This is a genomic window from Arthrobacter sp. B2a2-09 (assembly GCF_027587375.1).
Classification (GTDB): Bacteria; Actinomycetota; Actinomycetes; order Actinomycetales; family Micrococcaceae; genus Arthrobacter.
The window spans coordinates 57,672-113,107 of record NZ_JAMXIC010000017.1; the positions used below are offsets into that span (position 1 = coordinate 57,672).

Consider the following 55,436-nt stretch of genomic DNA (forward strand, 5'->3'; position numbering starts at 1 on the left):
ATCACCACAGTCAAGGAACGGGTGAAGTTCTGCACTGTCTGCGGCAACGTCACCGAGCAGGAGCTGTGCAACATCTGCCGCGATCCGCGCCGCGATCCCTCCGTGATCTGCGTGGTCGAAGAATCCAAGGATGTCCTGGCTGTGGAACGCACACGGTCCTTCCGCGGCCGCTACCACGTCCTCGGCGGCGCCATCAATCCGATCGCCGGTATCGGGCCCGAGCAGCTCCGTATCCGCGAGCTCCTGACCCGGCTCAACGACGGCGCTATCCAGGAAATCATCATCGCCACCGACCCCAACCTTGAGGGCGAAGCGACGGCCACCTACCTGGCCCGCATGCTGAAGTCGATCGGCATCACCGTCACCAGGCTTGCTTCCGGCCTCCCGGTGGGCGGAGACCTGGAGTACGCGGACGAAGTTACCCTCGGAAGGGCCTTCGAGGGTCGCCGCAACGCCCTGATGTAAGCAGCCGCACTTCCAGAACACCCCCGACGCCGTTGCGGCCCCTTGAGCGACCGGTCCGGTTTAGGCGATCCGTGTCCCGCCGGCCAGCCGGCTTGCAGGCGTCCGCAGCGAACGCCAGCCGCGCCACATGAGAAGCCCCGTCAGGACCAGTTGCAGGCCGAGTCCCAGCGGCCACAAGGGCGTCGTCTGCTTGAGGTACTGCGGCTGCGGCACGCCGTTGGCACAGATAAAGGAGTGGTCCGGGCCAGCGAGCGCGGACCTGGCACCCTGGCTGATGCCCTCGATCATGCCGACCGAGTAGAACGCCGTCCCGCTCCGGTCGGGATACGGAATCGCGTCGGCCACCACCACGTAGGGATTCAACGCGAGCATCCACGCCACACGGTCGGTCCGGACCGCCGAGTGCTCCACCAAGGGACCCTCGCAGGTGTAGCCGGGCTCCACTGGTTCAATCGGCTGCCCTTGCTGATTCGGCTGCACCGGTACATACGACACCGGACGGCCAACGGGAGTGTTGGCCAACACCGTCCCTTGCGCCAATTGCGCTCCCAGTCCGAAGGAAATCAATGATCCGACCACCAGCGCCGCGACAACCAAGTAGGTCACCACGATCGAGAACAAGGGCCGCCCCGCAAGAGCCGAAATTCCCACTCCGATCCCGCAGACAACGGCCAGTTCCACCGCCAGCATCAGCAAGGAAACCACCACGTGCCCCGGAGTCAGCCCGCCTTGGAACATTCCGAAGACAAGGAACGGGGCACTTGTCGCCAGGAAGGCGAGCGCCGCGAGCCACCCCGCGCAGAACTTGCCCCAGAGAATCTGGCCCGGGGTCAGCAAGGTGATCTGCAGGATGGCTAGTGTGCCTCCGGCCCGGTCTCCGTTGATGGTATTGGCGGACAGCGCGGGTGCCACAAGCAGCGCAAACAGGAGCACAAAGGCCAGCACGACCTCGAAGATCATGGACCCCGGGCCGTCCTGCGCGGACAGCGCCGACGGCGGCATCGTGGAACGACGCGCTTCCATGCTGGCGTTCCAGGCGAGCCAGGTCAGCCACGTCACTACGGCGATCACAAAGAACCAGATGCCCAGCATGATGTACCAGCCGCGGGAGCGCAACCGCTGTTTCATCTCGAGGACCACGACGTCGCGGATCCCGCCAAGATAGCCGACGACGGCGTTCCCGCCGCCCGTAGCTCCCCGCGGTCCCGCAGGCGCCGGCACGGTGTCATTCACGTTGCTCATCGCCTCTCCGTATCCAGGTTCATGTACGTCTCTTCCAGGGCACCGGCAGCCGGGGCGAAGGAAACCACGCCGATGCCGGACCGAACGAGTTCACCCAAGAGGGCGGCAGCGCCGTCGTCGTGCGTCAACAACAAAGTGACCGACGTGCGGCGCCCCGCCTCCACACGGTATTCCAACCCGAGTTCGCTGAGCTTTGCGGTGAGGGCCCCGTTGTCGAGGGCTGTGATCGCGTAGCGCCGGCCCTGCAGGGCCGCCTCCTCGAGGGTCTGCTGTTTCACAGTGCGGCCCTGGTTGACGAACACCGCTCCGTCCGCGATTTCATCGAGCTCACTGAGCACGTGGGAGGAAACCACCACGGCTTTGCCTTCCCCGGCCAGGCGGCGCAACAGGTTTCGGAGCTCCACCCGGGATCCCGGGTCGAGGCCGGACGCAGGCTCATCGAGCAGAAGCACGGAGGGGTCGTGGACGAGGGCCCTGGCCAGGCTGAGCCGTTGTTGTTGGCCCTTGGAGAGGACCCGGGCCGGCTGCTCGGCAAGGGTGTCCAGCCGGACAAGTTCGAGCAAGCCGGCTACACGCTGGGCGATACCGGCCTTGGGCAGGCGATAGAAGCGCGCCATCTGGACCAGGATTTCGCGTGCAGTCAAGGACTCCCACACGCCCAGGGTGTCCGGCATCCAGCCAATCCGAAGCCGCGAGGCCGCGATGTCGTGCAGGGGGTCCAGGCCGTTGATCCTGATGGTCCCGGAGTCGGGCCGCAGAAGCGAGGCAAGCATGAGAAGGAGCGTCGTTTTGCCCGCCCCGTTGGGCCCAATGAGCGCCGTGACCTTCCCGGCCGGCGCGTGGAAATCGATGTGCTCGACTGCGTGGACCGTGCCGAAGCGGCGTGAGACGCCTTCGGCGGATACGCCGAGGGCGCCACTGCCCGGGACGCTTGAACTTTCAGCTATGGACATGCTCTACTCACCTGTTTCCCCCAAACAGAACAAGTACGCTTCAATTCCCGTGAGCCCACATGCCCCCAGGCTGCGTATTTCTTGATCGTACGCCAGGGCGAAACCACCCGGCATGCACCCAAAGGCCGAGATTTGGTCACAATTCCCCCGCCCGCCGCGCCCGGCGATAAACTGGCCACATAAGCCACGTAGCCGTGCCGTTTACCTGGCCACGCAACGTACGATCCCCAATTGATGCAGTGAGGGTGCGCGCATGAGTTTGCCCACTACCGATGTGAAAACCGAAGACCTGACCGCGCAGACTGCCAAGACCAAGCAGCTGATCGTGCAGAAGTTCGGTGGCTCCTCGGTGTCCGATGCAGAAGGCATCAAGCGTGTTGCCCGGCGCGTGGTTGACGCACAAAAGGCCGGCAATGAGGTTGTCGTGGTGGTTTCCGCCATGGGAGACACCACGGACGAGCTCCTGGATCTCGCCGCTCAAGTCACCGATTCTGCTCCCGCGCGTGAGATGGACATGCTCCTCTCCGCAGGCGAGCGCATCTCCATGGCCCTGCTCGCCATGGCCATTAACAAGTTCGGCGCCTCCGCCCAGTCGTTCACCGGTTCGCAAGCCGGCATGATCACGGACGGCATCCACGGCAAGGCCCGCATTATCGACGTCGACCCCCACCGCATCCGTACCGCATTGGACAAGGGACACATCGCTATCGTGGCCGGTTTCCAGGGCATGACCCGGAGCACCAGGGAGATCACTACCCTTGGCCGCGGTGGATCCGATACCACTGCGGTGGCCCTCGCCGCGGCGCTCGAAGCGGACGTCTGCGAAATCTACACGGACGTCGACGGCATCTACACCGCAGACCCTCGCGTGGTCTCCACTGCCACGAAGATCGACCGTATCTCCAGCGAGGAAATGCTGGAATTGGCAGCTTCAGGCGCCAAGATCCTGCACTTGCGTTGCGTGGAATACGCTCGCCGATTTGGCGTGCCCCTGCACGTCCGGTCCTCATTCAGCCAGAACGAAGGCACCTGGGTCCTGCCCAGCGCCGATGACAAGATCACGATTCAAGAGGGAGTTGCCTTGGAGCAGCCAATCATCTCCGGTGTTGCACACGACCGTTCAGAAGCCAAGGTCACCGTGGTCGGCGTCCCGGACATCCCCGGCAAGGCCGCCGCAATTTTCCAGGTCATCGCCAAGGCGCACTCGAACATCGACATGATCGTTCAGAACGTGTCCACGCACGGTACCGGCCGCACGGATATTTCCTTCACCCTGCCCATCGTGGAAGGCGCCGACGCCCTCACCGCCCTCCGTGCGGCGCAGCCTGAAATCGGCTTCGAGAGCATCGAATACAACGAGAACGTCGGCAAGCTTTCCCTGATCGGTGCCGGCATGCGTTCGCACCCGGGCGTGTCCGCCACCTTCTTCAAGGCGCTCTCTGACGCCGGCATCAACATCAACATGATTTCCACCTCGGAGATCCGCATCTCCGTGGTCACGCACGCGGATCTGCTGGATGACGCCGTGCGCGCCATCCACAAGGCGTTCGAGCTCGACGGCGAAGCCGAAGCAACCGTCTACGGCGGCACCGGCCGCTAACCGAACCTCGCCAGCGGCCTCCCGGACGGGAACACACAGTCGGGCAGTCGCCGTCGGGCATGCACAGACGGGCAGTCGCGGTCGGGCACCCGCCGTCGGGGATCTGAAGTACTTATACGTGAAAGAACCGGAGCTCATGCTCCGGTTCTTTTGCTTTCCCGCGGATTTGGAGCCGCAAGCGGCTTCAGGCGCCTTCCTTGCGAACTCCGTAGTGGTGGCCTTGGTCGTCTGTTTCGACGACGAAATGCCCCAGGTCTTCTTCCGACGCCGATTCGAAGTCGTCATGCTTGTGGACTACGGGCGTATCAACGTCGCCCCGGGTAGCCGGGCCGAACCAGAAACGCAGTCGATCGGTTACCCTCATGAAGCTATCGAGTGCATGTCCCACAATTCCCACCTCCTTCCCCGCTACGAGGTCCAGCCGTGCGGTTGGAGCTGAGTGGTTCCAGTGAGGCCAATTTTACGCCCGGAACCCGTAAAAGGCCCGGGTGGGCGCCCGTCGATGAGGGAGCCGGTGGGGACCTTAACGAAGGCTGGGAGCCGGTGGGGACCTTAACGAAGGGACTTGTCGTCCGGGTTCTTGGGGACCACGTAGGTGCTGCCGTCCGGTCTGCGGATCGTCTCCCATTGCTGCGCTTCGGCCTGGCGCCGCGCGAGGAGGCGCTTGTTCTCCTCGGTCATTTCATGATCCAAGGAACTGCTGTGCGCCGGCCCGAAAATGATCCGCAGCTTGCCAGTTGCACGCATGAATCTCTGGGTCATGGTCTCTTTGGCCACCTGGTCTCCCCTCTCTCAAAAGGATGTTGTGGTTTAAGAGTACACTAACAATTAGTGCACTAACTATCGATCGGCACAGCCCGGTCGCCGACACGGAACGGAGCAAGCCATGGCTGCCCCAGGCACACCCATTGCCCCCGAAACCACCGCCCCGCCGGAAGACGACCTGTTGCTTGAGCGTCAATTGTGCTTCGCGCTGACCGTGGCGTCGCGGAGCGTGGTGGGCGTCTACAAGCCGGTGCTTGAAAAAATGGGGCTGACCCATCCGCAGTACCTCGTGATGCTGGCCCTGTGGGAACGGAACCCGCGCACGCTCAAGGACATCAGCGAGGCACTCCTGCACGAGCCAGCCACCCTTTCACCCATCCTGCGCCGGCTCGAAGAAGCAGGATTCGTGACCCGCAACCGCATCCACGGAAACGAACGGGCCCTCGCCATCACCCTGACCGAAGCAGGCGCCGCCCTCAGGCAACAGGCGACCGCCGTGCCGGGAACCATCATGGAGCGGCTCCAACTCACGCGGGCCGAAGTAGCGGAACTGCACCGCGCAATGACCGGGCTCATCGCGGCCACTCAGCACCCTACTGCCGGTACGGGCGATAAACTGGCATAAATCAAGGAGAACCCCATGCGCCTGCGAATAGTCCGGTCAGTGCTGGCCGTCCTCGCCGTCGCTGGACTTGCCGCCTGCACACCGGGCCCCGGAGGCAGCTCGCCCAGCGGATCGGCGCCCGGCAGCAGCACGTCGTCCTCGCCGTCGAGCAGCCACACCGGGCTTTTGCCTGACGAAACGGAGTCTCCCAGCGGCAAACCGACTCCTTCGTTCTCCCCCACCGCGACCAGCCGCGGAGATGCCGAGCTTTCCATCATCGTCAAGCTATCCCCCACGGCAGCCCCTGAAAGCTACACGCTCGTGTGCACAGGCGGCGTCCCCGCCGCGGAAAGCCACCACCCCACCGCAGCCGCGGCGTGCGCAGCCCTGAAAAAGAACCCCGCCCTCCTCACCCGCACGCCGCGCCCCAGCGACCAAGTCTGCGAGCAGCGCTACGGCGGACCCCAGACGGCAGTAATCACCGGGGCCGTTGATGGCGTGGGCGTCGAGTCCTCCTACAAACTCACTGACGGCTGCGAAATTTCCGCATGGGCCTCCGTCGCCGACATCCTTGGTTCAAGCGGTGCCGGAGCCTAGGCAAAAGCACCTCCCGCAAGAGAAATGGCTCGCGCTGGAGGCTGCCCACAAGGAACGCGTTGACCGCTACGCCAAGCCATACTTGGCCCGGCGCTCCGCAGGCCAGAAGCATCCCGTGGAAGACTTCCTCTTCACCTACTACACCCAGAAGCCCGGTCAGCTGCTGCGCTGGCACCCGGGTGACGGCGTCGTCCTCTCCGGTCCCAAAGCCGCTGAGCGGGCCGGGTGGAAGTATTACCGAGTGCTCGACGACGGCGCGCTGGCGGCCGCGGGGCTGCCCGCCGGCACCGCTGCGGTCACCTTCGATCGTCGCAAGTTCGTGGCCGACCGCACCGAGGCGATCCGCTTCGCCGGCATCATCCTCGGAGGAACAGTTGCGCGGCCCGCCCAGTTTGGTTGCTTCGGACTGCACGAGTGGGCCATGGTCTACCGCCAGGACAAGTTCGATCTTCGCCACGAGTACCTCAAGCTGCGGCTCGGTTCCGAAGGCACAGACACCGTGGTGGAAGACAACCGGATCCGTTGCTCGCACTTCGACGCCTTCCGTTTCTACACTCCGGACGCCACTCCACTCAACGAACTCACCCCTACGCGCGACAACCAGCGCACCATGGAGCAGCCGGGCTGCCTGCACGCAAACATGGACCTCTACAAATGGGCGTACAAACTGACGCCGGCCCTGCCGAGCGAGCTGGTGATGGATTGCTTTGAACTGTCCTGGCGGATCCGGGCCATGGACATGCAGGCCTCGCCGTACGATCTTGAAGAGTGGGGATACCCGGCCATCAGGATCGAGACACCGCAAGGGAAGGCCGAGTACGTTGAGTATCAGAGGGCATTCGCCGCCGAGGCCCAAGCGCTCCGTGCGCGGGTCCTCGACGAGATGCGGCCGCTTCTGGAACTCCTGGTATCAACACCGTCTCACGAAGGACAGCGATGACTTCAAGCACAGGGAAGTACGACGTCGAACTCACCATCACGCTGACGGAGGCACCGGGCGCCGTGGACTATGAGTTCGTCCTGCTCGGTTCGGGCGGCGAAGTATCCGAAGGCTCAACCCTTCCGGACCCTCGTGGGGCACTTGCCGCCGTCGAGCAATTCGGCGAAGAGATCTTCTTTCCGGTTCCCCGGCCGGACCGGATTTGCACCCAGCAATACGGCGGTCCACAGGTTGCCACGGTCACGGGCCGGTTCCGCGGGCGCGAGGTGAGCAGCCGCTTCAGCCGGACGGACGGCTGCGAGATCGCCCGTTGGCGAACCATGGCCGCACTCCTCGGCGGAGTGGCAGGATCCACCGGAAACATCTAGTCCAACGCCCGCTCACATATAACCCCTCCCCACCCAACGCTCGCTCACATATAACCCCTCCCCACCCAACGCTCGCTCACATATAACCCCTCCCCACCCAACGCCCGCTCACATATAACCCCTCCCCACCCAACGCCCGCTCACATATAACCCCTCCCCACCCAACGCTCGCTCACATCATCTGCAGGAGCGTTCCACCGTTTGGGCCCATATGTGAGCGAGCGTTTGGGAATTCAGCCACATATGTGAGCGAGGATCCGGGGGGGTACCAAGAAAGCGGCGGGATATCCCGCCGGCCGCTGCCTCGCACATCTGTCAGACCATCACTGCCGCACTAAGGCGCGTTGTTTGACTGGTCCTCCCCTTCATTCCGCAGTTTGCCCTTGGCGTGCTCGCCTTCTTGGTCATCATTCGGCACCACGGACACGCTCCCGTCTGCCGAGACCAGGACGGACACAAACGTCGGCGAGCTGGTGCCGGCAAACGTGAGTCGACCGATGTAGGAGCCCGGCGTCAGCTTGCTCCACGCGAAGGTGAGCTTCCCCGACTTACCGTTCTTCATCTTGATCGGGTTGGGCGTGACCGTAGCGTTGCCCTGGTTTGCGCCCAGGATGGCCGCATCAACACTGGCCTTGGTAGGCCGGTTGTTGGGGCTGGCAAACAGGTTCGCGATGATGGTGTACGTCCCAGGCTCCGGGTTGTCGAGCGAGAGGGACTCGCTGGCACTCGGTGTCGCTGCCGTGAACAACTGGCCTGACGGCGACAGAACATACAGATCGAAATCCGCGGTGGGATCTGAGGAGATCACCGAGAACTTCGCGAAGGTTGTTCCGGGGGCAACCGTGGCGGTCTTGACGAAGTTCGAGGCATTGTTCGCCACAGCCACTGGACCTGGAACAAGCTCCGCAGCCGAGGAATCCGCCTTGGAGAGGCCGTCAATGGTCACGGCCGTAGGCGAGTCGGAACCGGAGACGATGTTGATGTCCGCCGAACTGCTTGCCTGCTGGGACGTGAAGGCGACGCTCTTGGAGGCCAATACCGATTGCGGACGGACGGCAATCGGGGAGACCACCGACTTGTCGGCACCTTCCCACTTCAGCGATCCCATCGCGAAAGTACCCAGTGCCGCGCTCTTGTTTTCGAAGGTCACCTTGAAGGTCTTCTTCTGGCCGACTTCGTTGAAGTTCAGCACGGACGGGGTGACCTTGACGTCAATGCCAGGGACATTGACTGTGGCCCGGTACTGGCCCGGAGTCAGGGCCGTGACGGTGCGCGTGACCTCGATCTTGCCCGCGAGGTTCCCGAGGGCGAACGACGGAAGGTTCATATCGCGTGGCAGGGTAGAGCCAAGTCCCGGCATGCCGAGATCCACGCCGGTACCCTGGACGAACTTCAGGTAGTCCTCGGTTCCGGCATCGTAGACCAGGCCCGGTTCCAGCACGCTGGCAGGGTTCATCTCTCCTGCGCCGGTGGCGAAAACGTCCTGGTTCTTGGTTCCATCGGCCAGCTTGACGTCACTCGCCGTGGTCATCATGGCCGACTTGACTGCAGCCGGTGACCAATCGGGATTCTTCGCCATGATCAAGGCCCCAAAACCTGCAATGTGCGGGGACGCCATGGAAGTACCGGACATGAATCCGTACTCATCGCCATTGCTGCCGATGGGTGAAACACCTGCCAACACCGCAACGCCGGGAGCCGAGACGTCCGGCTTGAGCAGATCCGAATCGGTGGCGAGGAGCGGGCCACGGGAGGAGAATCCGGCGATCTGCGGCTGCGCCTCGAGCGGAAGCCCGGTGGTGTCGTGGTCAACCAGGGAAACAGTAATTCCCGGGTTGGCCGCAACCTTGTCCTTGATGGCCTGCGAGGCCGGGGGATTCACGTGGACGGTGGGCACGGAGTGCTTGTCCGTGTCCAACGAGGAGCTGGTGAGATTCACGAGGATCATGCCCACGCCGCCACCGCGGAGCACCTCGGCGCTCTTGGCGACGCGGTCAACCACCCCGCGGTCACACACCACTACCTTGCCGGCGATTTTCGCCGGGTCCAGGGACCCCGGCGCACAGAGTGCTGCGTTACCGGTACCTGAGGCAGCGTTTGCGGAGAGTACGACGCCGGCCCCGCTCACCTGGTGGTTCATGATGCTGGCTCCGCGGAACTTGCTGCCGTCGGAGAATTCGACGGTTCCCTGGAGCTCCTGGGAGAAGGAGGAAGCCGCAACCGTGGTCATCCAGGGTGCGCCGTGGTTGACGGTGCTGGCCTGCGGGCCCGAGTTTCCGGCGGACGCTGCCACAAAGATGCCGGCCGAAGCAGCAGAGAGGAACGCCAGTGAGACCGGATCGGTGGTGGTGTCCGTAGCGCCGGAGATGGAGTAATTCAGGACGTCCACGCCGTCGGCGATTGCCTGGTCAATGGCGGCGATGGCCGCGGAGCTGTAGCAGCCGCCCGAATTGGCGGTGTCTGCCCAGCAGATCTTGTAGATCGAGAGCTTGGCGGCTGGTGCCACGCCGCTCGTCTGGCCGAAGCTACGGCCGTCCACGAACGTCTCTACACCCGCGTCGCCCGCTGCAGTACTGGCCGTGTGTGTGCCGTGGCTCTGGACATCGATGGGCGAGAGCTGTTCCTGGGGTGCTCGTTGGGCTGGCGGAACCGTTTGCAGGAAGGCATCTGGGAAGTAGTGGGCGGCGAGGACTTTGGAATTGCACGCGCTGCCGTCAAAGGCCGCGCCGGTGTCGGTGCCCTTCTGGCATTCGCCGACGAAGGTATCTCCGTTGGCCTTCAGCATGGCGATCTTGCCGTCACTCGTGCGATAGGGGACACCTACCTGGGGTTTCCCTACCAGCGGCTGGACGGGATCGCCGGCGAAGAACTTGCTTGTGGGCGTGTAGCCGGTGTCGATGACGCCCACCACGGTGCCCTTGCCGGCCTGGTCCTGGCCGCCGAACTGGGTATTCCAAATCCCGTTCGGTCCACTGAGGTTGAGGAAATCGGTGGTGGAGTAGTCAGGAGCAGACTGGGTGTCCGGGGCCACGAGGAGAACGTCGGGGCTCTTCGCGAGATTGACGGCCTGGTTCGCGGAAAGAGTGGCGCTGAAGCCGTTGATGGCCGTGGTGTAGTCGCGATTGATACTCACGCTCTGCTGCTTGGCCACTTCCTGCTGCTTCTGCTGCAAGTGGGCCTGGTACTGCTTCACTTCGGCCTTGCCGACATCCAGTTTCTTGCCCGCTTGCGGTTTGGTGGGCACATAACCGGGCGTTCCGCCGTCGTAAGTGGCCGCTGGCTTCTCTGCCAGCACCACCACGTAGCGGCCGTCCTGATAAGACTTGGGGTCGACATTCCGGGCAAGCCCCGCAACCGTTGAGCCGGCGACAGTTGAGCCGGAAGTAGGCGCCGCTTGAGCGGGTGTCAACGCCACGGAGGAGAGCAGGAACGGTAGTCCGACGGCTAATGCCGCAGCTTTTCGAAGCCCCCCGCTTCCAGTGAAGCTCTTTCCTTGTGAATTCACTAGTGATTGCACCTTTCCGGGCGATCGTGGCGGTCATGTCAAGATCAATCAACTAAGGATGAACACCGATTGACAGTTCTTGTAATCAGGTAAAGCCCAGCCGATTCATAGAGTACAGAGCGATAGCTGAATATTACATAGGACACATTTCACGTTTTTTGTCATGTCATTCGGCATCAGAATACATCCGCACGCAGCAGCGGGCACGCCCCCGTCGGGAGGGGACGTGCCCGCTGTGCGGATATTCAGATTTTGATGACGAAGCGGGCCTCAGGCGTGTTGGTACGTCAAGCAATCAGCCGCTTCGGCACCAGGGCCGATCCGGACATCGTGGGCCTCGCACATCAGGTTGTTGTTGTGGGTGCACTCCGAGCGCTGGCAGGCGCCGACATGCGCGAGGACCTTGGGAAGTCCGCCCAAAAGCGTGGTGTCAATGAAAGTGGCACAGGATGCGTGGTCCGCGGTTCCGCCAATCGTAATCCCGAAGGCAGTGCAGCCATGATGGTTGAATCCGCAGCTGCCAACGCTGCATGCGGACACTTCGGCGACGTGTTCTGTCATTGCTCCTCCTGCTTGGATGGGGAATTTCCTTGACAGCAATTCCAAGCTACTCCCGAATACATGCCTTTAACCCGGATGATTAGCGCATTTGCGCGTACCCTATTGCGCTCCACATGGTGTCAGGTGCCGGGCCGCGCTAAGAATGGACCCCTCGCAGGGCGTCGCTGATTTTGGCCCTTGTCGAAGCATCCGGCGGGACGGAAATGCGGTTTTCGCGGGCAGCCCGGTCTGCCATGATCCTTTGGAAAACCATCCTCCCCAGTCCAGCAAAAACAGCGGCAAGGACCACGGGCAAAACCATCGACTTAGCGTTCTCGGCCATGCCGCAATCCTAGTGACGCAAACCACCCCCGGCCAGAGCCGCCGTCGTTCAGTGGCCAGAGCCGCCGTCGGGCATTGAAACCCCCGACGACGGCGGGCCGCCGCCGCGAGTTGGCGCGGCCGGCGGGGCCTCTTCACCGATCTCCCGCAAATAGGGTATGTAGCGATTTGGCCGGTAGAATGGGCATGCAAGCTCGCGGAGCGCCCCCCTTATTCCGTAAGACACTGCCGCTAAACACTGTGAACGCTGTTTAGAGGCAGTTCCGGCGTGAGACGGCACCACTCCGCGGCAGCCTTTAACCAAGGTTTAACCAACGCTCACGCACAGGAGTTACCGGATGCCCCGGATCGTCGTCGACGTCATGCCCAAGCCCGAGATTCTGGACCCTCAGGGGAAGGCCATCGTGGGCGCACTGCCCCGCCTCGGCTTCACCAGCTTTAGCGCAGTCCGCCAGGGCAAGCGCTTCGAACTGACCGTCGACGGCGAGGTGACCGACGCCATCCTCGCCCAGGCCCGTGAGGCCGCCGAGACCCTGCTGTCCAACCCGGTGATCGAAGACGTCGTCAACGTCGAGGTCGTCGAGGCCTGACATGACTGAACTTCCTTTGATCGGCGGAGCCCCCGTGGCCGTCGAGCCCCATCTGGCCGGGGCCAAGATCGGTGTCGTCACTTTCCCCGGCACCCTTGACGACCGCGACGCCGCCCGTGCGGTCCGCCTCGCAGGCGGCACCGCCGTCGCGCTCTGGCACGCCGACACTCACCTGGCCGACGTGGACGCCGTCGTCATCCCAGGCGGTTTCTCCTATGGCGACTACCTGCGCGCCGGCGCGATTTCGCGCTTCGCTCCGCTGATGTCCCGCATCATTGATGCTGCCAACAGCGACGCCAAGCTGCCCGTGTTGGGTATTTGCAACGGCTTCCAGATCCTGACCGAGTCGCACCTGCTCCCGGGATCCATGATCAAGAACGACCACCTGAAGTTCTTGTGCCGCGACCAGGTGCTTCGCGTGGAGAACAACAACACCTTGTGGACCTCGGACTACGAGGCCGGCCAGGAAATCACGGTTCCGCTGAAGAACCAGGATGGCCAGTACATCGCTGACGACAAGACCCTGGACGCCCTTGAGGCCGAGGGCCGCGTCGTGTTCCGCTATGTCGGTTGGAACCCGAACGGTTCGCGCCGCGACATTGCCGGCATCAGCAACGCCGCCGGCAACGTAGTGGGCCTCATGCCGCACCCGGAGCACGCGGTAGAGCCCGGATTCGGTCCGGAGTCCAACGCCGGCACGGATGGCTTGGGCTTCTTCACCTCCGTCCTGAACAAGATCGTGGGAGGCGCACAGTGACTACCTCAGCTGAAACCGTCGGCAAGAAGTTCAACATCGACACCGTCGAGAACGCAGCCAAGACGCCGGACACCGAGCTCCCCTGGGCCGAACTCGGCCTCAAGCAGAACGAGTTCGACGAGGTCGTGAAGGTCCTGGGCCGCCGCCCCACCGGCGCCGAGCTCGCCATGTACTCCGTCATGTGGAGCGAGCACTGCTCCTACAAGTCCTCGAAGAACCACCTGCGCCAGTTCGGCGAAAAGGTGACCGAGGAGATGAAGAAGGACATGCTCGTGGGCATCGGCGAAAACGCCGGCGTCACCAACTTGGGCGACGGCTGGGCCGTGACGTTCAAGATCGAGTCCCACAACTCGCCGTCGTTCGTGGAGCCCTACCAGGGTGCCGCAACCGGCATTGGTGGCATTGTCCGCGACATCATCTCCATGGGCGCCCGCCCGGTGGCCGTGATGGATCCGCTGCGTTTCGGCGCCATCGACCACCCGGACACGGCCCGCGTCATGCATGGTGCCGTTGCCGGTATCGGTGGCTACGGCAACTCGCTTGGCCTGCCGAACATCGGCGGCGAAATGGTCTTCGACTCCGTGTACCAGGGCAACCCGCTGGTCAACGCGCTGGCAGTCGGCGTCATGCGCCACGAGGACATCCGCTTGGCCAACGCCTCCGGCAAGGGCAACAAGGTGGTCCTGTTCGGTGCACGCACCGGTGGCGACGGCATTGGCGGCGCCTCGGTGCTGGCCTCGGAGTCGTTCGACGACACCAAGCCCTCCAAGCGCCCCGCCGTCCAGGTAGGCGACCCGTTCGCCGAGAAGGTGCTCATCGAGTGCTGCCTGGAGCTGTTCAAGGGTTCGCTGGTTGAAGGTATCCAGGACCTCGGCGCTGCGGGTATCTCCTGCGCCACGTCCGAGCTGGCTTCCAACGGCGACGGCGGCATGCAGGTTGAGCTGACCTCCGTGCTGCTGCGCGATCCCACGCTGACCCCGGGCGAAATCCTGATGTCCGAGTCGCAGGAACGCATGATGGCCGTTGTCACCCCTGAGAACATCGCCGCGTTCGAAGCGGTCATGGACAAGTGGGCCGTGGAGTACTCCTGGCTGGGCGAGGTGACCGACACCGGCCGCCTGATCATCACGTGGGAAGGCGAAGTCATTGTCGACGTCGACCCGCGCACCGTTGCCCACGACGGTCCGGTCTACGACCGCCCGTTCGCCCGCCCCTCATGGCAGGATTCCGTCCAGGCCGATACCTTCACGGGCTCCGTGCAGGACGCCGGCCGCCCCTCCACCTCCGGGGAACTGGCGGCTGCCATCACCGAGCTCATTGCTTCGCCGAACATGTGCAGCAAGGCCTGGATCACCAAGCAGTACGACCGCTACGTCGGCGGTAACACCGCCATGGCGTTCCCGGACGACGCCGGAGTGGTCCGCGTGGACGAGGAAACAGGCCTGGGCGTGGCGCTGGCCACCGACGCCAACGGCCGCTACACCTACCTCGATCCGTACCACGGCGCACAGCTGGCACTTGCCGAGGCGTACCGCAACGTCGCCACCTCCGGCGCGGTGCCGATGGCCGTCAGCGATTGCCTGAACTTCGGTTCCCCCGAGGATCCGGATGTCATGTGGCAGCTGGCCGAGTCCATTCGTGGCCTGTCGGACGCTTGCATGGAGCTGGGCGTCCCGGTCACAGGCGGCAACGTCTCGCTGTACAACCAGACCGGTACCGTTCCCATCCACCCCTCCCCCGTGGTTGCCGTGCTGGGCAAGCTCGACGACGTCGCGCGCCGCACCCCGTCCGGCTGGAAGGAAGACGGCCAGGCCATCTACCTGCTGGGCACCACGGCCGCAGAGCTGGACGGATCGGAATGGTCCAATCTGCGCGGACACCTCGGTGGCTTGCCGCCGAAGGTTGATTTGTCCCTGGAACGCCAGCTGGGCGAAATCCTGATCAACGCTTCGCGCGACGGCATGATCGACGCCGCGCACGATCTCTCCGAGGGCGGCCTTGCCGCCGCGCTGGTGGAGTCCGCGCTGCGCTACGGCGTCGGCGCCCGGATTGCGCTGGAGGAACTCCTGGAGCGCGACGGCGTGGACTTGTTCACGGCGCTGTTCTCCGAGTCCCAGGGCCGGGCCATCGTGTCCGTTCCGCGCTCCGAGGAAGTCCGCTTCAAGGACATGTGCACCGCCCGCGGCTTCGCCCACCTCCGGATCGGCGTCGTCGACGCTGCCGGCGGCAAGCTGGAGATCAACGGCGTGGACGAGCTATCCTTGGACGCTCTTAACGAAGCTCACGAGGCCACGCTGCCGAAGTACTTCGGCTAACTAACGCCTGCAACCCCCAACGCGGGGTCACTTACGGCCCAAGAATCCCCTCGGGATGGGCCGTAAGTGACCCCGCGTTGTGTTTTTAGTCTTCGCTGTGGAGGTCCCGGCGTCGGGCGCTCAGCAACTCCAGTTCGGGGCGTGCGGCAACAAAACGTTCGACGGCGTCGAGCACCTCCACGAGATGCGCCCGGTCCGCTGCCACCGCGGCTGCGCCGATGAGCGCACGTCGATGCTGGTCCAAGTGCCCGGTCTCGGCGGCAGAGACCTCGAAGCGCCTTTTCAACTCGGCGATCAGCGGACGCACAAGGGAACGTTTCTCCTTCAGGCTGTGCACCTCGCCGAGGAGAATGTCGAACTCGATCCACGCGATCCACATGCGCCCATCGTATCCAGCAGTCGCGCGCCCTCCCCCTTCGGAACCCACGGTGGCAAGATGAGGGCAGACCAAAGGAGCTCCATGGGCGCAGACGATCATACGAACAAGGCCGGCAACGCAGTGTCCCGGGGCGCCGATACAGTGGGCGACGCCGTAGACGACGCCAAGGATTCACGGACCGTCCGGGTCGTGGCGCGGGCCGGCTTCGTCGCCTTGGGTCTGATACACCTCCTGATCGGGGCCATCGCCTTGGGAATCGCGCTGGGCCAGTCGGGCCAGGCCGACCAAAGCGGAGCAGTCGCCCAGGTGGCTGCCACCCCCGGCGGCGTCGTCCTTCTGTGGGCGGGACTAGTGGCTTGCGGTGTCCTCGCGCTCTACATGGCCAGCGACGCCGTGATGGGGTGGAGCGGGGGCGGCGGCTCCAAGCGCTGGATGAAACGGCTCAAGGCTGCCGGGCAGGCGATCGTCTTCGCTGCGGCCGCGGTGACCTTCCGCAGTTTTGCGCTCAGCCGTCCGAGCAGCAGCAGCGACAAATCCCGGACGGCCAGCGCGGACCTCATGTCCAGCACTCCGGGCACTGTCCTTCTGGTGATCATCGGGGTGGCATTGCTGGCGGCCGCCGGCACCTACATTTTCATGGGGATCACGCGCAGGTACGAAAAGAACCTGAGCCGAAAACCGTCCGGACTCCTGGGAGACGCGTTCACGGCACTAGGCGTGGTGGGCTACTGCGCAAAAGGGGTGGCGCTCGGCGCCGTCGGCTTGCTCATCCTGATCGCCACTGCGGCGCACGACCCCTCCCAACAAGGCGGCCTCGACTCGGCGCTCAAGGCCTTCCTGAAACAACCGTTTGGCGGATGGGTGCTGGTGTTCGTAAGCCTCGGACTCATGGCCTACGGCATCTACTCCTTGTTCCGCTCCCGCTACCAGCGGCTCTGACGGCAGGCCGCGCGTGAAGACGCGGCGCAGGCGGCAGAAACGCCCGACGGCGGCCCCCACCAAAGGTGAGAACCGCCGTCGGGCGCTTATTTAGCCGGGTTGTGCTACTTGGACGTGCCTTGGGACACGGAGCCTTGAAGCTGGCGCTGGAAGATGATGTAGACGATCAGCACCGGAACCACCGTGACGGTGACCGCTGCGAACAAGGCGCCGAAGTCCACGGCATAACCCATCTGGCCGGCAAAGGCGGCCAGCCCTTGGGAGAGCACCCGGGGTCCGGCCGCGTTGATGGCCACTGGAATCAGGTACTGGTTCCACAGTCCCAGGAAGTTGAAGATCGCCACGGAGGCGAGTCCGGGTTTGGCCATCGGCAGCATCACCTGGAAGAACGTCCGCCACTCGCCTGCTCCATCCAAGGCAGCCGCCTCGCCAATTTCGAAGGGCAAGGTCTTGAAGAAAGAGAAAAGGAAGAACACCGTGAACGGAAGCGCGAAGCCGACGTACACCAGGATGAGGCCCGGCAAGGTATTGAGCAAGCCGAGATTCTTCATGATGAAGAACAACGGGACCATGCCCAGGAAGATCGGGAAGGTCAGCCCGGCCAGCATCAGGTAGTAGATGGCCCTGCTGCCCGGGAAGGTGTAGCGCGCCAGGACGTAGGCACACATGGCGCCCAGTACCATGACAATCACCAACGCCGAACCCACCACGACCACCGAGTTCAGGAAGTAGCTTCCGATTCCGGCTTCGCTCCAGGCCCGGATGTAGTTGTCGAAGCGCCACTGCGAGGGCAAGGCGAACGGCGAGGCGAAGATCTCGCTCGATGTTTTGAAGGAGGACATGAAAGTCCACAGCAAGGGCAGGATCACAATGAGGGACCAGATGGTCAAGGCCGTGTGCGAAACAGCGCCCACCACCTTGTCGCTGGTGGTCGTGGCCGTCTTGCGCGGATTGAAATGCAGTGAGGTGCGCTGCTCCGAGGCAAGTTTGCTAGTCATTAGTTGGACACATCCTTGCTGCCGCCAGTGAGCCTATTCACGAGGAACACCAGGCCCGAGAAGATCAGCGTGGTGATCGCCAAGACAACGCCCATGGCGCTCGCCAGGCCGAACTGGTTCTTGGTGAAAGCTGTATAGAAAAGCTGCTGGGCCATGACCAGTGTGGAGTTGTCCGGACCGCCGCCGGGATTCAGCGCAGACATGTAGACAAAGGCGTCCAGCGCCAGAATGCCCATGTAGATATAGGCGGTCTGGATGTTGTCGCGGATCAGCGGAATGGTGATTGAGACCGCCGTACGGAAACGCCCCGCCCCATCAATTCGTGCAGCCTCGAAGGTTTCGGCCGGAATGCCCTTGATGCCTGCAACGAACAGCACCATGTAGAAGCCGACGAAGCCCCACACGATGACGAACATCGTGACGACCATGGCGGTGCTCTTGTCACCCAGCCACGCATAGGATTTGAACTGGTCCAAGCCCAGCGAGGTCAGGATGCCGTTCAGCAAGCCGTTACTGGGATCGTAGATCTGGCCCCACATGATGCCGATCGCGATTGCCGGGATCGTGTAGGGGAAGAAGGACACAACCCGGTAGAAGCTGGAATTCCTGAGGCCCTTGATCTGACCTTTGCTGCTCCCGCCCACGGTCACCAGGGTCGCCAGCACCAGGCTGAGGATGATGGTGATGATCGGCAGGAAAATCACCAGCAGGATGTTGTTGCCCAAGGCCTTCATGAAGATGTCGTCCGCGAAGATCTTGCCGTAGTTCTGAAGGCCGATGAAGTTGCGGTTGGGCGAGAACCCAGTCCAGTCGGTCATGGAGTAGTAGAACGCCTGCGCAAAGGGCGAAATTACAAACACAATGTAGATAGCCAGCGGAAGGCCAAGGAACACCGCAAAGAAGCTAACCTTGTCCCACGTCAGGGGCTTGCGCCTCCGCTTGACCACTGGTGGAGCACTCTCCGGAACGACGGCGGTGACGCCGCCGTCGTTCCGGCTCGTTCGGGTTTTCACTGGAGTCACTTCACTTCAATCTTCGTCACCGAGCTGTCGTTGCGGACCTTGTCGGTGATCTTCTGCAGGTCGGCAGTCAGTGTGCCGACGTCGGACTTACCGTCCAGGAAGGTGTTCCAGACAACCAACTGGTCTTTGTTCATCCCGTAGAGGTCAACAAAGTTCCACGTGAAGATGTTCGACCCTGCCGCATTGAGCAGGGTGGTCTGGGAAACCAGTGCGGTGGAGCCGAAGCCATCGGCGGGAACGGTGTCCTTGACGATGGTGGGGGCGAGCTTGGTCTTGGCGAAGTTGGTGGCAGCATCCTTGGACAGCATGACACGCAGCAATTCCTTGCCGCCAGCAACGTTTTTGCCTTGGGAAGGAACAATGAACGGCTCGCCGGAAGCGCTGTGCATTGCCTCGTAGGGAAGTTTGGATCCCGAGGTCACGGTAGGAACCGGAACACCGGTCATCTTGAAACCGGACTTGGTCTGGTCCTTCATCTCGTTTTCGATCCACGAGCCAGACGGGTAGAACACGGCTTCCTGGGCGTTGCTCCACTGCGCCTGCGCTGCCGTGAACTGCGTACCCGAGCCACCTGGCTTGAAGTGGCCCGCCTTGATGATCTTGTTCAAGGCCGTGAAGACGCTCTGGATGGCCGGGTGGGACCAAGCGTCCGCCTTCAGGTTTTCAAGGCCAAGGCGAACGTCGTGGCCGCCTTCCTTGATGGCGGAAGCGATAGCCATTTCCTGGTAATAGGTGGCTGCTTCCTTGCCCCAGACGAACAGGTACTTGCCTTTGGCCTTGGCCTGCTCGCCGAGAGCGTACATGTCATCCCAGGTCTTCGGTACGGTCCAACCGTTGTCCTTCAGGAATGAATCCGAGTACCACATGGCGTAAACGGTCAGCACGTAGTTCAATGCCGCCAGCTTGCCATCGAAAGTCCCGGGGGCGAGCACGCCACCGTAGAGGGTGTCCTTAATGACCTTGCCCTCAAGGTTCTTGGCGTTCACCACGCTGGTGAGGTCTTCAAGCTGCGGCAGGATCGCGCTGAATCCGATTGCCTTGGCACCGGAGTTGTCGATCAGGTCCGGCGGGTTGCCTCCGACGAATCGCGGCTGGAGTTCCTGCGCGATGTCCGTGGACGGGGAAATCTTGGCGGTGGAACCTGAATGTGCGCTTTCGAACCCCTTGCCCGCGAAGTCAACGTAGTCGATTCCGTACCCGCCCTTGAAAATCACGGCGTCAACGGTGGACTTGTCTGCCATACCGAACGGATTGGTATCTGAGACGGTCCCCGTGGGACCGGCGGTTCCTCCGCCGCCACCGGCTGCGCAGGAGGCCATCGAGCCGGCCATCGGCACAAGCACTGCCGCGGCAAGCGCGCCGCGGAGGAAACCGCGCCGTGCAAAGGACTGCTGCTGAACGTTCATCCTAAAACCCTCCAGAGACTCGTAGTACCTCACGCTGACGGCGCCTCGGCCGGCAGTCGATCGGTCCAGGCACCGCCGCTTCGACGCGCCCTTCGTGTGACATACTTCACCACGAGTGATTGAAAAGCAATATTTGAGGGTAGTTTCAATCAACTTTTGTCAAAATGTGATCTGATGAACCTACCGTTCCAGAGGGGTCGTTTGGGTGTTTTAGCCCCGTAAATTCAAGGATTTTGCGCACTGAGCGATCGCCTCGCGCGCCCATTGCCGCTGTTGCTCGGTTCCTACCCGCTCAGCCCACTGCTCAGCAAGCTGGAACTCGACCATCGCCTCGGTGCGCCGCCCGTCGTCGTACATCGCCCAACCGAGGTTGTTGTGCAGTGAAACCATCCACCGTTTGGTGCGGGAGTCCTCGACGGCGGAAGCGTATTCAAGCGCACTTCGCGTCCATGATTCCTGGTGGCCGGAGTCCGCGATGGCCAGCATATGAAGTGCATCCACGGCGAGGAAATCTTCGCCCAAGAGGTCTCCCATCTCGGCAGCCTGTTCAAAGAGCGGAACAGCCATGGCCGGGTGGCCCGCCGAGTTGAGCAGGCGGCCGCGTTCCAAAAGGACCCGTACCGCAATGGTGGGTTCCTCTTCGGCGTCGATCCCGTCGAGGAGGGCGTCCGCTTCCTCGAAGCGGCCTTGCAAACCGATGGCCCGGCCCAATTGGGTAGCGAGCTCGCCCCGTTCAAAGGCATCGTAGGCGGGATCCGCCATGGCTTCGCGGAATCGGGCTTCCGACAACGCGGGGTCCTCAAAATTCCACAACTCATCGAGGGTCTTTTGTTCCAGCATCTGGCTCCTCCTGATTGCTTCGAGGCGTTGGAAGGTGCGGTCCACTCACAAATCTAGCCGAAGCAGTTGACGGGGTCCGCGTGTCAATCCCTGGCGAGCCGGGCCCAGCCCAGTTGCTCCTGCTGCAGGCGGCTCAACGAGGAAACCACCAGGTCATAAGAGTCCTCCACCATGTCCTGGACCATGGAGTCAGGGAGGGCACCGTCCAGGCGCACGCCATTCCAGTGCTTCTTGTTCATGTGCCAGGCGCCGGTGATTTCCGGATGGGCCGAGCGAAGTTGCACGGCCAAGACGGGATCGCATTTGAGGCTTACTGCCAAGTTCTGGTCGTCCAAGGCAGAGGCGGCGAACATCTTGCCTTCCTGCTTGGATCCACCGGACACGGCGGACCGGACCTTGAAAACCGAAGTTTCCGGGCCGAACGGGAAGTCTTCATAGGTCCCTGGGAAGCCAAGGCAGATTTGGCGGAGTGTGGCAGCGTCCATGCACTGAGACTAGCGGAGGAGCGAGACTAGCGGAGTGCGACGACTAGCGGACCGCCGGCCTCACGCAACGCCCAGGAAGTCCTCGAGGAGCACCACTTCCAGGCCAGCAGCCACTTGCGCCGAGCGGAAGGCCTCGAAGTCCGCCGCGAATTCGGGGCGGAAGTGCATCAGGACGATGTCGCCGGGCCGGAGGGAATTGCCGTACTGGTAATCCATGCGCCCGGCATTGGCCTTGGCCTCCCACGTAATGATCGCCTTCAGGCCGGCGGCGGCCACGGCCTGCCGCATGGCGGTCGAATAGGCGCCTCCGGGGGGCCTGAACAGGGTGGGCTTGCGGCCGTACTGCTGGACGGCGAAATCCTGCATGCCTGCAATGTCGTCAAGCTGCCGCTGGTAGCCCCATTGGGTGGTCATGTTGACGTTGTGGCTGACCGTATGGTTTTCGACCAAACTCCCCTGCGCCATGAACGCCTTGAAGAACGCAGGGTTGTCGCGGACCGTGTTGCTCGTCAGGAACAGCGTGGCCGGGTAGCCGTTCTCCTTGAGGAGCCGGACGCTTTCCGGGGACTTGACCACCCCGTCGTCGATCGTGAGGAACACCACGGGATGTTTGGTGGGGATTTTGGTAATCACGGGAGCCAGTCCGCCTTGGATGGGCGGCAGCGTGAAGTCCGGGACGAAGGGGTTCCGGAGCCGCCCGGGGCCCGCTGGGCTTGGTGCGGGGCTCATCGCGGCGCTTGCGGACGACGACGGCGAGGGGCTCGCAGTGCCGGGGGCCGCCGTCGGGCTTTCCGCGGACGGGTTTCCGGGGGCCGCGCATGCCCCCAGGCCGGCCACGAGGGAAGCGCCGAGGAAACCGAGCGCGGTGCGTCGGCTGGCGGTGGAAGGGTGGTCGTCACACATGGGGGTTCCTGGTCTCGAAAGGGTGATTTCCCCCGAAACATACCAGCGGCCGGTTAACAGAAGGCGACGCTATCCGTACGTGTCGTGCTGGCACGTCCGTCGGCTGAAGCTAGATGCCGTTCCGCCAGCCCATCTGTGCCGGACAAGCGTTCATCACAACGTCCAGGCCCGCCGCTTTGGCCCGTTCCGCCGCGTCCTCATCAATTACTCCGAGCTGGAGCCACACGGCCTTCGCTCCCACGGCAATCGCTTCGTCCACCACCGCGCCAACGCGCGAGGAGTTCACAAAGCAGTCGACGACGTCGATGGGCTGCTTCTCGAAGGGCACATCGGCGAGGAACTTGTAGCCGGTTTCGCCGTGGACGTCTTCGCCCTTTTGGTTGATCGGGATGATCTCCATGCCCATGGTGTCGCGAACATAGAGAGCTACTTCGAACGCCGAGCGCCACTCATTCGTGCTGAGTCCCACGATTGCCCAACGGCCCTTTGTTCGCATAAGCCGGTCAATGACTGCCGGATCGTTGACATGTGTCATACCTCAAGCCTACTAGCGGGACAGCAGCCCAAGGAGCCAACGCAGGGAAGCCCCGGCAGGCTTCAGTGATACGTCGTCCTGGGCGCCCTGTACGGCTTGCTGCACCCCGTTTTGGAGGTCCTTCGCTGTCCCGGTGGATGGGATAGAAGCTTTGGGCTGCGGGAGGATTCCCTGCGAGTCGGTGTTAGGCTCGGTATGCGCTGCCTTCGGCGCTTCGGACTGCCCATCGCTTGGCTCGTTTGCCGGGGCCGGAACGGCCACTGGCGCTACCGGTTCGCGCGCTGCCTCGCCAGTACTGGCCGGAGCGGGCGCCACTGGAGGCGCCAATGGGCCTGCCACTGGGGGCGCCGCCGGCGGCAGATCGACGGGAGCCGGGTGCGTCGTGACCTTCGGGGAATCCTGGGCGGGGGCCGGAGGTACCAGCGACGGCGGAGCAGTGGTCCAACCCGGCGCCCAGCCGGAGACCAGCGCCTGCATGAATTCCGGGGTTCCCTTGCTGAATCCGCCACTCGCGGCCGCAACGGCACCAACACCCAAGCCCATGGTGATCAGGACGGCAGCACCAATGACGGCGGGGCGGTGCTTGCGCAACTGACGCCGTTTGCCGAGCTCGTCGAGGGGAAGAGAGGCTCCCGCGGTCGAGCCATCGAGCATCGCCGCGAGTGCGGGCCCGGGGACCGGCGCCGGCATGGACGCGAAGGATTCCAGTGCTTTCAACGAGTCCGTGAGTTCGGGGGCATCCGTCAGGCCAGCCTCAAGCATGAGCTCGAGGATGATCGCGTCGCGGTCAATGTCCTTGCAATCCCAACGCATCATGGCGCCACGTATTCCTTTACTACCGAGTGCTCGCGGAGTGCATTCAACGCCCGGCGCTGCAGTTGCTTGACTGCGCCTTGGCTTTTCCCCATGATTTCGGCCGCCTGGTCCACCGTTAGACCGGCAACGATACGAAGCGTCAGGACTTCGCGCTGATCTTCCCGAAGGAGATCCAGCAGCGCCATGACTTCGCCAGGCGCCACACGGTCCATCGCTTCGGCTTCGGCCGAACTCGACTGGCGCGTGTCACGCTCAGGTTCAAACTCGTGGTGCTCAGGCGCCCTGCTTTGCCGACGATGGTCATCCACCATCCGGGCATGGGCCACCGAGAATACGAAGGTCCGCAGACCGCTGACGCCACCCGTGATCGTCTCAACGCGCGGCAGGACGGCAAGAAAAACGTCCTGTGTGATAGCTTCCGGATCCGAAACACCCTTTGCTGTCAAGTAGCCGAGCACCTGGCCGGCAAAGGCCTGATAGACGGCGCTGAACAGTTCAGCCTCCCGGCCGCGAAGGGCCAGCAATGCTGCATCGGTCAAGGCGTCGGTCACTGAAGCGTGGCTTTCGTTGGGGAGCGAATGTCCGGATCCAAGCGAGATCCTCGGTGCCGCCCAAACGCCGCAGGGCCGGGCAACCTCACCTAGCCTAACCGCTGCTCCCGCTAAGCCCAAGGACCAGCCTTCGCTCCCAGAGGCTTGCCTCTCCCGGACTCTCTGCACATCCACGAAACCCCTTCAGACATGAAAAGGGCCGAGCTGAAACATGATGGGGGACAAATTTCAGCTCGGCCTTTCAAAGAGGTAATCGTCGAGGCACCCCAAAGGGTTACGCGGATTCCAAAAGTTTTTTTAAAGCTCTGTTCGCGATGCTGATCGAGGCCTAGTGAATACTAAGAGAATGTCCTCGCTTCGAGCGCGCAGCACGGCTTCGATCGCGTGCTTGTGCCTCGCGGGGACGCTTTTCGGCTGCGGTCGGAGCGATCAAAACGCACCCGGGCCTTACCCAGAGTCATCCCCGACGAGCACGAATGCTGGGATGCCCATCGACACAGGCCCCGAGGATGGCTCGCCAATTCTGCCATGGACGCTGAACAGCATCGATGATGCGGAAAATCGGGTGTACTTAACGACCTCAAATTTCGAGTGCAGCGCTCCCAACCGGGCAAGAATCGCCGAGACCGCAGAGACCATCACGATCACCATCCTTGGCACACCAAACAAGGGTCCTTGCACCCAACAGTTGAACACCCTCATCACGTTTGTCCAGCTCAAGTCATCGATCGGAAACAGGAAGATAGTGGGTTCCAAATAGCCGGTACGCACGACGGCGAGCCACCCCTTAAAGGGTGACCCGCCGTCGTCGTGATTCAGCTTTGGTGACTAGTCCTCGATGAGGTCGTGCACCACGATCGTCTGGTCCCGGTCCGGGCCGACGCCGATCGCGGAGAAGCGCGTTCCGGAGAGCTTCTCGAGGGCCAGCACGTATCTGCGGGCGTTCTCGGGGAGGTCTTCGAGGGTCTTGGCGCCGGTGATGTCCTCGGTCCAGCCGTCGAAGTACTCGAAGATCGGCACTGCGTGGTGGAACTCGGTCTGGGTCATGGGCATTTCGTCGTAGCGGACGCCGTCGACATCGTAGGCCACGCAGACCGGGATCTGCTCGATGCCGGTCAGGACGTCCAGCTTGGTGACGAAGTAGTCCGTGAAGCCGTTGACGCGGGAGGCGTGGCGGGCCAGGACGGCGTCGTACCAACCGCAGCGGCGCGGGCGGCCGGTGTTGACGCCGAACTCGCCGCCGGTCTTCTGCAGGTACATGCCCATCTCGTCGAAGAGCTCCGTGGGGAACGGTCCGGCGCCAACACGGGTGGTGTAGGCCTTGATGATGCCGATGGAGCGCGAGATCCGCGTGGGTCCGATGCCCGAGCCAACCGACGCACCGCCGGCGGTCGGGTTGGAGGACGTCACGAACGGGTAGGTGCCGTGGTCGACGTCCAGGAACGTGGCCTGGCCGCCTTCCATGAGGACCACCTTGCCCTCGTCCAGTGCGTTGTTGAGGACCAGGGTGCTGTCAATGACCAGCGGCCGCAGGCGTTCGGCGTAGGACAGGAAATACTCCACGATCTCGTCCACCACCACGTTGCGGCGGTTGTAGACCTTGACCAGGAGCTCGTTCTTTTGGCGCAGCGAGCCTTCCACCTTCTGGCGGAGGATCGATTCGTCGAAGACATCCTGGACGCGGATACCCAGGCGGGCCACCTTGTCCATGTAGGCCGGGCCAATGCCCCGACCTGTGGTGCCAATTGCACGGCTCCCGAGGAAGCGCTCGGTGACCTTGTCCAACACCTGGTGGTACGGCGCTACGAGGTGGGCATTGGCCGAGACGCGCAAACGGGAAGTGTCAGCGCCGCGGGCTTCCAGGCCGTCGATCTCCTGGAACAGCGCCTCAAGGTTCACCACACAGCCGTTGCCGATGATCGGAATCGCGTTCGGGCTCAGAATGCCGGCAGGAAGGAGCTTGAGCTCATACTTCTCACCGCCCACCACAACTGTGTGCCCGGCGTTGTTGCCGCCGTTGGGCTTGACCACGTAGTCAACGCGGCCACCGAGCAGGTCGGTTGCTTTGCCTTTGCCTTCGTCGCCCCACTGGGCTCCGACGATCACGATAGCTGGCATGGGATCCTCCCCCATTCTTTCGGGCCGGTCCTGGCGGGATCACCAAGGCTCAGCGCCGTACATGAGAACGCCCCGAATCTTTCGGCCCTGCCCGCAGACTTTCGCAAAAGTTCACCGGCGGGATCAGCAAGAGTTCCGGGGCTCTTACCAGCCAAGTTTAGCCGATGCGGCTCTTGGACCTGTTGTCACACGGTCGGAGGGCGACATGAAAACAGGCACGGCGCCCTCGAAGTTCCCTGTGAGCAGAATGTGAACTCTTCCCAAACAGTCCGCATTGAGCTCCCAAAACGACAATTTGGCCTCAGGTGACCGGCTACATTCTTTGTGAATCCTTACCCCCAACACACCCAACTAACTCGCATTTGTTGTCGTTATGAGCCGTCTAAACGACAACAAATGCGAGTTAGTTGGGCGGGCACTGCCCGTGAATCTGAAGGGAAATCCATGAATTTTCGCAATAGGCGTCTCCTGTCAACGGCAGGAGTGAGCGCACTCGCAGCATCCACGATCGCTGCCGGAATGATCGGGTTCGGCATGGCGCCGGCCTCGGCCAATGACGACCACAAGGGAACCGCGACGCCCATCAAGCACGTCGTCGTAATTTTCGGCGAGAACGTCTCCTTCGACCACTACTTCGCGACGTATCCGCAAGCGGCCAACACCCCCGGCGAAACCCAGCAAGGCAGCGGCGCAGCGGCTCCGGCGTTCACGGCAGCCAAGAGCACCCCGAAGAATATCGCCACCCTCGCCCACGACAATCTGTTGGCACCTAACAATCCCAACTCGGTCCAGCCGCAGCGCCTGACGCCCAGCCAGGCAATCACATGCGACCAGGACCACGAGTACACCGCGGAGCAGAAGGCCTACAACGCAGGCCTGATGAACAAGTTCGTCGAGAACACCAGCATGGATACCTGTTCGGGTGGCCAGTTCGGCCGTCCTGGGCTCACCATGGACTACTACGACGGCAACACGGTGACCGGCATCTGGAACTACGCCCAGAACTTTGCCATGAGCGACTCCCACTTCAGCACCGGCTTCGGACCTTCCAGCCCCGGCGCGCTCAACCTGGTGTCCGGCCAGACCCACGGCGTCACGGAGTTCACCGCAAACGGACAGCCGGTCAAGCCCGCAAGCAGCGACTACACGGTCAAGTTCCCTGACGCCAACGGCGTGGGCACCATGACCGAAGACCCGGATCCGGTCTACGACGACTGCTCCAACAAGAGCCACGCGAGCAAGAACAACCTAGCCGGCATGCAGGGCAAGAACATCGGCGACCTGCTCAACGACAAGGGCGTCAGCTGGGGCTGGTTCCAGGGCGGCTTCGCCCCGACGACGGCGGCAACGGACACCACCCCCGCGTCCTGCATGAGCACCCACACCAACATTTCAGGCGCGACGGTCACGGACTACAGCCCGCACCACCAGCCGTTCCAGTACTACAAGTCAACGTCCAACCCGCACCACCTTGCTCCGGCCAGCGTGGATGAGATCGGGCACAACGGCCAGGCAAACCACCAATACGACACCACGGACTTCGCCAAGGTGGTCAACTCGGACAACATGCCTGCCGTCTCCTTCCTGAAGGCTGGAAGCTCGCAGGACGGCCACGCCGGCTACTCCGATCCCCTGGACGAGCAAAAGTTCATCACGCAGCAAGTGAACGCCATCCAGAACTCGAAGAACTGGGAAAGCACCGCCGTCGTCCTCGCCTACGATGACTCGGATGGCTGGTATGACCACGTCGCGGCCGCCGCGAAGAACTCCTCCAACACCACCGACGACGCCGCATGGTGCCTCAACGCCTACAACAAGGGCGTCCCCATGGCCGGAGGCTATGCGGACCGTTGCGGTCCCGGCCCCCGCCAGCCGCTCGTGGTGATCTCCCCCTTCGCGAAGAAGAACTTCGTGGACCACACCCAGACGGACCAGTCATCCATCCTTCGCTTCATCGAGGACAACTGGCACACCGGCCAGATTGGCGACTCCTCGGCAGATGCCAAAGCCGGCACCATCAACGCGATGTTCAACTTTGACAAGGGGCGGGACGTGAAGCTCATCCTCAACGAATCGAACGGCACCGTGGTTTCCCGGACCAAGGAAAGCGACGACCAGAACGAGAACAAGCAGTAGCAGGCGTTTCCGAAGCGGCACCGTCCCGAATCCATCGGGACGGTGCCGTTCCCGTTAATGCGGTGCCGCTTCCATTAACGCACTTACGCCGTCGCCGCCGCCAACGCAGCGTCCGCCAGCCCCGGCCTCTCCGACGACGACGCGAGAGGTACTTCCACCCAGTCCTTGAACGGCCGCTTCATGCCGGACGGGTCGAAGAGTTCCGCCCCGGGAAGGCCCAGGGCGCGGGCGTGCTCGGCGGAGTCCTTGCCGAGTTTGAATGCCACACTGTTTCCGTGGAGGCAAGCGATGGCCTTCTTGTTGAGCATCAGGGAACTGGCACCAAACATTTGGCCCAAAACGATGCCCGCGTCACCAAGATCGGCACCCAGGCCCTCGAACGCGGATACGGCGGCAGTAGAAGACTCAGGTTTTTCCATAGCCGCATCATGCCGGAAGCCGGCTCCCGCCGTCGAGAGACCCACCACAGAACTCCCGATTCACCCCACAGGTCATCGCCGTTCCGGTACAGTTAAACAGCCCCCAACACTGCACCCAATCTGACCGGTCGCGGCCAACCGCTCCCGGCCGGATAAGTGCACCTTGCTACACGTAGGAGACCCAAGCCCATATGCAAGACCTGGCGACTGAATTACCCGAAGAGCAGCTCTGGAACCGACGTTTCGAACCCCACATTGCCGAGGTCACAGGGCTTTGCGATTCCCTCAAAGAACAGAAGCCGGGCAGCGAAGTCCTCTACGTAGACCCCGCCCACAGCGTTGACGAGTGCCGCATCATCAGCCTTTTCTCCAACACCCGCACCACGGAGGGCTCGGGCTTCATCGTCCCGGGTGACGCGGATGCCACCACCCGCATGCTGGGCATGCAGTGGCAGTTGGGCCTGCGTCCGGAACTCATGATGCCGTGGAACGTTTACCCGTGGATCGAGTCCGACGGCGAGCCGGGCAAGCTGACCCCCGCCAACATCACGGAAGGCCTCAAGCCGCTCCTGCGCCTGTTGGCGATCGCGCCGCGCACTTCCGCACTGGTGGCCCACGGCAATGAAGCCCATCGTTTGGCAGACCAGCTCATGAAGGCCGCGCCGCAGAGCATCCACCGCCGTGGTTTCAAGACGTTCAAGGTCCGCTCGCTGGGTGGACGTTCTTTCGCCGGCTCCCCCACGCGCCAGCAGGAGTACCTGGACGTCATCCATGGCGCCTACGCCGAGGCCATGGCCCGGACAGGCCTCACCCCCGTCTCCTAGGACTCGCCGACCCAACTGACTCGCAGTTAATGTCGTTATGACGCCTCATAACGACACCTAATGCGAGTCAGTTGGGCGGGGAAAGCGCGACGGCGGCCGCCCACCTTTCGGTGCGCGGCCGCCGTCGAGCGTTTAAACTCAGCAGTCCTAGCCTTCGATCGCGGCCTTCGCGGCGGGATCGGAGTCGTTCAGGAACTTCTCGATCCGCTCCGGTTCCTCAGCTTCGCCGATGGCAGCGGATGCCCGGCCGAGGGAGTACAGAGCTCGCAGGAATCCCCTGTTGGGCTCGTGCTCCCACGGGATGGGTCCGACGCCGCGCCAACCGTTGCGGCGCAGCGAATCCAGTCCACGGTGGTAACCCACGCGGGAATACGCGTAGGAATCGATGGTCCGGCCGTCTGCCCACGCTTCCTCGGCCAGGATTGCCCACAGCAACGAAGACGTGGGGTACTTGGCTACGAGGTCCAGGGCCTCCTGCCCCAAGGCAAGGTGCTGGTACACCTCGGTCTCGGCAGGCAGGAGCGTAGGTTCCGGACCCATCAGGTTCTTGCGGAATTCGTCGGACATCAGAAGGTCTTGCCGACCGAACCGAGCTGCTTCGCGGCTTCCACGATGCGGGCAGCCATGCCGGCCTCGGCGGAGGCACCCCAGACGCGGGGGTCGTAGGTCTTCTTGTTGCCCATTTCGCCGTCGACCTTCAGGACGCCGTCGTAGTTGGCGAACATGTGTCCGGCCACCGGGCGGGTGAACGCGTACTGGGTGTCAGTGTCGATGTTCATCTTGATGACGCCGTAGGAAACGGCATCCGCGATTTCCTGCTCGGTGGAGCCGGAGCCGCCGTGGAAGACGAGGTCGAACGGGTTGGTTTTGCCGATCTTGGCGCCGACCTCGGCCTGGATCTGCTTGAGCAGTTCCGGGCGGAGCTTGACGTTGCCCGGCTTGTACACGCCGTGGACGTTGCCGAAGGTCAGCGCGGTCAGGTAGCGGCCGTTATCCCCCGCGCCGAGCGCCTCGATGGTGGCCAGCGCGTCTTCGGTGGTGGTGTACAGCTTCTCGTTGATCTCGTTCTCGACGCCGTCTTCCTCGCCGCCGACCGTGCCGATTTCAACCTCGAGGATGATCTTCGCCGCGGCCGCGCGTCCCAGGAGCTCCCGGCCGATCCGCAGGTTCTCCTCCAGGGTCTCGTGCGAGCCGTCCCACATGTGCGAGTTGAAGATCGGGTCCTTGCCGGCCTTGACGGCTTCCTCGGAAGCAGCCAGCAGCGGCAGTACGAAATCAGCCAGCTTGTCCTGCGGGCAGTGGTCCGTGTGCAGGGCGATGTTCACGTTGTAGTTCTTCGCGACCTCGCGGGCGAAAGCCGCGAAGCCCAGGGAACCGGCAACCATGTCCTTGACGGACGCACCGGACCAGTAAGCCGCACCACCGGTGGAGACCTGGATGATGCCGTCCGACTCGGCCTCGGCAAAGCCGCGGATGGCCGCGTTCAGGGTCTGCGACGAGGTGACGTTCACCGCCGGGAACGCGAATCCGCCGGCCTTCGCGCGGTCGATCATCTCGGAGTAAATCTCTGGGGTTGCGATGGGCATGCTGACTCCTATGCTGATTTTCGTCTGTGGGTTTTGTTGACCCTGGAGTAGACCTATACGGCTAGGCACCATCCTAGCGACTCCGAATCCGGCACCGTGTTTCCAGTCACGGGGACGGGTAACACTTGCGGACCTTGGGCCGAGATGGCACTTGACGGCGATGCTTGCGCGGCAAAGCCAACACTGCTGCGAAGTGCCATCTCGGCGCGATCAGGAGACGCGCTGGCCGAAGTTGTGCCGACGGATCCAGGCGTGCATCGCGATGGCGGCGGCCGACGCCGCGTTCATGGACCGGGTGGAGCCGTACTGCTCGATCGACAGGGTGGCGACGGCGGCGTCGTGCACCTCGGGAGTCAGGCCGGGGCCCTCCTGCCCGAACACGAGTACGCAGTTGCGCGGAAGTTCGTAGGTTTCCAGCGGCACGGAATCCGGGAAGATGTCGATGCCGATGATGGCCAGCCCTTCTCCCTGGGCCCACTCCACGAAGTCCTCCACGGTGGGGTGGTGGCGGACGTGCTGGTAGCGGTCGGTGACCATGGCCCCGCGACGGTTCCACCGGCGTCGTCCAATGATGTGGACCTCCTTGGCGAGGAAGGCATTGGCGGTCCGAACTACGGTGCCGATGTTCAGGTCGTGCTGCCAGTTCTCAATGGCAATGTGGAAATCGTGCCGGTGGGCGTCCAGGTCCGCGACGATCGCTTCGTGCTTCCAGTACCGATACTTGTCCACCACGTTGCGGCGGTCGCCGTCCGCCAGGAGGTCCGGGTCCCAATGCCCACCTTCCGGCCAGTCGCCTTCCCAGGGCCCGACGCCGACCTCCGGTTTCGCTTCGGGCTCACCCTCGGTAGAGGAGACAGCAGCGGAGTCGGTAGGGGCAGGGTTCTGGGGCCGGTCAGTCACCACTCAACCCTAGCCCGGGCAGTCCCGCCTGCGGCGCCGAAACCCAGTGCCGTAACGCAGGACACCCGGGTGTCTCGGGGACCGAAAGATGAAAGACTTGGAACGAGAAACAGCCAACACGCGGAGGAAAAGCATGGAGAACGCAACCGAGGCCCCGAAGAGCTCATCCCTTTACCGCAACGGACACGAGATCGAATGCTGGCTCACGGACATGGACGGTGTGCTGGTCCACGAGAATCAGCCGGTTCCCGGAGCGGCTGAACTGATCCAGCGCTGGGTGGACACCTCCAAGCGATTCCTCGTCCTCACCAACAACTCCATCTTCACGCCGCGGGACTTGGCGGCCCGGCTGAGCTCCTCCGGCCTGGAAATCCCGGAGGAGAATATCTGGACATCCGCCCTGGCCACGGCGCAATTCCTCAAGGACCAGGTACGGGGCTCAGAGTCCGGGAACCGGGCCTACACCATCGGTGAGGCAGGACTTACGACGGCGCTGCACGAGGCCGGCTTCATCCTCACCGACCAGAACCCGGACTTCGTGGTGCTCGGCGAAACCCGTACCTACTCCTTCGAAGCGATCACCATGGCCATCCGGCTGATCCTCGCCGGGGCGCGTTTCATCGCCACCAACCCGGACGCCACCGGCCCCTCGAAGGATGGACCGATGCCCGCCACCGGCGCCATCGCCGCGCTCATCTCCAAGGCGACCGGCCGCGAGCCCTACATTGTGGGCAAGCCGAACCCCATGATGTTCCGTTCCGCGATGAACCAGATCGATGCCCACTCCGAGACCACTGCAATGATCGGTGACCGCATGGACACCGACATCATCGCGGGCATGGAAGCCGGGCTGCACACCGTCCTGGTGCTCAGCGGCATCACTCAGCGCGAGGACATCGCGGCCTTCCCGTTCCGGCCGAACCAGGTCCTGAACTCGGTAGCGGACCTCAAGAACCAAATCTAGGAAGAAGGGGGCTGGTGCCATGGCTGTGCTGAACCTCCGTTCCCTGGCCGGGGGCCGCATTCTAAGGGGCAGCCAGCCGTTTGGCATGGACACTGCGGCGACGTCCGCCTTCCTTGAACTTCATGGCATCCAGACGGTTGTGGATCTCCGAAGCGCGTACGAACGCGCCATCGTGCCCTGGCAACTGGCCAACGGCGCCGTGGAGCTCGTGGAGAACCCCCTCGATCCGCGTACCGCCTCGGATGGGCTCCAATCGATCCACACGGCCGAAGACCTGGGCGAGCTCTACCTTGGGTGGGTCCGCGCCCGCCCGGACTGGGTGGCCGAATCGCTGCGCGCCGCGGCCCAAGGCAAGCGGACGCTCATCCACTGCTCGCTCGGCAAGGACCGCACCGGCGTCGTATCCGCTCTGGCGCTCCTCACGACCGGCACTGACAGCGCGGCCGTTGTGGCGGACTACGCCGCAAGCACCGCTGCCCTCCCCACGATGCTGGAAACCATGGCAGCCGCGTGGCGGCTGGCTGTCCCCGAGGTTCCGGAGGACGCATTCAGTCCCTCGCTCATGCTGCTGCAATCCCCCCAAGCTGCGATGGAATACTTCCTGGACCGTTTCGGGCACGAGTTCGGCAGCGCGGCGGACTACCTCCGCGACGCCGGCCTCAGTGGTTCCGAGCTGGATGGACTGCGGCGCAGATAGACGCGTTTGTAGAAAGGGCCGGTCAGTAGAACACCACCCGCGAGCCGGCCCGGGGCAGCGGAAATAGCTCGTTCTCCAGGTCCTCGATGATCGGATTGTAGATGAAGGGATTCCACTGGGGACTCGCATGGGCGGGGCGGGCGCCGTCGGTCCTGTGGCCCGTGGACGCGATGTTGAGGGGGAATGTCTTGGCCCACGCGGCCCGGGCCGTTGCGTAGTTCACCGTGTCATCGTTCGGGTTTCCGATGAAGGCCATGCGGGTGTCCCCCAGCCTGTCGATAAACCGTGTGCCGTCGAAGTGGTAGATGTAGTCCGATTCGCTCTGGATCAGGACGCTCGACGGCGCGATCGGCGAGAGCTGCTCGAGGGTCTGGTCCCAGATCTGCCCCCACGTGCGTTCGTGCTTGTTCACCACGCGCTCGCCCAGCTCGTAGCCGCCGCGGAGGACCGACGGAACCTGGAAGCCGCTCTCGTACAAGAACACCACGCCATCGAACCAGCTTTGGTCGAGGATGTCGTACTTACTGAACGGCGAAGAATCCAACAGGATCAGCTTGACGCTGATGCCGTTCCGTTCGCGCAGGAGCGCGGCCACTTCAGTGGCCAACATCCCGCCGAAACTGTGGCCGTAGAAATAGAGCGTGTTCAGCTTCCGCTCATTGATGTAGGCGAGCACGGTGTCCACCACGTCGGCGACTTCCAACCCCAGGTTGGAGTATCCGACGGCGGCCATCTGGCCCCGCTGCCGGAGCGAACCGCGGAGCGAGTTGAGGATCCATTGGGCCTCTTCCCAGCTGGTCTTGTAACCGGGGAAGAGAATCCAACTCGAGTTGGGGTAGTACGACTCTGCGAAATCGTCCCCCACCGGAAGGATCCTGGTGGTGCGACGTTCTGCCTGGACCTGGCGTGTAAACAGCATGTCCGCGGCGAGGGCCGTGGAAGCACCCGCTCCAATCAGGAAGGAACGACGGGAAATACTCTTCAGCTCAGCCGCTTGGCGGAGAACCCGGGCAAGGGAGCCCGGATCCTGCCAGCGCTGCTGCTTCCGGGGGAATTTCCCGGCCTGAAGGTCCACGCAGCCAGCTTAGGCGCTTCGGCGGACGGGCACACGGTCCCCTTGAAACCGCTCAGGCTTGGGAGTTTGTTGTACAGCTCGTGTCCCCCATTGCTCGCCTTAGGGGGCACAAGCTGCACGCAAACTCTTTTGGGTCAGTCGAGTCCCAGCTCGTCCTTGCCGAAGGCGAAGAGGTACGGCACACCGGTTTCGGCCTCGATCTTTTCCTTGGCGCCAGTGTTGCGGTCCACAATGACGGCCACAGCCACCACGTTGCCACCGGCCTTGCGGACGCCTTCGACGGCGGTCAGCGCCGAGCCGCCCGTGGTGGAGGTGTCCTCGAGAACCACGACGTCGCGGCCCTCCACCGAGGGACCTTCCACTTGGCGGCCCATACCGTAGGACTTCTGCGCCTTGCGCACCACGAAGGCATCAACGGCACGGCCCGCGTCGGCCGCGGCGTGCATCACGGCAGTACCGACCGGGTCCGCACCCATGGTCAGGCCACCGGCGCACTCAACGGCGATTCCGGCGTCGTCGATCATGGAGAGCATGACCTGGCCAACCAGCTTCGAAGCCTCGTGGTGGAGGGTGATGCGTCGCAAGTCGATGTAATAGTCCGCCTCGGCCCCGCTGGAAAGGATCACCTTGCCGCGGACGACCGCCAGTTCTTTGATCAATTCAAGGAGGCGGGCACGGGCAGCGGCACTATCAACAGCGGGAGTCATGGTGCCCATTCTACGTAAAGCCGCTGGACGCAAGAGAATGGCCGGCGTCATGGAAAGTCCGCAACGCGCATCGTGCCCTGCGACACGATAAATCCCTGGCGACACCGGAATCCGGGGTGCGTGAGGCTCTGTGGGTGGCGCCAAGGAAATTGCGCGTCGCCAGCGCGCTCCGGCCCGCGACGCCTACACGTCACTCGCCGTAACCTTTGAAATATCTGCGCCGGAGACGGTGTTCCCGCACATATGACAACAATCGGAATCATCGGTGCAGGACACATTGGCAGCCAAGTCGCTCGCAAGGCGGTGGAACTCGGCTATGACGTAGTGATCAGCAACTCGCGGGGACCGGAAACCCTAACGGAACTGGTGGCGGAGCTTGGCACACATGCCCGCGCTGCAACACCGGCCGAGGCAGCAGTGGCAGGCGATTTCGCCGTCGTGACCGTTCCCCTCAGGAGCTACCAGGGCATCCCCGTGGAGCCGCTCGCGGGGAAGATTGTGATCGACACGAACAACTACTACTGGGAGCGGGACGGCCGGATCCCGGAGCTGGACAAGGGTGAGGCCACCACGTCCGGGCTGCTGCAGAAGCACCTGCCCACGTCCAAGGTGGCCAAGGGCTTCAACCACATCATGGCGAAGGAAATCGGCACAGACGGCACCCCGGCGGGCACCGAAAACCGCCGCGCGCTGGCCACCGCCAGCGACTACCCCGAGGCCGCCGAACTGGTGGCAAGGCTTTACGACGAGTTCGGCTTCGACACCGTCAACATCGGGCCGCTCGATGAGAGCTGGCGCGTGGAGCGTGACCGCCCGGCCTACGTGGTGCGGCAGAACGCTGCCGAGCTCAAGGACAACCTGGCCAAGGCATCGCGCACCATCTGAGCAACCTCCAAACAACACAGCAGCCGCTTGCCTCCGAAAGGCAAGCGGCTGCTTTGTTAATGCGTCGAGGAGTGGACCCGTCAGGATGCCGGGGCTGAAGCGGCGACGTCGAACCCGGCCAAGGCGGCCGCCTTGCGGACGTACTCCAAGTTGGAGGCCGTCCGTTCCTCCAACGGAAGCTCGGTGGAGAAGTCCTCCAGCGTGACCCAGGAGTCGTAGCCAACCTCGGCGAGCGCGCGGAAGTAGCCGAGAACGCTTCCCTGTCCCTCGGCCAAAGGGGCCCATTCGTTGACCCACACGGCCGCGCCGGATTCGTCCTTCGAATCGGTGCGGACCCAGCGGGCGTTCTTCACGTGGACATGTGCCAAGTACGGGCCTAGGAGTTGGAGTGCGGGCAACGGTGATTCCCAGCCCTCGATCAGCAAGTTGCCGAGGTCATGGATAACGCCAACATGCTGCGGATCCAGCCCTTCCAGCAATCGCCGGGCCGAGGAGGCCGACGCCGTCACGGTTCCATGGTGCAGTTCCACGAGGGCCTTGACGCCGTGGTGTGCTGCGCGGGAAGCAACCCACTCGTAGTGTTCCCGGGTAGCGGCAAAGAGTTCCGGGTACGACAGACCGGTGGGTTCCTGGCCGCCCATGTTTGAGTTGCCCAGTGGCAGCACGTTCACGCGGACCTGCTTGGCACCCAAGGCTGCGGTGGCGGCGAGGACACGATCGACGTCGTCGTGGTTGTCGCAGCGGGCGTAGCCGCCGAGGCCGGAGAATTCCAAGCCTGACTCCGCGGTGAGGCGGGCAATCTCCGGGATCGAATCTTCCAAGCCCGTCATGGGCCAGGTGGCACGGTTCCCTGCCCAGAAGCCGGGTTCTGCTGCCTCCGCCTGGTCCGTGACGCGCCATTCGATGCCGTCCCACCCCTGGGCGGCAAGCTTCATGGCGGCTTCCTGCGGCGACCATTCGGGTGTGGAGGCGGTGAAGACGGAGAACTTCATGCCGATACCTCTTCGCGATGGGCTCCCGGTTGGGAAGCGGCCCCGCCGGTGCGGACCTCCACGTTGTTGTACTTGCCGGCTATGACATCGTCGATCAGCACGGGCTGGCCCAAGGTGGCTGAGACATACAGGGCGCGCACAGTAGCCAAGGCGGTCAAGGCGTCGCGGACAGTAACGCCGGCGGGGCGTCCTGCCCGGATCGCCGCGATGATGTCGCGGTACTGCCGGACATGTCCAGCCGGGTATACCGTCGGGTCCAGTGCTTCGACGGTGTCGTCCGGATATTTGGCAAGCTCGACGGCGGCCTGGTTTCCGCCGCCGAGGATGCCCATGGCGCTGCTTTCCGAAGGATCGGCGGCGTCGGACGCGTGGAAGTACGCGAGATCGTCGTTGTCGATCACTGCGGAACCCTTGCTCCCCATCACCTGGAGGCGGACGGTCAAGCCCGGGTACGCCGCCGTCGTGGCGTGCAACACGGCAATGGCACCGGATTCGAAGGTAACGGTGGCTACGGCGGTGTCCTCCACCTCAACACCTTCGTGGGCGAGAAGCGCGGTTTTGGCGCTGATCTCAAGGGGCCGGCCGAGGAACCACAAAAGCAGGTCCACGGTGTGAACGCCCTGGTTCATGATGGCGCCACCGCCGTCCATGGCCCAGGTTCCGCGCCAGGCGCCCGAATCGTAGTAGCCCTGGCTTCGCCACCAGCTGACAGAGGCGACGGCGGAGGTCAGCGTGCCGAAGCGTCCGGTTCGACGGGCCTCGTCCACCACCCGGCTGGCCGGATCAAAGCGGTGCTGGCTGATCACGGTCGCCACCAAGCCCTTGGCCTCGGCAGCCTTGGCAGCAGCCAGGATCTCGTCTGCCTTACTCAGGTCAACGTCAAGGGGCTTTTCGATCACGACGTGCTTGCCGGCGTCGAGCGCTTCCAGCGCTTGCTGGATGTGCAGCCCGCTGGGCGTGGCGATGATGACCAGGTCCACGGGTGCGGCGGCGAGCGCCTCGGCCAGCGTCAGGAAGACTGCCGGCTTCGGGTCGCCCTGGGCTTCGATCTTGGCCGCAAGCGCCTCGGAAGCCTCGGCAATCACGTCCACAAGGGCCGTGATGACGACATCCGGAAATTCGCGGACCGCGGCCGAATGGGTGCGGCCGATGACGCCGCACCCTACGATTGCGGCATTCAGTTGTTTCGGCTCGGTCACTTCGTCTCCACTCCTGCTTCATTGAGAACTTTCGCGAACGCCCTCGCTGCAATGCCGAACGCCGTCGGGCCGGAGAATCCGCCCAGTCCGTGGGCGCCGGCCAAGTGTGGTTCGAGGCTCGCGAAGCCGGTGTACCCGTCGGCCTTCAAGGCTTCAACCGTGCGGAGGACATCGCCGTCGCCCTCGCCCGCAGGGACTACCGTGGCGTTCGAAAACAAGGCATCCTTCACCTGCAGGTATTCAAGGTGCGGGCGGAGCTTGGCGTAGGCGTCGTCGAACGGTTTGACTCCCACCTGGACGAAGTTGGCGGCGTCCCAAGCGACTTTGAGCGCGGGGGAGGCTACGGTTTCGATGATGTCCAGGACCCGTTCGGGGACGTCCCCGTAGATGTCCTTCTCGTTTTCGTGCAGCAGGACGACGCCGGACTCTTCCGCAACGTCCGCGAGGGCACGCATGCGTTCGATGACTGCCTCCCGGATGCTCTCCACCGCTACGTCTTCGCCGTAGTAGAAGGAGAAGATCCGGATGTAGCGGGATTCCAGGACCTGTGCGGCGTTGACTGCCCGCCGGAGCCGTTCCACCTCGTGCTCGACGGGAAGGGAAACGTCCACTTTCCCGATCGGCGAGGCGATCGCGGAAACCTTCATGTCCGCGGCGTCGAGCAAGGACTTCAGTTCACGAAGCTGCGCCTCATCCAGATCCACGATGTTGGTGCCCCAGGCGCTGCGGACTTCAATGTGGTTGGCTCCCAGTGCCTGCATCACGGCAATCTGGATCTTGGGGTCGTCGTCGATCTCGTCGCCGAAGCCCGAGAGCTCCCATTCAACCGCTGGCGTGCTCATAGTTACTTAACTCCTCCGGCGGTCAAGCCGCCCACTAGGTAACGCTGGAAAATCAGGTACAGGATGACCACCGGGGCAGCACACACAAGGGAGGCTGCCATCATCTGGCCGTAGAAGGGAATCGCGCCGCCTTCCTGCGAGGCACCGAAGATCTGGAGCGCGACGGCGGCCGTCTGGCTTTCGGGCCGCGTCATGACTGAGGCAAACAGGACGTCGTTCCAGCCGAGCAGGAAGGCGAAAATACCGGAGACGACGACGCCGGGCCAGCTCAGCGGGAGGATGATCCGCACCAGAACGCCCAGGTTGCTGGCGCCGTCGATCCTTGCCGCCTCTTCGAGTTCGCGCGGCAGGCCGCGCAGATAGGTGACCATCACCCAGGTGGAGAACGGCATCGCGAACGTCAGGTAGGTCACGAACAAGCCCCACTGCGTACCAATGACTTGGATGCCCAGGTAGCTGGCCGCCGAAGAGAACAGTACGAAGACCGGCAGCACCATGAGGGTTCCGGGCACCGACTGGAGTCCCAGCAACCCGCGAAGGATCGTCAGGCGGCCACGGAACTGGTAGCGGACCAGGACGTAGGCGGTGGCGATCGACATCAGCGCGGAGACCACGGCGGTGGACCCGGCCACGAGCACGCTGTTGGCCAAGCCTGTGGCCAGCCCAACGCTCGACCAGATCGTGGAGTAGTTCTCAAGCGAGAAGGTGGACGGGAAGAACTCGCCCCGGGCAACGCCGATGTCCGAGTTCACGGACGCCAGGAAGATGTACACCACTGGAATCAGCACCAGGGCACACAACACCGTCAAGATGATGGCGAGCATAGGGCCTGGCAAGAGTTTGGTGACTTCGTGCTGGCGTTTGGAGCCCGGGCGGAAGCCTTCGCTCGATTTGCGTCCGACGGCGGTAGTTGCGGTGCTCACTTTTTGCCTCCGGGTGTTTCGGCGTCGTCAAGTTTGACGGCCCGCAGATAGACGAACAAGGGGATCGCGATCAAGATCAGCGAAATGAACGCCATGGCCGCGCTGAGCCCGAACCTGAAGCTCTGGAAGCTGGTGACGTAGGTGAGGATCGGGAGCAGTTCCACGTCGGACGGAGCAGGTACCCCGAACAGGACGAACGGCAAGGTGAAGTTGTTGATGTGGTGCAGCATGCCGATCAGGAACGCCAAGGAGAGCGGACCCTTGAGATACGGGAAGACCACATAACGGAGCTTGTTCCACCACAGGGCACCGTCCAGGGCCGAGGCCTCGTGGACCTCATGGTCCACGGACTGGAGCCCGGACAACGCCAGCAAGTAGACAAACGGCCACGATGCCCAGATCTGGACCAGGATCAGCGTCCAATACGATTGCGGCCCGTTGAGCCACAGGCCGGGGTCGATGCCCACCGAATGCAGCACCGAGTCGACGACGCTGCCCGGCTGGAACATGGTCCGCCACACCGTAGCCACCACGAAGGACGGAAGGACGTAGGGGATCAGGAAGATGGAACGGATCACCGCACGTCCCTTGAACGCGTTCTGGGTCGCGACGGCGCCGGCGATGCCGAGCGGGATGGTGACCGCCATGGCGATCAACGAGTAGCTGACGCTGAGCCAGATGGCGTGCAGCAAGGGTGATCCGGTCAGCGCTTCGACGAAGTTCTGCACCCCGATGAACGGAGCACTGACCCACTGGCGCAGCGAATACTGGTCCAGGTCCAGCCCCGACATGAAGATGCCGAGCAGGAGCGGCACCACGATGATGATCACCATCAGCAGGCCGCCCGGAATCAGCATCCACAAGGGGCGGTTGCGTTCGCTCAGCCCCTTGCGGCGCCGGGGAGTGCCGTCTGGCGACTGCGGGTCCGGCTTTGCAGCGCGGGACGATTTGCGGCGCGTGGACTTGCCCGCAGTCAATGAATCGGTGGACATGTCAGTTCCTACTTACTTCGATGCCCGGTCAAGTGAGGCCTGGCCCTTGGTTTGTGCGTCCTTGAGGCGGGCCTGGAGGGCCGAGTCGTCCACGGAACCCTTGGCGAGGTCAGGGATCGACTGGACCGTGACGTTCAGCAGGGCGAGCTGGATGTCGCCCCAAGCTCCGGTGAACGGCGTGGCCTTGGACTTGGCTGCGGTATCGGCAACCGGTTGGAGTGCGGGGTTGTTCAGGGCCTTCAGTGCTTCGGCGTTGGCCGGCAGGTCGCCGAAGATCTTCTGGAAGTTCAACTGCTCGTCCTTGGACGTGATCAGGTTGATGTAAGCGAAGGCCAAGTCCTTTTGCTTCGAGTAATCGGCAACAACCACATTGTCACCGGACAGGATGCTGGCCGCATTCGCGGCGTCCCCCTGCGGAGAGGTCTGGCCCGGGGCCGTCGTGGGCATGGCCGTGTAGGCGTACTTACCCGCGACAGCCGACTTGTCGAGTGTCGGGAGGGAACTCGACGTCGTCATCATCAGGTATCCCGCCTTGCCTGAGGCAAATGCGGCAACGGCGTTGCTGTTGCTCCACCCGATGGAAGCCGGATCGACGATCTTGTCCTTGGTAAGCCATCCGAAGTAGGTTTCATATGCCTTCTTGACGGTCGGGTCGTCAAGCTTGAGTGTCTTGCCGTCCACCAGCGGGTTTCCTGCCTGGACGGACATGGCCCAGATGAACTTCCAGGGGTCGAAGTTGTCCTTGTACCCGGTGGCCATGCCAAAGGTTCCGGTGGCCGGGTTGGTCATCTTCTTGGCTTGGGCTGCGAGTTCATCCCAGCTGGTGGCGGGCTTGTCGATCCCGGCTGCTTTCAGGATGTCCTTGTTGTAGGCCATCACGAACGGCCGGCTGACGAAGGGAATGCCCGCTTGGTGCTGGGCGTCCGGGCCGGAAATTCCGAGGGCAGCCTGGTTGAACTTGTCTTTCCCGCCTATCTTCTTCCAGTCGTCGTCGGACAACGTCACGAAGGCCTTGGTTGCATACGCGGTGGGCGTGAAAGTGGTGCCGAGGCTATACACGTCAGGCCCTTGCCCGGAGACCACCGACGTCTGGATGCGGGTCAGTTCATCGTTGGCCGAAGCGAAGGTTTCGAATTCGACGTCGGCACCGGTCTGCGCCTTGAACTTGGCCGCAATGTCGGTGAACCACTGCTTTTGCTGGGCAGAATACTGGTTGTTGACCCCTGTCAGGACGCTCAGCTTCTTGCCTTTTCCGTCAACGGGTCCGGCACTCCCCCCGGAGCTGCTGCTGCCGCCTCCGCAGGCGGTCAAAGCTAGGGCGGCTGTTACGACAACAGCGGCAAATTTGGCGGACGATGCAAACTTCATTGTTTTCCTCCCTGGAGACCCGATGGCCTCATTGGCGTGGTGCGCGTCACATCGGGTGATTTCTCCGAGTCTAGGCATGCGCAACAAGGATGACAAGCGATTGCCAAAAATTGTCATCGGTGCTGCAATTGTGGGACAAGTCACTCGTTGTTGAGCGGCTGCGGCAGATGAGGAACACCTAGACCATGGCAGAACTCCAGCTCCAGTCACCGGGCAGGCAGCCCACGATCCGCGACGTCGCGGAGCTTGCGGGAGTGGCAACGTCAACAGTCTCGAGGGCCCTGAGCAATCCCGGGAGAGTGAACCACGTGACGCGCGAGCGGATCGAAGAAGCGGCCGCGCAATTGAACTACATTCCAAGCTCCCAGGCCCGCGGGCTCAGCTCCGGACGCACCCAGACCGTTGCCGTCCTGGTTCCGGACATCACCAATCCGTTCTACTTCGACATCATCCGCGGGGCTCAGCACCAGTTGAAGGCCGCCGGCTACACGCAACTGCTGGTAGACACCGAGGAATCCGCGGAAATGGAGGCCGATGCCCTGCAGAAAATGCGCCGCTCAGCCGACGGTTTCATCCTTGCCGCCTCCCGCCTGACGGACGCGCAGCTGGCCGAAGCAGCGGCACAACAGCCCCTGGTCACCATCAACCGGGCTCCAGCAATTGCACCCACTGTGGTGATCGATACGCCGTCGGCCATCATCCAGGCGCTGGAACACCTGGTCTCGCTGGGGCATACGAGGATTTGCTTCGTCGGCGGCCCGGCCACTTCCTGGTCCAATGCCAAGCGGTGGCAAGCGTTCCAGGAAGAAACGACGGAACGGAAACTGACCACATTCAGCGTGGGGCCGTTCGCACCCAAGACCACATCCGGCGCGGCCGCAGCGGACGCCGCGGTGCACACGGGGGCCACGGCATGCATCGTCTTCAATGACCTGCTGGCCATCGGGATGTTGCAGCGGCTGCGCGAACGCGGTATCCGGGTGCCCGACGACATGAGCATTGTGGGTTGCGACGACATTTTCGGAGCCGATTTCTGCAACCCGCCCCTGACCACCATGGCATCTCCCATTGAGCAAGCTGGGCGCGTAGCCGTCTCCATGCTCCTTTCCCGGCTGAATCCCCAGTACGGCGGCACCAGCCGGCGCCTGGCAGTCATGCCCACGCACCTCACGGTCCGGGCATCGACGGGCGCCGCGCCGTCGTAATCCCTACCGACGCTCGCTCACTAATGTTGTGTTTTGGCGCGACGCTCGCTCACATCTTCTGAGCGAGCGATCGGCGATTGGCGCGCATATCTGAGCGAGCGTCGTGCTCTCCCCGCCCAAGCCGCGCGCCTAAGTCACTTTGAGGATTGAAAACGGCCGCAACTGCAAGGCAGTTAGGGAGTGACACAGTTGAGTGTTTCAAGCGCTGGTTACTAGTGTTGGGGACATGCGCACACTCCAGGCCACGATCATTGCGGAAATGGGCGTCCAGCCCCGGATCGACCCTGCTGAGGAGGTGCGCAAACGCGTCACGTTCCTAAAGGAATATCTCAAGGCCACGCACACCAAGGGCTTCGTCCTGGGCATTTCCGGCGGACTGGATTCCTCCCTCGCCGGGCGGCTTGCCCAGCTGGCGGTCGAAGAGCTTGAGGCCGAGGGCGTGGAGGCTAATTTCGTGGCGGTCCGGCTCCCCTACGGCACCCAGCACGATGAAGACGACGCCCAAGCCGCGCTGGACTTTATCCAGGCCAAGACGGAGTGGACATTCAACATCTCCCGCGCGGTGGATGGTTTCGAGGATGAGTTCGAAAAGACCACGGGCGCGCGCATCTCGGATTTCCACAAGGGCAACACCAAGGCCCGGGCCCGCATGGTGGCCCAGTACGCCCTCGCCGGTGAGCACAACTACCTGGTGATCGGCACCGACCACGGAGCCGAATCCGTCACCGGATTCTTCACCAAGTTCGGCGACGGCGGCGCGGACATCCTGCCGCTCTTCGGCCTCAACAAACGGCAGAACCGTGCACTCCTCGCGGAACTGGGCGCCCCGTCCCGCATTTGGGACAAGGTCCCCACGGCCGACCTCCTGGACGGCAAGCCTGGCCGTACCGACGAGGACGAACTCGGAATCAAGTACGACCAGATCGACGATTACCTCGAGGGCCGGGAAGTCTCCGACGAGGTAGCAGAGACCATCGAGCAAAAGTACCTGCGCACGCGGCACAAGCGGACTGTTCCGGTCACGATTTTCGACACTTGGTGGAAGTAGCAGTCGCCCTAACCGGGGCCCCGGCGTCACGCTGAGCAACTTCTTGCAGCGCACGACGGCGGCCTGCCGCACCGTGGCGGGGGCGCCGCCGTCGTAATCCCGCAAAAGTGTGCCCGGCGTGACGGGACGCAATCTGCACCCGCTCACTGCCTCTTCCAAACCCTTGGATGTCCTAGTATATTGCAGTGAGGCGGATCACACGGCCGGCTTGTCCCCGGTCCGCGCTTACCCATCCACGCAGGGCGAAAGGCAGACAATGACAGTCACCGACGACTTCCGCGCAGCCCGCGACCGGCTCCTTGAGCTACGCACCGACTACTCCCAGGCGCACAGCGAATTCGAGTGGCCCCGCTTCAGCGAGTTCAACTTCGCCCTCGACTGGTTCGACCAGATCGCAGCAAACCCCGGCACGGCCAACAACCCTGCGCTGGTCATCGTCGAACAAGACGGCAGTTCCACCCGCCGCAGCTTCGCCGAGCTCTCCGCGCGGTCCTCGCAGCTCGCCAACTGGCTCCGCGGCAAGGGCGTCCACCGTGGTGACCGCATGATCATCATGCTTGGCAACCAAGTGGAACTGTGGGAACTGATGCTCGCCGGGATCAAACTGGGCCTGGTCCTGATCCCCACGACCACGCTCATGGGTCCGCGCGACATCGCGGATCGCGTGGAACGCGGCGGCGCCCACTGGGCCGCCGTCGGGAGCGCCAACATTGCCAAGTTCGCCGAAGTGCCGGGCGATTACACCCTCATTGAAGTGCACGACGGCGGCACGGCCGCCGGTCAGAACACGGCCTCCGGCCAGAACACCAGTGCCCTTCAGTACGCCGAGTCGGATTCCGCTGAGACCGAATTCGTCCCGGATGCCCCCACCGCCGCCGACGAAACGATGCTCCTGTACTTCACCTCAGGCACCACGTCACGGGCCAAGCTGGTGGAGCACACCCACACGTCATACCCCGTGGGACACCTCTCCACGATGTACTGGATCGGCCTGGAACCCGGCGACGTCCACCTCAATGTGGCTTCCCCCGGCTGGGCCAAGCACGCGTGGTCCAACGTTTTCACGCCGTGGATCGCCGAGGCCTGCGTCTTCGTCTACAACTACGATCGTTTCGACGCGAAAGCCCTCATGGATCAGATGGGGCGCGAAGGCGTCACGAGTTTCTGCGCCCCGCCCACTGTATGGCGCATGCTCATCCAGGCGGACCTGACCCTGTTGAAAACCCCGCCCACCAAGGTGGTTTCGGCGGGCGAACCGCTCAACGCCGAGGTGATCGGGCAAGTGGAGAGGGCCTGGGGCCAGACCATCCGCGACGGTTTCGGCCAGACGGAGTCAACGGTCCAGGTCGCCAATACCCCGGGGCAGCCCGTCAAGACCGGCTCGATGGGACGGCCACTGCCGGGCTACGACGTCGTGCTCGTCGACCCTGCCACCGGTGAAGAGGCCGACGACGGCGAGCTTTGCTTGCGCTTGGACCCTCGACCCGTGGGGCTCATGAAGTCCTACTTCGGCGACCCGGAAAAGACCGCTGAGGCCTTCCGTGACGGTTATTACCACACGGGCGACATGGCCAGCCGGGACGAGAACGGCGTCATCACCTACGTGGGCCGCGGGGACGATGTCTTCAAGTCCTCCGACTACCGCTTGTCCCCTTTCGAACTCGAAAGCGTCCTGATCGAACACCCCGCAGTGGCGGAGGCCGCCGTCGTGCCCTCTCCGGATCCGGTCAAGCTTTCGGTGCCCAAAGCCTTCGTGGTGCTCGCCGCCGGCTACGAGCCCGGTCCGGCCGTGGCGGAGGACATCCTCAGATACTGCCGGCAGCACCTGGCGCCGTTCAAGCGCATCCGTCGCCTCGAATTCGGCGAGTTGCCCAAGACGATTTCCGGCAAGATCCGGCGTGTCGAACTTCGAGGCACGGAGGTGGCCCGCCACGGCGACGGTCCGCTGCCAGCCGGCCTGGGCGTCGAATACACCGAGGACGAGTTCCCGAGTCTGAAAGAATAGGCAGCCAAGCAATGTCAGGAGGCAACGTGGGCAGCCCGCTCCCCCGCGACCCCATCGCCGACGCCCAGAGAAACTGGGAACGCCACGGCTGGGGCGAAGTCGCCGCGCCCATGGCGGCCATCACCGCGATCATGCGCACCCAGCAGATCCTGCTCGGGCGGATCGAGGGCGTGTTGAAGCCGTACGGCCTGACCTTCGCGCGCTACGAGCTCCTGGCGCTGCTGAGTTTCGCCCGCAGTGGCGCGTTGCCCATGAACAAAGCCAGCGCACTGCTCCAGGTGCATCCGACGTCGGTGACCAACGCCGTCGACCGCCTCGAAAAGGCAGCCCTCGTGGTCCGCTCCCCTCACCCCACTGACGGGCGCACCACGCTTATCGAGCTCACCGCGGAAGGCCGCACCCTCGCGAAGCGCGCGACGACGGCACTCAACAACGAGGTGTTCGGCCACTCCGGTTTCGGGGACGAAGACGTCGAGCACCTGATTCGCGTGCTGGGAGACTTCCGCAAGGCCGCGGGAGACTTTACCGACTGATCCCCCATCCATTGCTCCGTAGGGGTCGTTTTGAGCCTCCAAACCGACCGCTACGGAGCAATGGATTTGCTGGTGGTTCGGACCTTGTACTCGAGTTCGATCAACCCCAGGTCGTAAGTCGTCGCTCCCGTTGGGCCCACCAGCGCCGGGGCCAGGCCGGCGGGATATACGCCGCGTCCGGCTCCGATTGCCACGGCCCCATGGCGCCTTCTCAAGGGTGCTGGAAAACACGTAGCGGCGGAGGCCGTTGAGCGGGGGTGCGATGATCTCTCCGGCCGACGCCTGCGTCGGGAGCCGCCCGCGTGTTCCGCTTGTCCATATTGCGAGATCTACATATCAAATAATGAGACGATGATTTAGGGTTGCGGTTATGAAAAGTGCCGTGGAACCCTTTGTCGACCTCGAATGGTGGTCTCAAAACCATCGCCGCGTGGTGCTGGCCGATGTGCGCTGGTACCTTGACGGGCGATCCGGTCGGGAGGCGTACGACGGCGGGCACATCCCTGGCGCCGTTTTTGTCGACCTGGATCGATGGCTCTCGGCTGAGGGATCGCCACTCGAAGGAAGAAACCCGCTGCCCGCGCCGCAAGATTTTGCCCTGGGGATGCGGGAATTGGGAATCAGCGACGACGACATCGTGGTGGCGTACGACGACGCCGGCGGAGTCATCGCCGCACGCTTAGTCTGGATGCTGCGCGCCACAGGCCACAGCTCAGCAATTCTGGATGGCGGGCTGGCCAGCTACGAAGGGCCTCTGGAAACCGAACATCCTTCGAGGCCCGCCGGCGATTTCACCGCCCAGCCGTGGCCCAGCAACCGCCTGGCGGAGATCCACGAGCTCTCAATCGAAACAAACCTCGTGGTGGACGCACGCAACCGCGACCGCTTCGAGGGCAGGCAAGACCCCATCGATCCAAGGCCCGGGCATGTGCCCGGCGCGAGGAACGTACCCTGCAGGGAGAACCTGGACCACGCAGGGAAACTGCGCAGCAAGGCCGAGTTGCTGCGCATCTTCGCCACGGCGGGCATCTCGTCGGCCGAGAACGTGATCAGCTATTGCGGATCCGGAGTAACGGCTTGCCACAATCTCTTGGCCCTGGAATATGCCGGCCTCGGACACGGCAGGCTCTTGACCGGCGGGTGGTCCCAATACGGTCACGCGCTCGACCTCCCGGTCGAACTCGGGCCCGGAGTCACCACCCCATCCATTGCTCCGTAAACGACCCTTCTATGGTTGTCAAGCGCCGCAGGTGGTCGGGTTTGCCGCGTTGAGTGTTCGGTAGATCCGTCGGGCGAGATAGTGTTTCACGCACCGGCGGATCTCCCTTTTGGTCCGTCCTTCGGCTTGTCGTTTCTCGACGTATCCGATGGTCGCTGGATCGAAGGTCATCCTGCTGAGGGCGATCATGTGCAGGGCTTTGTTCAGGGTTCGGTCGCCGCCGCGATTGGGCCGGTGCCGGACGGTGTTCCCGGAAGAGGCCGGGATCGGGCTGACCCCGGCAAGGGAAGCGAAGGCGGCCTCGGAACGGACCCGGCCCTGGTGGGACCAGGCGGTGAGGCAGATCGCGGCGGTGACCGGACCGAACCCGGTTTCCTGCAGCAGGGGCGCGGCTTCGCTGATCTCGACCAGTCCGCTGATCTGGCTCGTATTGGTTTTGATGTCCGCGTCGAGTCCGCTGATGTGTTTGGCCAGCCGGACTGCTTCGGAGCGGGCAACGGAGGCCGCCAGCGGTTCGTCCCGTGCCCGCCAGCGGGATGCCTCGGCGATTTGGGTTCCGGCCAGGGGTTTGCGGGCGTCAAGGCCCAGGTCGTTCACCCTCAGGAGCGCGGTCAGCGCGTTCACGGACCGGGTGCGGTCGGTGGTCATGGACTCCCGTGCGGTGACCAGGACCCGCAAGGCTGCGCGGACCCCGTCGTTCAGCCGCGGGCGGCGCAGCTGCTGTTCCTCCAAAGGCAGGACGGCGGCGGCGATCCGGTGCGCGTCCAAGGGATCGGACTTGCCGACCCCGTGCTGGGCACGGGCATCCATCCGCGCCGCTTCGGCAACCTGGTAGCCGGCAGCGCCGACGGCACCGGCCAGCAGGGCCCCATAGGACGCGGCGCCCTCGATCACCCACAAGGTGCCCAGGTCCGCGCCGGTGCGGCGCGCCACCCAGGCGATGGCCCGGTTGATGCCGGCGCCGGTGGTCGGGAAATCCCGGGTCTGAAGCAGTTCCCCTGTTCCGGCGGCGATGATCGCGTAGACATGGTTCCTGGCGTGGGTGTCGACGCTGACGACAAACGGGTGGGAATGCGCAACGATAGACATAGCGGTTCCGGCACCTTCCTCTATTTCGCGGATATGGTCAGGGCCGCAAACGGCCGGTACCAGTCCGGGTAGAGGTCACTTCGGAACAACACTGTGACGAGCCACGCCCCGTCACACAGGGCGGGCAACCTTCTGATCAAGTCACCGAGGTGGGCCGGGCAGGTACCGGCCGCCCCACCCCACGGACGGACAAGTCGTTAGAAGGGCACCCGACGGGGCCAATCGTTTTGTGAGTCACGACCATGGCGCGGAACGGCCAATACCTACTCTGCCAGCCAGTCCCGGACCAGCCACCCCAATCCTCACAGTCGTTTTGGGCCCTCAAAACGACGCTGGGCCCACGCCGGCAGGGTTCCCTGGCCGTGGGGCCACGCCGGCGAGGGCCCCGGCCTGAGCTTGCGAAGGTTGGGAGCCGGTGGGGACTTGCGAGGTTAGGGCGCCGGTGGGAGCAATCGATTGGGCCCACACCGGCGAGGGCCCCGGCCTGAGCTTGCGAAGGCTGGGAGCCGGTGGGGACTAACGGTGCTTGAACTCCGGCTGGCGCTTCTCGGTGAACGCTGCCATGCCTTCCTTTTGGTCCTCGGTGGCGAACAATGAGTGGAAGATCCGACGCTCAAGCAGGACGCCCTGGGACAGGCTGGTTTCGAAGGCTGCGTTCACGGCTTCCTTGGCAACCATGGCAACCGGCTTGGACTTGGACGCGATCACCTCGGCGGCCTTCAACGCCTCCTCCACCACGGAATCGGCCGGCACGACGCGGGAAACGAGTCCCGCGCGCTCCGCTTCCACGGCGTCCATGAACCGACCAGTGAGGACCATGTCCATCGCCTTGGCTTTGCCCACGGCATAGGTCAGCCGCTGCGAGCCGCCCATGCCGGGAATGACACCAAGGTTGATTTCCGGTTGGCCGAACTTGGCGTTGTCCCCGGCAATGATGAAATCGCACATCATGGCAAGTTCGCAGCCCCCACCCAGGGCAAAACCGGACACCGCGGCAATCACGGGAATGCGCAGGCGCGTGAGGTTTTCCCAGCCACGGAACCAGTCGGCGGCGTACATTTCCATGTACCCCTTGGATGCCATCTCCTTGATGTCGGCGCCGGCCGCGAAAGCCTTCCCCGAGCCGGTGATCACCACAGCGCCCACCCCGGGATCTGCATCCATGTCTGACACGGCGGCCACGATCTCATTCATGGTGGCCTGGTTCAACGCATTGAGCGCCTTTGGCCGGTTCAGGGTCACCAAGCCCACCCGTCCACGGAGTTCCACCAGGATGTTTTCGTACTGCTGCGCCAAGCCGTGCCCCTTTTGTCGGTTGCTCAGTAAGTCGGTTGCTGAGGAAAAAGAAACTACCCGCCAAGGCTACTTGGCGGACTTGTCCCGAATGTCAGTGATAATGCCGGAGAAGTCGCGCCCAGCTCCGCCTTCGGCCGCGAAAGCGTCGTAGATCTGCGATGCCAGGTGCCCCATTTGCCCGTCCACTCCGGTGCTCTCAAGCGCGTTGACCGCGAGCCGGAGGTCCTTCGCCATGAGCGCACCGGCGAATCCGGGTTGGTAGTCGCGGTTGGCCGGGCTCGTGGGGACCGGCCCGGGAACGGGGCAGTTGGTGGTCAGCGCCCAGCACTGCCCCGAGGCGTTGGAGGCGACGTCGAACAACGCTTGGTGCGTCAGGCCCAGCTTCTCGCCCAGGACGAAGGCCTCGCTGACCGCAATCATGGAAACGCCCAGGATCATGTTGTTGCAGACCTTGGCAGCTTGCCCGGCTCCGTGGTCACCGCAGTGCACGATCCTCCGGCCCATGAGTTCCAGGATCGGCTTCACTGTTTCGAAGTCCTCGGGCAGCGCCCCGACCATGAAGGTCAGGGTTCCGGCTTCGGCACCCATCACGCCTCCGGAAACGGGCGCGTCCACGGAGCGATGGCCAGCCTCCAAGGCAATGGCTGCGGCCTCGCGGGCCTCGTCGACGTTGATGGTGGAGCAGTCCAGGAAAAGTGTGTCCGGCGCAGCCACCGAGAGCAGGCCCGGTGCGCCGTCCGCTCCCCGGTAGGCGTCCAGGACGTGCTTGCCGCTGGGCAGCATGGTCAGGACAACGGAGGCACCCGCAACGGCTTCCGGAGCTGAATCCACCGTGGCAATGCCGTGTTCCCGGGCCACCTCGAGTGCTGCCGGCACGGGATCGTACGCGACAACTTGATGACCTGCTTTGACAAGGTTCACGGCCATGGGGCCGCCCATGTGGCCAAGGCCAAGGAAAGCGATGGTGCCGGAAGCGGCGTTTTCAGACATGGTCGGACTCCTTTGAATGAAGTTTGAGTTCACGTTCGCCGAGCGATGCGAAGAAGCCGTCGACGGCGGCCGGCGACACCTCCGCCAGGGAAGCTGGCTTCCATTGTGGGTTGCGGTCCTTGTCCACCACCTGGGCGCGGATCCCTTCGCGGAAGTCCGGCCCGGCCAGGCACCGCACGCCAACGCGGTATTCCTGTTCCAAGGCCTCCTCGAGGGAGAGCCCCCGGACGCGCCGCAACGATTCCAGGGTGACTTTCACGGCAGTGGGCGACTTCGCCTCGATCGTGTCCGCAGCGGCAGCGGCGTCCCCGCCAGCGGTGCGCAGGCTGCTGACGATTTCCTCGGCGTCGTCGGAAGCATAGGCGGCATCGATCCACTCGCGCTGGCCGGACAGTGCCGAGGCCGGCGGTTCCTGCACAAAGCGCTCGACGGCGGCCTCCGCCGTCAAGCTTTCCAGCGCTTCCGCGAGCGCGGGCAGGCTTTCGGACGGCACGAAGTGGTCCGCGAGCCCCAGGAACAGGGCATCGGCCCCGCTCAAGTGGGCACCCGTGAGTGCCGCGTGGGTGCCCGACTCCCCCGGTGAGCGGGACAGTAGGAGGGTCCCGCCGACGTCGGGCACAAAACCAATGGTGGTTTCCGGCATGCCGGTACGGGTCCGTTCGGTGACCACACGGAGCGAGCCATGCGCGGAGATCCCGACGCCGCCGCCGAGGACCAGCCCGTCCATGAAGGCCACGTAGGGTTTCGGGTACCGGGCAATGAGCGAATTCAAGCGGTACTCCGCAGCCCAGAAGTCCGCAGTCTGATCCCCGTGGCGCAGCATGTCGTCGTAGATCGCCACGATGTCTCCACCCGCGCACAGTCCGCGATCCCCGGCGCCGTGCACCAAAACCGTCTTGACGGCGTCGTCGTCCGCCCAGGCGGTGAGCTGCTCCAGCATCGCCGTGACCATGCTGGCGGTGAGGGCGTTGACGGCCTGGGGCCGGTTCAGGGTGATGACGCCGAGGTGGCCGCGCTTCTCGAAGAGAACCTCAGCCATTAGCTGCCGGCCGGCATCACGAAGCTGGCGCCCTGGCGGATGCCCGAGGGCCAACGGGTGGTGACCGTCTTGGTCTTGGTGTAGAAGCGGAAGGCGTCCGCGCCGTGCTGGTTAAGGTCGCCGAAGCCCGAGGCCTTCCAGCCGCCGAAGGTGTAGTAGGCAATCGGGACGGGAATGGGAACGTTGATGCCCACCATGCCCACTTCAACGCGGCTCGCGAAGTCGCGGGCGGAGTCGCCGTCGCGGGTGAAGATCGCGACGCCGTTGCCGAACTCGTGCTCGGAGCAGAGCCGCAGCGCTTCTTCGTAGTCGGCTGCGCGGAGGACGCTCAGGACCGGGCCGAAGATCTCCTCCTTGTAGATGGACATGTCCTTGGTCACGTTGTCGAAGAGGGTCGGGCCCACCCAGAAGCCTTGCGGGTACCCATCCACTGCGAGCCCGCGTCCATCGGTGACAAGTGTGGCGCCTTGGTCGACGCCGGCCTGGATGTAACCCTCGATCCGTTCTTTCGCCGAGGCTGCCACCACCGGGCCGAAGTCCGAGTCCTTGGCCAGGCTGGGGCCAACCTTCAGTCCCTTGATGCGGTCCTGCAGCTTGGAGACGAGCTCGTCGGCCGTCTCCTGGCCAACCGGTACCGCCACCGAGATCGCCATGCAACGCTCACCGGCGGAGCCGAAGCCGGCACCGATGAGGGCGTCCGCGGCCATGTCCAGATCGGCGTCGGGCATGATCACCATGTGGTTCTTGGCGCCGCCGAAGCACTGGGCGCGCTTGCCGTGGGCCGCGGCCGTGGCGTAGATGTACTGGGCAATCGGCGTGGAACCGACGAAGCCGATGGCCTTCACCCGCGGATCCTCGAGGAGGGTGTCAACGGCTTCCTTGTCGCCGTTGATGACGTTGAAGACGCCGTCCGGCAATCCGGCCTCCGTGAAGAGTTCTGCCAGGCGCAGCGGCACCGAGGGGTCGCGCTCCGAAGGCTTCAGGATGAAGGCGTTGCCGGCCGCCAGCGCGGGGCCGGACTTCCAGAGCGGAATCATGGCCGGGAAGTTGAAGGGCGTAATGCCCGCGACGACGCCGAGCGGCTGGCGCAGCGAGTGGACGTCGATGCCCGTTCCGGCGTTGTCCGAGAATTCACCCTTGAGCAGGTGCGGCGCACCGGCGGCGAACTCCACCACCTCGATGCCACGCTGGATGTCGCCCTTGGCGTCGGGGAAGGTCTTGCCGTGCTCGGAGGAGAGGAGCGTGGCGAGTTCGTCCATGTGCTCGTTGACGAGGTCCACGAACTTCAGCAGGATCCGGCCGCGGCGCTGCGGGTTCATGGCGCCCCATTCGAGCTGGCCTTTTTCCGCGTTCGCGATCGCGTTCCTGACCTCATCAGCGCTGGCCAAGGGAAGCTTCGCCTGGACCTCTCCCGTGCAGGGATCGTAGACATCGCTGAAGCGCCCGGAGGTCCCGTCGATCCTCTGGCCGTCAATGTAGTGGGAAAGTTCGCGCACCATGGAATGCTCCTTTGCATATGGGGAATGCCCGCCATCGGCCTCGAAGGCACATGTCCAACTGCGCTCCGGGACGTCTTTGATCCCGAATATACTCGGACTTCCTACTAATTTCTAGAGGACTTCAGCTCCTGCCCTCAACACCCGACCACATTTGGAAATGCCCGACGCCGGAACCTGCGTAGTGCGGGGATGTGCCGGTCTGTGCTCGGCGCAAAGGTGGTAGACCGTGGTGGCCCGGCTCAACGAGGCAGCGAGCCGTAGGCATCCAGCGCTTCCCGGCGCGAGGCTTTAAGGTCCACCACGGGCTCTGGATAGTCGGCCGTGGCCAGCTCCGGGATCCACTGGCCAACGTAGCTGCCGTGGGGATCGAATTTCGCGGCCTGGGTCTCCGGATTGAAGATCCTGAAGAACGGCGAGGCATCCGCACCG

General features: G+C 63.6%; 58 protein-coding genes (2 of these 58 cut by a window edge). 21 read left to right on the plus strand and 37 right to left on the minus strand.

The genetic code is table 11. The features are described from left to right. On the plus strand, positions 1-465 hold the 3' portion of the coding sequence (recR, locus tag NFJ07_RS17145; protein ID WP_028265726.1) for a recombination mediator RecR. The gene continues 135 nt to the left of window position 1, outside the view; only the last 465 of its 600 coding nucleotides appear in the window; its start codon lies off the left edge, out of view; the stop codon is at positions 463-465. A 60-nt stretch (positions 466-525) separates the two neighbouring features. On the opposite strand, the gene NFJ07_RS17150 is transcribed toward recR, so the two are convergent. Continuing rightward, positions 526-1,707: an ABC transporter permease gene (locus tag NFJ07_RS17150; protein WP_269996082.1), complete on the minus strand. Its 1,182-nt coding sequence runs from the start codon at positions 1,705-1,707 to the stop codon at positions 526-528. Then, positions 1,704-2,660 (minus strand): ABC transporter ATP-binding protein, encoded by a 957-nt coding sequence (locus tag NFJ07_RS17155; protein ID WP_269996083.1) that lies wholly within the window; start codon positions 2,658-2,660, stop codon positions 1,704-1,706. The genes NFJ07_RS17150 and NFJ07_RS17155 overlap by 4 nt, the downstream gene beginning before the upstream one ends. Positions 2,661-2,913: 253 nt before the next feature. Here NFJ07_RS17155 and NFJ07_RS17160 point away from each other — a divergent pair, with 253 nt between their 5' ends. Further along, positions 2,914-4,260 (plus strand): aspartate kinase, encoded by a 1,347-nt coding sequence (locus tag NFJ07_RS17160; RefSeq protein ID WP_269996084.1) that lies wholly within the window; start codon positions 2,914-2,916, stop codon positions 4,258-4,260. Positions 4,261-4,444: 184 nt separating this feature from the next. Here the strand turns inward: NFJ07_RS17160 and NFJ07_RS17165 are convergent, their stop codons facing one another. Together NFJ07_RS17165 and NFJ07_RS17170 are read right to left on the minus strand one after the other, a co-directional pair. Then, positions 4,445-4,624 (minus strand): hypothetical protein, encoded by a 180-nt coding sequence (locus NFJ07_RS17165; protein WP_269996085.1) that lies wholly within the window; start codon positions 4,622-4,624, stop codon positions 4,445-4,447. A gap of 188 nt (positions 4,625-4,812) precedes the next feature. Continuing rightward, a complete protein-coding gene (locus NFJ07_RS17170) occupies positions 4,813-5,022 on the minus strand; it encodes a hypothetical protein (protein ID WP_269996086.1) in 210 nt (69 codons plus the stop codon). Positions 5,023-5,146: 124 nt separating this feature from the next. On the opposite strand from NFJ07_RS17170, the gene NFJ07_RS17175 reads away from it, so the two are divergent. Genes NFJ07_RS17175 through NFJ07_RS17190 form a run of 4 tightly spaced genes read left to right on the plus strand, consistent with a single transcriptional unit; the run spans position 5,147 to position 7,534 of the window. After that, positions 5,147-5,650 (plus strand): MarR family winged helix-turn-helix transcriptional regulator, encoded by a 504-nt coding sequence (locus NFJ07_RS17175; RefSeq protein ID WP_269996087.1) that lies wholly within the window; start codon positions 5,147-5,149, stop codon positions 5,648-5,650. Between the two features lie 15 nt (positions 5,651-5,665). Further along, entirely contained in the window at positions 5,666-6,226 is a 561-nt protein-coding gene (locus NFJ07_RS17180) for an SSI family serine proteinase inhibitor (RefSeq protein WP_269996088.1), read from the plus strand. Then, the gene (locus NFJ07_RS17185) at positions 6,123-7,166 is read left to right on the plus strand and encodes a 3-methyladenine DNA glycosylase (protein WP_442865364.1); all 1,044 of its coding nucleotides are present in this window, start codon (positions 6,123-6,125) and stop codon (positions 7,164-7,166) included. The genes NFJ07_RS17180 and NFJ07_RS17185 overlap by 104 nt, the downstream gene beginning before the upstream one ends. Then, positions 7,163-7,534 (plus strand): serine protease inhibitor, encoded by a 372-nt coding sequence (locus NFJ07_RS17190; RefSeq protein WP_269996091.1) that lies wholly within the window; start codon positions 7,163-7,165, stop codon positions 7,532-7,534. Before NFJ07_RS17185 ends, NFJ07_RS17190 begins: the two co-directional genes overlap by 4 nt. A 334-nt stretch (positions 7,535-7,868) precedes the next feature. Here NFJ07_RS17190 and NFJ07_RS17195 read toward each other — a convergent pair whose 3' ends face one another. The 3 genes from NFJ07_RS17195 to NFJ07_RS17205 form a co-directional block, all read right to left on the minus strand. After that, the gene (locus NFJ07_RS17195) at positions 7,869-11,039 is read right to left on the minus strand and encodes a S8 family serine peptidase (RefSeq protein ID WP_269996092.1); all 3,171 of its coding nucleotides are present in this window, start codon (positions 11,037-11,039) and stop codon (positions 7,869-7,871) included. Positions 11,040-11,309: 270 nt separating this feature from the next. Then, positions 11,310-11,600, minus strand: a complete 291-nt coding sequence (locus NFJ07_RS17200; protein WP_269996093.1) for a DUF1540 domain-containing protein — start codon at positions 11,598-11,600, stop codon at positions 11,310-11,312. Between the two features lie 136 nt (positions 11,601-11,736). Continuing rightward, a complete protein-coding gene (locus tag NFJ07_RS17205; RefSeq protein ID WP_269996095.1) occupies positions 11,737-11,922 on the minus strand; it encodes a hypothetical protein in 186 nt (61 codons plus the stop codon). A gap of 337 nt (positions 11,923-12,259) precedes the next feature. Here NFJ07_RS17205 and purS point away from each other — a divergent pair, with 337 nt between their 5' ends. From purS to purL, 3 genes are read left to right on the plus strand one after another with little or no spacing between them, the layout of a single operon-like run. Next, on the plus strand, positions 12,260-12,511 hold the full coding sequence (purS, locus tag NFJ07_RS17210) for a phosphoribosylformylglycinamidine synthase subunit PurS (RefSeq protein WP_028265707.1): 252 nt from the start codon (positions 12,260-12,262) through the stop codon (positions 12,509-12,511). A gap of 1 nt (position 12,512) precedes the next feature. Continuing rightward, positions 12,513-13,268, plus strand: coding sequence for a phosphoribosylformylglycinamidine synthase subunit PurQ (purQ, locus tag NFJ07_RS17215; RefSeq protein ID WP_269996098.1), 756 nt, complete (start codon positions 12,513-12,515; stop codon positions 13,266-13,268). Then, entirely contained in the window at positions 13,265-15,583 is a 2,319-nt protein-coding gene (gene purL / locus NFJ07_RS17220) for a phosphoribosylformylglycinamidine synthase subunit PurL (RefSeq protein WP_269996099.1), read from the plus strand. Before purQ ends, purL begins: the two co-directional genes overlap by 4 nt. An 85-nt stretch (positions 15,584-15,668) precedes the next feature. Here the strand turns inward: purL and NFJ07_RS17225 are convergent, their stop codons facing one another. Further along, on the minus strand, positions 15,669-15,962 hold the full coding sequence (locus NFJ07_RS17225) for a DUF503 domain-containing protein (RefSeq protein ID WP_269996100.1): 294 nt from the start codon (positions 15,960-15,962) through the stop codon (positions 15,669-15,671). Between the two features lie 81 nt (positions 15,963-16,043). Here NFJ07_RS17225 and NFJ07_RS17230 point away from each other — a divergent pair, with 81 nt between their 5' ends. Further along, complete coding sequence (locus NFJ07_RS17230; protein WP_269996101.1) at positions 16,044-16,901, plus strand: DUF1206 domain-containing protein; 858 nt, start codon at positions 16,044-16,046, stop codon at positions 16,899-16,901. Between the two features lie 104 nt (positions 16,902-17,005). Here NFJ07_RS17230 and NFJ07_RS17235 read toward each other — a convergent pair whose 3' ends face one another. The 9 genes from NFJ07_RS17235 to NFJ07_RS17275 form a co-directional block, all read right to left on the minus strand. Next, a complete protein-coding gene (locus NFJ07_RS17235; protein ID WP_269996102.1) occupies positions 17,006-17,899 on the minus strand; it encodes a carbohydrate ABC transporter permease in 894 nt (297 codons plus the stop codon). Then, on the minus strand, positions 17,899-18,912 hold the full coding sequence (locus NFJ07_RS17240; RefSeq protein WP_269996103.1) for a carbohydrate ABC transporter permease: 1,014 nt from the start codon (positions 18,910-18,912) through the stop codon (positions 17,899-17,901). Before NFJ07_RS17240 ends, NFJ07_RS17235 begins: the two co-directional genes overlap by 1 nt. Before the next feature lie 5 nt (positions 18,913-18,917). Next, complete coding sequence (ngcE, locus tag NFJ07_RS17245) at positions 18,918-20,327, minus strand: N-acetylglucosamine/diacetylchitobiose ABC transporter substrate-binding protein (RefSeq protein ID WP_269996104.1); 1,410 nt, start codon at positions 20,325-20,327, stop codon at positions 18,918-18,920. A 210-nt stretch (positions 20,328-20,537) separates the two neighbouring features. Further along, positions 20,538-21,167 carry a hypothetical protein gene (locus NFJ07_RS17250; RefSeq protein ID WP_269996105.1) on the minus strand — a complete coding sequence of 210 codons (630 nt, stop codon included), beginning with the start codon at positions 21,165-21,167 and terminating at the stop codon, positions 20,538-20,540. 83 nt (positions 21,168-21,250) lie between these two features. Further along, positions 21,251-21,652: an MmcQ/YjbR family DNA-binding protein gene (locus NFJ07_RS17255; RefSeq protein ID WP_269996106.1), complete on the minus strand. Its 402-nt coding sequence runs from the start codon at positions 21,650-21,652 to the stop codon at positions 21,251-21,253. Positions 21,653-21,712: 60 nt separating this feature from the next. Then, positions 21,713-22,555: a polysaccharide deacetylase family protein gene (locus NFJ07_RS17260; RefSeq protein WP_269996107.1), complete on the minus strand. Its 843-nt coding sequence runs from the start codon at positions 22,553-22,555 to the stop codon at positions 21,713-21,715. Positions 22,556-22,664: 109 nt separating this feature from the next. Further along, a complete protein-coding gene (locus NFJ07_RS17265; RefSeq protein WP_269996108.1) occupies positions 22,665-23,090 on the minus strand; it encodes a CoA-binding protein in 426 nt (141 codons plus the stop codon). A 12-nt stretch (positions 23,091-23,102) separates the two neighbouring features. After that, positions 23,103-23,906 (minus strand): hypothetical protein, encoded by an 804-nt coding sequence (locus NFJ07_RS17270; protein ID WP_269996110.1) that lies wholly within the window; start codon positions 23,904-23,906, stop codon positions 23,103-23,105. After that, a complete protein-coding gene (locus NFJ07_RS17275) occupies positions 23,903-24,457 on the minus strand; it encodes an RNA polymerase sigma factor (protein WP_269996111.1) in 555 nt (184 codons plus the stop codon). Before NFJ07_RS17275 ends, NFJ07_RS17270 begins: the two co-directional genes overlap by 4 nt. Positions 24,458-24,941: 484 nt before the next feature. Between NFJ07_RS17275 and NFJ07_RS17280 the strand changes: the two genes are divergently transcribed. Next, entirely contained in the window at positions 24,942-25,217 is a 276-nt protein-coding gene (locus tag NFJ07_RS17280; protein ID WP_269996113.1) for a hypothetical protein, read from the plus strand. A gap of 68 nt (positions 25,218-25,285) precedes the next feature. Here NFJ07_RS17280 and NFJ07_RS17285 read toward each other — a convergent pair whose 3' ends face one another. Beyond that, positions 25,286-26,575, minus strand: coding sequence for an adenylosuccinate synthase (locus NFJ07_RS17285; RefSeq protein ID WP_269996115.1), 1,290 nt, complete (start codon positions 26,573-26,575; stop codon positions 25,286-25,288). A gap of 444 nt (positions 26,576-27,019) precedes the next feature. On the opposite strand from NFJ07_RS17285, the gene NFJ07_RS17290 reads away from it, so the two are divergent. After that, complete coding sequence (locus NFJ07_RS17290; RefSeq protein WP_269996117.1) at positions 27,020-28,711, plus strand: phospholipase C; 1,692 nt, start codon at positions 27,020-27,022, stop codon at positions 28,709-28,711. An 83-nt stretch (positions 28,712-28,794) separates the two neighbouring features. On the opposite strand, the gene NFJ07_RS17295 is transcribed toward NFJ07_RS17290, so the two are convergent. Next, positions 28,795-29,130, minus strand: a complete 336-nt coding sequence (locus NFJ07_RS17295) for a hypothetical protein (RefSeq protein ID WP_269996119.1) — start codon at positions 29,128-29,130, stop codon at positions 28,795-28,797. 191 nt (positions 29,131-29,321) lie between these two features. Between NFJ07_RS17295 and NFJ07_RS17300 the strand changes: the two genes are divergently transcribed. Then, on the plus strand, positions 29,322-29,954 hold the full coding sequence (locus NFJ07_RS17300; RefSeq protein WP_269996120.1) for a uracil-DNA glycosylase: 633 nt from the start codon (positions 29,322-29,324) through the stop codon (positions 29,952-29,954). Between the two features lie 147 nt (positions 29,955-30,101). On the opposite strand, the gene NFJ07_RS17305 is transcribed toward NFJ07_RS17300, so the two are convergent. From NFJ07_RS17305 to NFJ07_RS17315, 3 genes are all read right to left on the minus strand, one after another. Further along, positions 30,102-30,521, minus strand: a complete 420-nt coding sequence (locus NFJ07_RS17305; protein ID WP_059388503.1) for a DUF3151 domain-containing protein — start codon at positions 30,519-30,521, stop codon at positions 30,102-30,104. Beyond that, a complete protein-coding gene (fbaA, locus tag NFJ07_RS17310; RefSeq protein WP_269996122.1) occupies positions 30,521-31,612 on the minus strand; it encodes a class II fructose-bisphosphate aldolase in 1,092 nt (363 codons plus the stop codon). The genes NFJ07_RS17305 and fbaA overlap by 1 nt, the downstream gene beginning before the upstream one ends. A 138-nt stretch (positions 31,613-31,750) precedes the next feature. Continuing rightward, positions 31,751-32,440, minus strand: coding sequence for a TrmH family RNA methyltransferase (locus NFJ07_RS17315; RefSeq protein ID WP_269996124.1), 690 nt, complete (start codon positions 32,438-32,440; stop codon positions 31,751-31,753). A gap of 133 nt (positions 32,441-32,573) precedes the next feature. On the opposite strand from NFJ07_RS17315, the gene NFJ07_RS17320 reads away from it, so the two are divergent. Together NFJ07_RS17320 and NFJ07_RS17325 are read left to right on the plus strand one after the other, a co-directional pair. After that, entirely contained in the window at positions 32,574-33,404 is an 831-nt protein-coding gene (locus tag NFJ07_RS17320) for an HAD-IIA family hydrolase (RefSeq protein WP_269996125.1), read from the plus strand. A 19-nt stretch (positions 33,405-33,423) separates the two neighbouring features. Continuing rightward, complete coding sequence (locus NFJ07_RS17325) at positions 33,424-34,101, plus strand: tyrosine-protein phosphatase (RefSeq protein WP_269996127.1); 678 nt, start codon at positions 33,424-33,426, stop codon at positions 34,099-34,101. Between the two features lie 22 nt (positions 34,102-34,123). On the opposite strand, the gene NFJ07_RS17330 is transcribed toward NFJ07_RS17325, so the two are convergent. Continuing rightward, complete coding sequence (locus NFJ07_RS17330) at positions 34,124-35,176, minus strand: alpha/beta fold hydrolase (RefSeq protein WP_269996129.1); 1,053 nt, start codon at positions 35,174-35,176, stop codon at positions 34,124-34,126. 134 nt (positions 35,177-35,310) lie between these two features. After that, entirely contained in the window at positions 35,311-35,883 is a 573-nt protein-coding gene (pyrE, locus tag NFJ07_RS17335) for an orotate phosphoribosyltransferase (protein WP_269996130.1), read from the minus strand. Positions 35,884-36,126: 243 nt separating this feature from the next. On the opposite strand from pyrE, the gene NFJ07_RS17340 reads away from it, so the two are divergent. Further along, the gene (locus tag NFJ07_RS17340; protein ID WP_269996131.1) at positions 36,127-36,768 is read left to right on the plus strand and encodes an NADPH-dependent F420 reductase; all 642 of its coding nucleotides are present in this window, start codon (positions 36,127-36,129) and stop codon (positions 36,766-36,768) included. 80 nt (positions 36,769-36,848) lie between these two features. On the opposite strand, the gene NFJ07_RS17345 is transcribed toward NFJ07_RS17340, so the two are convergent. The 6 genes from NFJ07_RS17345 to NFJ07_RS17370 are packed head-to-tail and all read right to left on the minus strand — an operon-like array spanning position 36,849 to position 43,084. After that, complete coding sequence (locus tag NFJ07_RS17345; protein WP_269996132.1) at positions 36,849-37,760, minus strand: sugar phosphate isomerase/epimerase family protein; 912 nt, start codon at positions 37,758-37,760, stop codon at positions 36,849-36,851. Next, a complete protein-coding gene (locus NFJ07_RS17350) occupies positions 37,757-38,959 on the minus strand; it encodes a Gfo/Idh/MocA family protein (protein WP_269996133.1) in 1,203 nt (400 codons plus the stop codon). Before NFJ07_RS17350 ends, NFJ07_RS17345 begins: the two co-directional genes overlap by 4 nt. Continuing rightward, positions 38,956-39,801, minus strand: coding sequence for a sugar phosphate isomerase/epimerase family protein (locus NFJ07_RS17355; RefSeq protein ID WP_269996134.1), 846 nt, complete (start codon positions 39,799-39,801; stop codon positions 38,956-38,958). Before NFJ07_RS17355 ends, NFJ07_RS17350 begins: the two co-directional genes overlap by 4 nt. A 2-nt stretch (positions 39,802-39,803) precedes the next feature. Continuing rightward, positions 39,804-40,724 (minus strand): carbohydrate ABC transporter permease, encoded by a 921-nt coding sequence (locus tag NFJ07_RS17360; RefSeq protein ID WP_442865365.1) that lies wholly within the window; start codon positions 40,722-40,724, stop codon positions 39,804-39,806. Beyond that, positions 40,721-41,716, minus strand: coding sequence for a carbohydrate ABC transporter permease (locus NFJ07_RS17365; protein ID WP_269996135.1), 996 nt, complete (start codon positions 41,714-41,716; stop codon positions 40,721-40,723). The genes NFJ07_RS17360 and NFJ07_RS17365 overlap by 4 nt, the downstream gene beginning before the upstream one ends. 12 nt (positions 41,717-41,728) lie before the next feature. Next, positions 41,729-43,084 (minus strand): ABC transporter substrate-binding protein, encoded by a 1,356-nt coding sequence (locus NFJ07_RS17370; protein ID WP_269996138.1) that lies wholly within the window; start codon positions 43,082-43,084, stop codon positions 41,729-41,731. Positions 43,085-43,269: 185 nt separating this feature from the next. On the opposite strand from NFJ07_RS17370, the gene NFJ07_RS17375 reads away from it, so the two are divergent. The 4 genes from NFJ07_RS17375 (at position 43,270) to NFJ07_RS17390 (ending at position 47,875) form a co-directional block, all read left to right on the plus strand. Further along, positions 43,270-44,289 (plus strand): LacI family DNA-binding transcriptional regulator, encoded by a 1,020-nt coding sequence (locus tag NFJ07_RS17375; RefSeq protein WP_269996140.1) that lies wholly within the window; start codon positions 43,270-43,272, stop codon positions 44,287-44,289. Positions 44,290-44,515: 226 nt separating this feature from the next. Continuing rightward, on the plus strand, positions 44,516-45,337 hold the full coding sequence (gene nadE / locus NFJ07_RS17380) for an ammonia-dependent NAD(+) synthetase (protein WP_269996142.1): 822 nt from the start codon (positions 44,516-44,518) through the stop codon (positions 45,335-45,337). 256 nt (positions 45,338-45,593) lie between these two features. Beyond that, on the plus strand, positions 45,594-47,342 hold the full coding sequence (locus NFJ07_RS17385) for an AMP-binding protein (protein ID WP_269996144.1): 1,749 nt from the start codon (positions 45,594-45,596) through the stop codon (positions 47,340-47,342). A gap of 26 nt (positions 47,343-47,368) precedes the next feature. Continuing rightward, on the plus strand, positions 47,369-47,875 hold the full coding sequence (locus NFJ07_RS17390; protein ID WP_269996145.1) for a MarR family winged helix-turn-helix transcriptional regulator: 507 nt from the start codon (positions 47,369-47,371) through the stop codon (positions 47,873-47,875). 50 nt (positions 47,876-47,925) lie between these two features. Here the strand turns inward: NFJ07_RS17390 and NFJ07_RS17395 are convergent, their stop codons facing one another. Further along, on the minus strand, positions 47,926-48,069 hold the full coding sequence (locus NFJ07_RS17395; protein ID WP_269996146.1) for a hypothetical protein: 144 nt from the start codon (positions 48,067-48,069) through the stop codon (positions 47,926-47,928). A 176-nt stretch (positions 48,070-48,245) separates the two neighbouring features. On the opposite strand from NFJ07_RS17395, the gene NFJ07_RS17400 reads away from it, so the two are divergent. Beyond that, entirely contained in the window at positions 48,246-49,094 is an 849-nt protein-coding gene (locus NFJ07_RS17400) for a sulfurtransferase (RefSeq protein WP_269996148.1), read from the plus strand. An 18-nt stretch (positions 49,095-49,112) separates the two neighbouring features. Here the strand turns inward: NFJ07_RS17400 and NFJ07_RS17405 are convergent, their stop codons facing one another. From NFJ07_RS17405 to NFJ07_RS17430, 6 genes are all read right to left on the minus strand, one after another. Beyond that, a complete protein-coding gene (locus NFJ07_RS17405) occupies positions 49,113-50,183 on the minus strand; it encodes an IS110 family transposase (protein WP_269996149.1) in 1,071 nt (356 codons plus the stop codon). A 516-nt stretch (positions 50,184-50,699) separates the two neighbouring features. Next, the gene (locus NFJ07_RS17410; protein ID WP_269996150.1) at positions 50,700-51,479 is read right to left on the minus strand and encodes an enoyl-CoA hydratase; all 780 of its coding nucleotides are present in this window, start codon (positions 51,477-51,479) and stop codon (positions 50,700-50,702) included. 66 nt (positions 51,480-51,545) lie between these two features. Beyond that, positions 51,546-52,469 (minus strand): 3-hydroxyisobutyrate dehydrogenase, encoded by a 924-nt coding sequence (gene mmsB / locus NFJ07_RS17415; protein ID WP_269996152.1) that lies wholly within the window; start codon positions 52,467-52,469, stop codon positions 51,546-51,548. Next, complete coding sequence (locus NFJ07_RS17420) at positions 52,462-53,508, minus strand: enoyl-CoA hydratase/isomerase family protein (protein ID WP_269996154.1); 1,047 nt, start codon at positions 53,506-53,508, stop codon at positions 52,462-52,464. Before NFJ07_RS17420 ends, mmsB begins: the two co-directional genes overlap by 8 nt. After that, a complete protein-coding gene (locus NFJ07_RS17425; protein WP_269996156.1) occupies positions 53,508-55,007 on the minus strand; it encodes a CoA-acylating methylmalonate-semialdehyde dehydrogenase in 1,500 nt (499 codons plus the stop codon). Before NFJ07_RS17425 ends, NFJ07_RS17420 begins: the two co-directional genes overlap by 1 nt. 239 nt (positions 55,008-55,246) lie before the next feature. Beyond that, positions 55,247-55,436: the end of a cryptochrome/photolyase family protein gene (locus NFJ07_RS17430; RefSeq protein ID WP_269996157.1), read on the minus strand. Its footprint extends 1,190 nt past the window's final position; only the last 190 of its 1,380 coding nucleotides appear in the window; its start codon lies off the right edge, out of view; its stop codon occupies positions 55,247-55,249.

What these genes read in the sequence shown, in the direction of transcription:
- NFJ07_RS17150 (WP_269996082.1), bottom strand. Translation starts at nt 1,707, where the DNA reads ATGAGCAACGTGAATGACACCGTGCCGGCGCCTGCGGGACCGCGGGGA.
- NFJ07_RS17155 (WP_269996083.1), bottom strand. Translation starts at nt 2,660, where the DNA reads ATGTCCATAGCTGAAAGTTCAAGCGTCCCGGGCAGTGGCGCCCTCGGC.
- NFJ07_RS17160 (WP_269996084.1), top strand. Translation starts at nt 2,914, where the DNA reads ATGAGTTTGCCCACTACCGATGTGAAAACCGAAGACCTGACCGCGCAG.
- NFJ07_RS17165 (WP_269996085.1), bottom strand. Translation starts at nt 4,624, where the DNA reads ATGAGGGTAACCGATCGACTGCGTTTCTGGTTCGGCCCGGCTACCCGG.
- NFJ07_RS17170 (WP_269996086.1), bottom strand. Translation starts at nt 5,022, where the DNA reads ATGACCCAGAGATTCATGCGTGCAACTGGCAAGCTGCGGATCATTTTC.
- NFJ07_RS17175 (WP_269996087.1), top strand. Translation starts at nt 5,147, where the DNA reads ATGGCTGCCCCAGGCACACCCATTGCCCCCGAAACCACCGCCCCGCCG.
- NFJ07_RS17180 (WP_269996088.1), top strand. Translation starts at nt 5,666, where the DNA reads ATGCGCCTGCGAATAGTCCGGTCAGTGCTGGCCGTCCTCGCCGTCGCT.
- NFJ07_RS17185 (WP_442865364.1), top strand. Translation starts at nt 6,123, where the DNA reads ATGGCGTGGGCGTCGAGTCCTCCTACAAACTCACTGACGGCTGCGAAA.
- NFJ07_RS17190 (WP_269996091.1), top strand. Translation starts at nt 7,163, where the DNA reads ATGACTTCAAGCACAGGGAAGTACGACGTCGAACTCACCATCACGCTG.
- NFJ07_RS17200 (WP_269996093.1), bottom strand. Translation starts at nt 11,600, where the DNA reads ATGACAGAACACGTCGCCGAAGTGTCCGCATGCAGCGTTGGCAGCTGC.
- NFJ07_RS17205 (WP_269996095.1), bottom strand. Translation starts at nt 11,922, where the DNA reads ATGGCCGAGAACGCTAAGTCGATGGTTTTGCCCGTGGTCCTTGCCGCT.
- purS (WP_028265707.1), top strand. Translation starts at nt 12,260, where the DNA reads ATGCCCCGGATCGTCGTCGACGTCATGCCCAAGCCCGAGATTCTGGAC.
- purQ (WP_269996098.1), top strand. Translation starts at nt 12,513, where the DNA reads ATGACTGAACTTCCTTTGATCGGCGGAGCCCCCGTGGCCGTCGAGCCC.
- NFJ07_RS17225 (WP_269996100.1), bottom strand. Translation starts at nt 15,962, where the DNA reads ATGTGGATCGCGTGGATCGAGTTCGACATTCTCCTCGGCGAGGTGCAC.
- NFJ07_RS17230 (WP_269996101.1), top strand. Translation starts at nt 16,044, where the DNA reads ATGGGCGCAGACGATCATACGAACAAGGCCGGCAACGCAGTGTCCCGG.
- NFJ07_RS17235 (WP_269996102.1), bottom strand. Translation starts at nt 17,899, where the DNA reads ATGACTAGCAAACTTGCCTCGGAGCAGCGCACCTCACTGCATTTCAAT.
- ngcE (WP_269996104.1), bottom strand. Translation starts at nt 20,327, where the DNA reads ATGAACGTTCAGCAGCAGTCCTTTGCACGGCGCGGTTTCCTCCGCGGC.
- NFJ07_RS17250 (WP_269996105.1), bottom strand. Translation starts at nt 21,167, where the DNA reads ATGCTGGAACAAAAGACCCTCGATGAGTTGTGGAATTTTGAGGACCCC.
- NFJ07_RS17255 (WP_269996106.1), bottom strand. Translation starts at nt 21,652, where the DNA reads ATGGACGCTGCCACACTCCGCCAAATCTGCCTTGGCTTCCCAGGGACC.
- NFJ07_RS17260 (WP_269996107.1), bottom strand. Translation starts at nt 22,555, where the DNA reads ATGTGTGACGACCACCCTTCCACCGCCAGCCGACGCACCGCGCTCGGT.
- NFJ07_RS17265 (WP_269996108.1), bottom strand. Translation starts at nt 23,090, where the DNA reads ATGACACATGTCAACGATCCGGCAGTCATTGACCGGCTTATGCGAACA.
- NFJ07_RS17270 (WP_269996110.1), bottom strand. Translation starts at nt 23,906, where the DNA reads ATGATGCGTTGGGATTGCAAGGACATTGACCGCGACGCGATCATCCTC.
- NFJ07_RS17280 (WP_269996113.1), top strand. Translation starts at nt 24,942, where the DNA reads ATGCCCATCGACACAGGCCCCGAGGATGGCTCGCCAATTCTGCCATGG.
- NFJ07_RS17285 (WP_269996115.1), bottom strand. Translation starts at nt 26,575, where the DNA reads ATGCCAGCTATCGTGATCGTCGGAGCCCAGTGGGGCGACGAAGGCAAA.
- NFJ07_RS17290 (WP_269996117.1), top strand. Translation starts at nt 27,020, where the DNA reads ATGAATTTTCGCAATAGGCGTCTCCTGTCAACGGCAGGAGTGAGCGCA.
- NFJ07_RS17295 (WP_269996119.1), bottom strand. Translation starts at nt 29,130, where the DNA reads ATGGAAAAACCTGAGTCTTCTACTGCCGCCGTATCCGCGTTCGAGGGC.
- NFJ07_RS17300 (WP_269996120.1), top strand. Translation starts at nt 29,322, where the DNA reads ATGCAAGACCTGGCGACTGAATTACCCGAAGAGCAGCTCTGGAACCGA.
- NFJ07_RS17305 (WP_059388503.1), bottom strand. Translation starts at nt 30,521, where the DNA reads ATGTCCGACGAATTCCGCAAGAACCTGATGGGTCCGGAACCTACGCTC.
- fbaA (WP_269996122.1), bottom strand. Translation starts at nt 31,612, where the DNA reads ATGGTGCCTAGCCGTATAGGTCTACTCCAGGGTCAACAAAACCCACAG.
- NFJ07_RS17320 (WP_269996125.1), top strand. Translation starts at nt 32,574, where the DNA reads ATGGAGAACGCAACCGAGGCCCCGAAGAGCTCATCCCTTTACCGCAAC.
- NFJ07_RS17325 (WP_269996127.1), top strand. Translation starts at nt 33,424, where the DNA reads ATGGCTGTGCTGAACCTCCGTTCCCTGGCCGGGGGCCGCATTCTAAGG.
- pyrE (WP_269996130.1), bottom strand. Translation starts at nt 35,883, where the DNA reads ATGACTCCCGCTGTTGATAGTGCCGCTGCCCGTGCCCGCCTCCTTGAA.
- NFJ07_RS17340 (WP_269996131.1), top strand. Translation starts at nt 36,127, where the DNA reads ATGACAACAATCGGAATCATCGGTGCAGGACACATTGGCAGCCAAGTC.
- NFJ07_RS17345 (WP_269996132.1), bottom strand. Translation starts at nt 37,760, where the DNA reads ATGAAGTTCTCCGTCTTCACCGCCTCCACACCCGAATGGTCGCCGCAG.
- NFJ07_RS17355 (WP_269996134.1), bottom strand. Translation starts at nt 39,801, where the DNA reads ATGAGCACGCCAGCGGTTGAATGGGAGCTCTCGGGCTTCGGCGACGAG.
- NFJ07_RS17365 (WP_269996135.1), bottom strand. Translation starts at nt 41,716, where the DNA reads ATGTCCACCGATTCATTGACTGCGGGCAAGTCCACGCGCCGCAAATCG.
- NFJ07_RS17370 (WP_269996138.1), bottom strand. Translation starts at nt 43,084, where the DNA reads ATGAAGTTTGCATCGTCCGCCAAATTTGCCGCTGTTGTCGTAACAGCC.
- NFJ07_RS17375 (WP_269996140.1), top strand. Translation starts at nt 43,270, where the DNA reads ATGGCAGAACTCCAGCTCCAGTCACCGGGCAGGCAGCCCACGATCCGC.
- nadE (WP_269996142.1), top strand. Translation starts at nt 44,516, where the DNA reads ATGCGCACACTCCAGGCCACGATCATTGCGGAAATGGGCGTCCAGCCC.
- NFJ07_RS17385 (WP_269996144.1), top strand. Translation starts at nt 45,594, where the DNA reads ATGACAGTCACCGACGACTTCCGCGCAGCCCGCGACCGGCTCCTTGAG.
- NFJ07_RS17400 (WP_269996148.1), top strand. Translation starts at nt 48,246, where the DNA reads ATGAAAAGTGCCGTGGAACCCTTTGTCGACCTCGAATGGTGGTCTCAA.
- NFJ07_RS17405 (WP_269996149.1), bottom strand. Translation starts at nt 50,183, where the DNA reads ATGTCTATCGTTGCGCATTCCCACCCGTTTGTCGTCAGCGTCGACACC.
- mmsB (WP_269996152.1), bottom strand. Translation starts at nt 52,469, where the DNA reads ATGTCTGAAAACGCCGCTTCCGGCACCATCGCTTTCCTTGGCCTTGGC.
- NFJ07_RS17420 (WP_269996154.1), bottom strand. Translation starts at nt 53,508, where the DNA reads ATGGCTGAGGTTCTCTTCGAGAAGCGCGGCCACCTCGGCGTCATCACC.
- NFJ07_RS17425 (WP_269996156.1), bottom strand. Translation starts at nt 55,007, where the DNA reads ATGGTGCGCGAACTTTCCCACTACATTGACGGCCAGAGGATCGACGGG.